This is a genomic window from Synechococcus sp. WH 7805 (genome assembly GCF_000153285.1).
GTDB lineage: Bacteria > Cyanobacteriota > Cyanobacteriia > PCC-6307 > Cyanobiaceae > Synechococcus_C.
This window is the reverse complement of sequence record NZ_CH724168.1, coordinates 2,472,903-2,527,053: the sequence shown is the minus strand read 5'-3', so window position 1 is coordinate 2,527,053 and position 54,151 is coordinate 2,472,903. Positions and strand designations below refer to the sequence as shown.

Annotated in this window: 61 protein-coding genes, 3 tRNA genes and 1 pseudogene (2 of these 65 only partly in view); 37 read left to right on the top strand and 28 right to left on the bottom strand. The window is 58.5% G+C overall.

The window, feature by feature from the left end; translation table 11 throughout:
- Nucleotides 1–244, top strand: partial view of a DUF3153 domain-containing protein gene (locus WH7805_RS12925; protein ID WP_006043583.1) — the end only. Its footprint begins 848 nt before the window's first position; the window shows 244 of its 1,092 coding nt (coding positions 849–1,092); its start codon lies off the left edge, out of view; it ends in the stop codon at nt 242–244.
- Between the two features lie 3 nt (nt 245–247).
- Here the strand turns inward: WH7805_RS12925 and priA are convergent, their stop codons facing one another.
- Complete coding sequence (gene priA, locus WH7805_RS12920; RefSeq protein WP_006043582.1) at nt 248–2,536, bottom strand: primosomal protein N'; 2,289 nt, start codon at nt 2,534–2,536, stop codon at nt 248–250.
- Nucleotides 2,537–2,592: 56 nt separating this feature from the next.
- Here priA and WH7805_RS15055 point away from each other — a divergent pair, with 56 nt between their 5' ends.
- The gene (locus WH7805_RS15055) at nt 2,593–2,778 is read left to right on the top strand and encodes a hypothetical protein (RefSeq protein WP_232199016.1); all 186 of its coding nucleotides are present in this window, start codon (nt 2,593–2,595) and stop codon (nt 2,776–2,778) included.
- A 58-nt stretch (nt 2,779–2,836) separates the two neighbouring features.
- On the top strand, nt 2,837–4,180 hold the full coding sequence (rpoD, locus tag WH7805_RS12910; protein WP_006043580.1) for an RNA polymerase sigma factor RpoD: 1,344 nt from the start codon (nt 2,837–2,839) through the stop codon (nt 4,178–4,180).
- Between the two features lie 523 nt (nt 4,181–4,703).
- On the opposite strand, the gene WH7805_RS12905 is transcribed toward rpoD, so the two are convergent.
- On the bottom strand, nt 4,704–5,156 hold the full coding sequence (locus WH7805_RS12905; RefSeq protein ID WP_038004749.1) for a DUF6561 domain-containing protein: 453 nt from the start codon (nt 5,154–5,156) through the stop codon (nt 4,704–4,706).
- Between the two features lie 292 nt (nt 5,157–5,448).
- On the opposite strand from WH7805_RS12905, the gene hemC reads away from it, so the two are divergent.
- Nucleotides 5,449–6,402, top strand: a complete 954-nt coding sequence (hemC, locus tag WH7805_RS12895; protein WP_006043577.1) for a hydroxymethylbilane synthase — start codon at nt 5,449–5,451, stop codon at nt 6,400–6,402.
- Between the two features lie 34 nt (nt 6,403–6,436).
- On the opposite strand, the gene WH7805_RS12890 is transcribed toward hemC, so the two are convergent.
- Nucleotides 6,437–6,856, bottom strand: a complete 420-nt coding sequence (locus tag WH7805_RS12890; RefSeq protein ID WP_198005758.1) for a L,D-transpeptidase — start codon at nt 6,854–6,856, stop codon at nt 6,437–6,439.
- A gap of 249 nt (nt 6,857–7,105) precedes the next feature.
- Between WH7805_RS12890 and WH7805_RS12885 the strand changes: the two genes are divergently transcribed.
- A complete protein-coding gene (locus WH7805_RS12885) occupies nt 7,106–8,083 on the top strand; it encodes a hypothetical protein (RefSeq protein WP_006043575.1) in 978 nt (325 codons plus the stop codon).
- 91 nt (nt 8,084–8,174) lie between these two features.
- On the opposite strand, the gene WH7805_RS12880 is transcribed toward WH7805_RS12885, so the two are convergent.
- Together WH7805_RS12880 and WH7805_RS12875 are read right to left on the bottom strand one after the other, a co-directional pair.
- Nucleotides 8,175–8,762, bottom strand: coding sequence for an inorganic diphosphatase (locus WH7805_RS12880; protein ID WP_006043574.1), 588 nt, complete (start codon nt 8,760–8,762; stop codon nt 8,175–8,177).
- 269 nt (nt 8,763–9,031) lie between these two features.
- On the bottom strand, nt 9,032–10,558 hold the full coding sequence (locus WH7805_RS12875) for a carboxypeptidase M32 (RefSeq protein WP_006043573.1): 1,527 nt from the start codon (nt 10,556–10,558) through the stop codon (nt 9,032–9,034).
- Nucleotides 10,559–10,898: 340 nt separating this feature from the next.
- On the opposite strand from WH7805_RS12875, the gene WH7805_RS12865 reads away from it, so the two are divergent.
- From WH7805_RS12865 to WH7805_RS12845, 6 genes are all read left to right on the top strand, one after another.
- On the top strand, nt 10,899–11,174 hold the full coding sequence (locus WH7805_RS12865; protein ID WP_156783718.1) for a hypothetical protein: 276 nt from the start codon (nt 10,899–10,901) through the stop codon (nt 11,172–11,174).
- 354 nt (nt 11,175–11,528) lie between these two features.
- Nucleotides 11,529–11,810 (top strand): 4a-hydroxytetrahydrobiopterin dehydratase, encoded by a 282-nt coding sequence (locus WH7805_RS12860; protein WP_006043569.1) that lies wholly within the window; start codon nt 11,529–11,531, stop codon nt 11,808–11,810.
- A gap of 37 nt (nt 11,811–11,847) precedes the next feature.
- A complete protein-coding gene (locus tag WH7805_RS12855; RefSeq protein WP_006043568.1) occupies nt 11,848–12,915 on the top strand; it encodes a GTP-binding protein in 1,068 nt (355 codons plus the stop codon).
- Between the two features lie 55 nt (nt 12,916–12,970).
- The gene (locus WH7805_RS14820) at nt 12,971–13,114 is read left to right on the top strand and encodes a hypothetical protein (RefSeq protein WP_006043567.1); all 144 of its coding nucleotides are present in this window, start codon (nt 12,971–12,973) and stop codon (nt 13,112–13,114) included.
- 135 nt (nt 13,115–13,249) lie between these two features.
- Nucleotides 13,250–14,293: an extracellular solute-binding protein gene (locus tag WH7805_RS12850; protein WP_006043566.1), complete on the top strand. Its 1,044-nt coding sequence runs from the start codon at nt 13,250–13,252 to the stop codon at nt 14,291–14,293.
- A gap of 7 nt (nt 14,294–14,300) precedes the next feature.
- On the top strand, nt 14,301–15,893 hold the full coding sequence (locus WH7805_RS12845; RefSeq protein ID WP_369776008.1) for an ABC transporter permease: 1,593 nt from the start codon (nt 14,301–14,303) through the stop codon (nt 15,891–15,893).
- On the opposite strand, the gene WH7805_RS14815 is transcribed toward WH7805_RS12845, so the two are convergent.
- The 6 genes from WH7805_RS14815 to WH7805_RS12815 all read right to left on the bottom strand — a co-directional run bounded on the left by WH7805_RS14815 (nt 15,872) and on the right by WH7805_RS12815 (nt 22,477).
- A complete protein-coding gene (locus tag WH7805_RS14815) occupies nt 15,872–16,612 on the bottom strand; it encodes a PhoX family phosphatase (protein WP_006043564.1) in 741 nt (246 codons plus the stop codon). The two genes, WH7805_RS12845 and WH7805_RS14815, sit on opposite strands and share 22 nt — an antisense overlap.
- A complete protein-coding gene (locus tag WH7805_RS15050) occupies nt 16,557–18,911 on the bottom strand; it encodes an alkaline phosphatase PhoX (protein WP_006043563.1) in 2,355 nt (784 codons plus the stop codon). Before WH7805_RS15050 ends, WH7805_RS14815 begins: the two co-directional genes overlap by 56 nt.
- Before the next feature lie 104 nt (nt 18,912–19,015).
- Complete coding sequence (locus WH7805_RS12830; RefSeq protein WP_038005516.1) at nt 19,016–19,981, bottom strand: lysylphosphatidylglycerol synthase domain-containing protein; 966 nt, start codon at nt 19,979–19,981, stop codon at nt 19,016–19,018.
- Nucleotides 19,975–21,195, bottom strand: coding sequence for a nickel pincer cofactor biosynthesis protein LarC (larC, locus tag WH7805_RS12825; RefSeq protein WP_006043560.1), 1,221 nt, complete (start codon nt 21,193–21,195; stop codon nt 19,975–19,977). The genes WH7805_RS12830 and larC overlap by 7 nt, the downstream gene beginning before the upstream one ends.
- Complete coding sequence (locus tag WH7805_RS12820; protein ID WP_006043559.1) at nt 21,192–21,830, bottom strand: hypothetical protein; 639 nt, start codon at nt 21,828–21,830, stop codon at nt 21,192–21,194. Before WH7805_RS12820 ends, larC begins: the two co-directional genes overlap by 4 nt.
- Nucleotides 21,830–22,477 carry a hypothetical protein gene (locus tag WH7805_RS12815; RefSeq protein WP_006043558.1) on the bottom strand — a complete coding sequence of 216 codons (648 nt, stop codon included), beginning with the start codon at nt 22,475–22,477 and terminating at the stop codon, nt 21,830–21,832. The genes WH7805_RS12820 and WH7805_RS12815 overlap by 1 nt, the downstream gene beginning before the upstream one ends.
- Before the next feature lie 79 nt (nt 22,478–22,556).
- Here WH7805_RS12815 and WH7805_RS12810 point away from each other — a divergent pair, with 79 nt between their 5' ends.
- Entirely contained in the window at nt 22,557–23,312 is a 756-nt protein-coding gene (locus WH7805_RS12810) for a lipopolysaccharide assembly protein LapB (RefSeq protein WP_006043557.1), read from the top strand.
- On the opposite strand, the gene WH7805_RS12805 is transcribed toward WH7805_RS12810, so the two are convergent.
- A complete protein-coding gene (locus WH7805_RS12805) occupies nt 23,266–23,583 on the bottom strand; it encodes a hypothetical protein (protein WP_038004746.1) in 318 nt (105 codons plus the stop codon). The two genes, WH7805_RS12810 and WH7805_RS12805, sit on opposite strands and share 47 nt — an antisense overlap.
- 59 nt (nt 23,584–23,642) lie before the next feature.
- Between WH7805_RS12805 and xth the strand changes: the two genes are divergently transcribed.
- Nucleotides 23,643–24,473, top strand: coding sequence for an exodeoxyribonuclease III (gene xth, locus WH7805_RS12800; RefSeq protein WP_006043555.1), 831 nt, complete (start codon nt 23,643–23,645; stop codon nt 24,471–24,473).
- Here xth and WH7805_RS12795 read toward each other — a convergent pair.
- Nucleotides 24,470–25,942 (bottom strand): FAD-linked oxidase C-terminal domain-containing protein, encoded by a 1,473-nt coding sequence (locus tag WH7805_RS12795; RefSeq protein ID WP_006043554.1) that lies wholly within the window; start codon nt 25,940–25,942, stop codon nt 24,470–24,472. The two genes, xth and WH7805_RS12795, sit on opposite strands and share 4 nt — an antisense overlap.
- 135 nt (nt 25,943–26,077) lie before the next feature.
- On the opposite strand from WH7805_RS12795, the gene hemL reads away from it, so the two are divergent.
- Nucleotides 26,078–27,379, top strand: a complete 1,302-nt coding sequence (gene hemL, locus WH7805_RS12790; protein ID WP_038004744.1) for a glutamate-1-semialdehyde 2,1-aminomutase — start codon at nt 26,078–26,080, stop codon at nt 27,377–27,379.
- A gap of 5 nt (nt 27,380–27,384) precedes the next feature.
- Entirely contained in the window at nt 27,385–28,632 is a 1,248-nt protein-coding gene (locus WH7805_RS12785; RefSeq protein WP_006043552.1) for a carbohydrate porin, read from the top strand.
- A 1-nt stretch (nt 28,633) separates the two neighbouring features.
- Here WH7805_RS12785 and WH7805_RS12780 read toward each other — a convergent pair whose 3' ends face one another.
- Complete coding sequence (locus tag WH7805_RS12780; protein ID WP_006043551.1) at nt 28,634–29,128, bottom strand: YajQ family cyclic di-GMP-binding protein; 495 nt, start codon at nt 29,126–29,128, stop codon at nt 28,634–28,636.
- Between the two features lie 314 nt (nt 29,129–29,442).
- On the opposite strand from WH7805_RS12780, the gene WH7805_RS12775 reads away from it, so the two are divergent.
- Complete coding sequence (locus tag WH7805_RS12775) at nt 29,443–29,898, top strand: MAPEG family protein (RefSeq protein ID WP_038005512.1); 456 nt, start codon at nt 29,443–29,445, stop codon at nt 29,896–29,898.
- On the opposite strand, the gene WH7805_RS12770 is transcribed toward WH7805_RS12775, so the two are convergent.
- Nucleotides 29,895–30,809: an SPFH domain-containing protein gene (locus WH7805_RS12770; RefSeq protein ID WP_006043549.1), complete on the bottom strand. Its 915-nt coding sequence runs from the start codon at nt 30,807–30,809 to the stop codon at nt 29,895–29,897. The two genes, WH7805_RS12775 and WH7805_RS12770, sit on opposite strands and share 4 nt — an antisense overlap.
- A 56-nt stretch (nt 30,810–30,865) precedes the next feature.
- Between WH7805_RS12770 and WH7805_RS12765 the strand changes: the two genes are divergently transcribed.
- Entirely contained in the window at nt 30,866–31,309 is a 444-nt protein-coding gene (locus tag WH7805_RS12765; protein WP_006043548.1) for an NfeD family protein, read from the top strand.
- 3 nt (nt 31,310–31,312) lie between these two features.
- Here the strand turns inward: WH7805_RS12765 and WH7805_RS12760 are convergent, their stop codons facing one another.
- Genes WH7805_RS12760 through ebsA form a run of 3 tightly spaced genes read right to left on the bottom strand, consistent with a single transcriptional unit; the run spans nt 31,313 to nt 33,359 of the window.
- Nucleotides 31,313–31,825 carry a hypothetical protein gene (locus WH7805_RS12760; protein WP_006043547.1) on the bottom strand — a complete coding sequence of 171 codons (513 nt, stop codon included), beginning with the start codon at nt 31,823–31,825 and terminating at the stop codon, nt 31,313–31,315.
- Nucleotides 31,826–31,861: 36 nt separating this feature from the next.
- Nucleotides 31,862–32,950 (bottom strand): phosphotransacetylase family protein, encoded by a 1,089-nt coding sequence (locus WH7805_RS12755; protein ID WP_006043546.1) that lies wholly within the window; start codon nt 32,948–32,950, stop codon nt 31,862–31,864.
- Between the two features lie 28 nt (nt 32,951–32,978).
- Nucleotides 32,979–33,359, bottom strand: coding sequence for a type IV pilus biogenesis protein EbsA (gene ebsA / locus WH7805_RS12750; protein ID WP_006043545.1), 381 nt, complete (start codon nt 33,357–33,359; stop codon nt 32,979–32,981).
- Nucleotides 33,360–33,379: 20 nt separating this feature from the next.
- Between ebsA and WH7805_RS12745 the strand changes: the two genes are divergently transcribed.
- Entirely contained in the window at nt 33,380–34,162 is a 783-nt protein-coding gene (locus WH7805_RS12745; protein ID WP_038004742.1) for an SDR family oxidoreductase, read from the top strand.
- On the opposite strand, the gene map is transcribed toward WH7805_RS12745, so the two are convergent.
- Nucleotides 34,143–34,982: a type I methionyl aminopeptidase gene (gene map, locus WH7805_RS12740; RefSeq protein WP_006043543.1), complete on the bottom strand. Its 840-nt coding sequence runs from the start codon at nt 34,980–34,982 to the stop codon at nt 34,143–34,145. The genes WH7805_RS12745 and map overlap by 20 nt on opposite strands.
- Before the next feature lie 70 nt (nt 34,983–35,052).
- Between map and WH7805_RS12735 the strand changes: the two genes are divergently transcribed.
- The 6 genes from WH7805_RS12735 to gltX all read left to right on the top strand — a co-directional run bounded on the left by WH7805_RS12735 (nt 35,053) and on the right by gltX (nt 37,971).
- On the top strand, nt 35,053–35,367 hold the full coding sequence (locus WH7805_RS12735) for a hypothetical protein (RefSeq protein ID WP_038005510.1): 315 nt from the start codon (nt 35,053–35,055) through the stop codon (nt 35,365–35,367).
- Nucleotides 35,368–35,399: 32 nt separating this feature from the next.
- A complete protein-coding gene (gene rplS, locus WH7805_RS12730) occupies nt 35,400–35,894 on the top strand; it encodes a 50S ribosomal protein L19 (RefSeq protein ID WP_006043541.1) in 495 nt (164 codons plus the stop codon).
- Between the two features lie 63 nt (nt 35,895–35,957).
- A tRNA-Trp gene (locus WH7805_RS12725) sits at nt 35,958–36,030 on the top strand.
- A gap of 36 nt (nt 36,031–36,066) precedes the next feature.
- The gene (locus tag WH7805_RS12720; protein ID WP_006043540.1) at nt 36,067–36,255 is read left to right on the top strand and encodes a hyperconserved protein Hcp; all 189 of its coding nucleotides are present in this window, start codon (nt 36,067–36,069) and stop codon (nt 36,253–36,255) included.
- Between the two features lie 190 nt (nt 36,256–36,445).
- Nucleotides 36,446–36,519: transfer RNA gene (locus WH7805_RS12715), tRNA-Asp, on the top strand.
- A 21-nt stretch (nt 36,520–36,540) separates the two neighbouring features.
- Nucleotides 36,541–37,971, top strand: coding sequence for a glutamate--tRNA ligase (gene gltX, locus WH7805_RS12710; RefSeq protein WP_038004740.1), 1,431 nt, complete (start codon nt 36,541–36,543; stop codon nt 37,969–37,971).
- Here the strand turns inward: gltX and WH7805_RS12705 are convergent.
- From WH7805_RS12705 to wecB, 4 genes are read right to left on the bottom strand one after another with little or no spacing between them, the layout of a single operon-like run.
- Nucleotides 37,954–39,204 (bottom strand): sodium:proton antiporter, encoded by a 1,251-nt coding sequence (locus WH7805_RS12705; protein WP_006043538.1) that lies wholly within the window; start codon nt 39,202–39,204, stop codon nt 37,954–37,956. The two genes, gltX and WH7805_RS12705, sit on opposite strands and share 18 nt — an antisense overlap.
- A complete protein-coding gene (locus WH7805_RS12700) occupies nt 39,194–39,439 on the bottom strand; it encodes a hypothetical protein (protein ID WP_006043537.1) in 246 nt (81 codons plus the stop codon). The genes WH7805_RS12705 and WH7805_RS12700 overlap by 11 nt, the downstream gene beginning before the upstream one ends.
- Nucleotides 39,439–39,912, bottom strand: coding sequence for a DUF1643 domain-containing protein (locus WH7805_RS12695; RefSeq protein WP_232199015.1), 474 nt, complete (start codon nt 39,910–39,912; stop codon nt 39,439–39,441). Before WH7805_RS12695 ends, WH7805_RS12700 begins: the two co-directional genes overlap by 1 nt.
- A gap of 52 nt (nt 39,913–39,964) precedes the next feature.
- Entirely contained in the window at nt 39,965–41,077 is a 1,113-nt protein-coding gene (gene wecB / locus WH7805_RS12690) for a non-hydrolyzing UDP-N-acetylglucosamine 2-epimerase (RefSeq protein WP_006043535.1), read from the bottom strand.
- Between the two features lie 113 nt (nt 41,078–41,190).
- Between wecB and WH7805_RS12685 the strand changes: the two genes are divergently transcribed.
- Nucleotides 41,191–42,372: a type IV pilus twitching motility protein PilT gene (locus WH7805_RS12685; RefSeq protein WP_038004738.1), complete on the top strand. Its 1,182-nt coding sequence runs from the start codon at nt 41,191–41,193 to the stop codon at nt 42,370–42,372.
- Between the two features lie 20 nt (nt 42,373–42,392).
- On the opposite strand, the gene WH7805_RS12680 is transcribed toward WH7805_RS12685, so the two are convergent.
- Together WH7805_RS12680 and tsaD are read right to left on the bottom strand one after the other, a co-directional pair.
- Nucleotides 42,393–42,587: a chlorophyll a/b-binding protein gene (locus WH7805_RS12680; RefSeq protein ID WP_006043532.1), complete on the bottom strand. Its 195-nt coding sequence runs from the start codon at nt 42,585–42,587 to the stop codon at nt 42,393–42,395.
- A gap of 39 nt (nt 42,588–42,626) precedes the next feature.
- Nucleotides 42,627–43,697, bottom strand: a complete 1,071-nt coding sequence (tsaD, locus tag WH7805_RS12675) for a tRNA (adenosine(37)-N6)-threonylcarbamoyltransferase complex transferase subunit TsaD (RefSeq protein WP_006043531.1) — start codon at nt 43,695–43,697, stop codon at nt 42,627–42,629.
- Between the two features lie 76 nt (nt 43,698–43,773).
- On the opposite strand from tsaD, the gene WH7805_RS12670 reads away from it, so the two are divergent.
- Both WH7805_RS12670 and psaJ read left to right on the top strand, forming a co-directional pair.
- On the top strand, nt 43,774–44,253 hold the full coding sequence (locus WH7805_RS12670) for a photosystem I reaction center subunit III (PsaF) (protein ID WP_006043530.1): 480 nt from the start codon (nt 43,774–43,776) through the stop codon (nt 44,251–44,253).
- 38 nt (nt 44,254–44,291) lie between these two features.
- Nucleotides 44,292–44,411, top strand: coding sequence for a photosystem I reaction center subunit IX (gene psaJ / locus WH7805_RS12665; RefSeq protein ID WP_006043529.1), 120 nt, complete (start codon nt 44,292–44,294; stop codon nt 44,409–44,411).
- 66 nt (nt 44,412–44,477) lie between these two features.
- On the opposite strand, the gene gmk is transcribed toward psaJ, so the two are convergent.
- Nucleotides 44,478–45,047 carry a guanylate kinase gene (gene gmk / locus WH7805_RS12660; RefSeq protein ID WP_006043528.1) on the bottom strand — a complete coding sequence of 190 codons (570 nt, stop codon included), beginning with the start codon at nt 45,045–45,047 and terminating at the stop codon, nt 44,478–44,480.
- Between the two features lie 63 nt (nt 45,048–45,110).
- Here gmk and WH7805_RS12655 point away from each other — a divergent pair, with 63 nt between their 5' ends.
- Together WH7805_RS12655 and tatC are read left to right on the top strand one after the other, a co-directional pair.
- Entirely contained in the window at nt 45,111–46,826 is a 1,716-nt protein-coding gene (locus WH7805_RS12655) for an NFACT family protein (protein WP_006043527.1), read from the top strand.
- A 98-nt stretch (nt 46,827–46,924) separates the two neighbouring features.
- Nucleotides 46,925–47,674 (top strand): twin-arginine translocase subunit TatC, encoded by a 750-nt coding sequence (gene tatC / locus WH7805_RS12650; protein ID WP_006043526.1) that lies wholly within the window; start codon nt 46,925–46,927, stop codon nt 47,672–47,674.
- On the opposite strand, the gene WH7805_RS12645 is transcribed toward tatC, so the two are convergent.
- On the bottom strand, nt 47,625–47,990 hold the full coding sequence (locus WH7805_RS12645; protein WP_006043525.1) for a DUF3067 family protein: 366 nt from the start codon (nt 47,988–47,990) through the stop codon (nt 47,625–47,627). The two genes, tatC and WH7805_RS12645, sit on opposite strands and share 50 nt — an antisense overlap.
- A gap of 85 nt (nt 47,991–48,075) precedes the next feature.
- Between WH7805_RS12645 and petC the strand changes: the two genes are divergently transcribed.
- The 7 genes and pseudogenes from petC (at nt 48,076) to WH7805_RS15040 (ending at nt 52,237) form a co-directional block, all read left to right on the top strand.
- Entirely contained in the window at nt 48,076–48,612 is a 537-nt protein-coding gene (gene petC, locus WH7805_RS12640) for a cytochrome b6-f complex iron-sulfur subunit (RefSeq protein ID WP_006043524.1), read from the top strand.
- A 41-nt stretch (nt 48,613–48,653) separates the two neighbouring features.
- Nucleotides 48,654–49,586 (top strand): cytochrome f, encoded by a 933-nt coding sequence (gene petA, locus WH7805_RS12635; protein ID WP_038005502.1) that lies wholly within the window; start codon nt 48,654–48,656, stop codon nt 49,584–49,586.
- 5 nt (nt 49,587–49,591) lie between these two features.
- Nucleotides 49,592–50,458 (top strand): prolipoprotein diacylglyceryl transferase, encoded by an 867-nt coding sequence (gene lgt / locus WH7805_RS12630; RefSeq protein ID WP_369776007.1) that lies wholly within the window; start codon nt 49,592–49,594, stop codon nt 50,456–50,458.
- Nucleotides 50,455–51,222, top strand: coding sequence for a precorrin-4 C(11)-methyltransferase (cobM, locus tag WH7805_RS12625; protein ID WP_006043521.1), 768 nt, complete (start codon nt 50,455–50,457; stop codon nt 51,220–51,222). The genes lgt and cobM overlap by 4 nt, the downstream gene beginning before the upstream one ends.
- 32 nt (nt 51,223–51,254) lie before the next feature.
- Nucleotides 51,255–51,326 (top strand) — tRNA-Val (locus WH7805_RS12620).
- Between the two features lie 107 nt (nt 51,327–51,433).
- Nucleotides 51,434–51,664: pseudogene (locus tag WH7805_RS15130) on the top strand (helix-turn-helix domain-containing protein); the annotation flags it as partial.
- 126 nt (nt 51,665–51,790) lie between these two features.
- Nucleotides 51,791–52,237, top strand: coding sequence for a RodZ domain-containing protein (locus WH7805_RS15040; protein WP_232199053.1), 447 nt, complete (start codon nt 51,791–51,793; stop codon nt 52,235–52,237).
- Here WH7805_RS15040 and WH7805_RS12610 read toward each other — a convergent pair.
- A complete protein-coding gene (locus WH7805_RS12610) occupies nt 52,221–53,816 on the bottom strand; it encodes a Ppx/GppA phosphatase family protein (RefSeq protein ID WP_050752044.1) in 1,596 nt (531 codons plus the stop codon). The genes WH7805_RS15040 and WH7805_RS12610 overlap by 17 nt on opposite strands.
- 163 nt (nt 53,817–53,979) lie before the next feature.
- On the opposite strand from WH7805_RS12610, the gene WH7805_RS12605 reads away from it, so the two are divergent.
- Nucleotides 53,980–54,151, top strand: partial view of a 4-hydroxybenzoate polyprenyltransferase gene (locus tag WH7805_RS12605; protein ID WP_006043518.1) — the beginning only. Its footprint extends 725 nt past the window's final position; the window shows 172 of its 897 coding nt (coding positions 1–172); the start codon lies at nt 53,980–53,982; the stop codon falls past the right edge of the window.

The window sequence follows — 54,151 nt, the reverse complement described above, 5'->3', positions numbered from 1 at the left end:
AACCATTGGCCCCAGCACTGACCTGCGCCACGTGAACAGCGTGCCGGTCCCTGCACGGCTCGAGGAACAACGTCTTGTTTGGTCTCTGGCCCCTGGCGAGGTGAACCATCTGCAGTTGCATCGATGGCAATGGAGCCGTCTCGGCCTGGGCAGCCTTGTGATCCTGGGGCTCCTGTTGGTCAGCACTCTCTTGCAGTCGATCCGGCAATCGCTCGGCTACGGGTACCCGCAGCTCCCTTCCTGAACGTCAGAGCTGGAGGGGATCTGGATCGACAGAAAGAGTCACATCCTTGGGTAATCGATCCCAAAGGACTGAGCCCTGAGGCAGAGGAATGGGCGTCTCCGGCGGGCCGTGAAGCAACAGCTGCCAGCGGCTGCGCCCTGCCACCCGGGCGACCGGAGCTGGCGCTGGTCCAAGCAGCTGCCAACCGGCAGCGGCGCACAAAGGGCGAAGTTGTTCTGCCAGGAGAGTTCCTGCCGTCGCCGTGGCAGCTGCGGACTCCCCCGCCAATCGGAGCAGACAGGCTCTCGCGTAGGGGACGAGCCCCGCCTGCTGTCTGAGAGTTGATTCTTCCTCGAGAAACCGTTCGTAGCGCCCGTCGATCAGATGCTGGATCACCGGGTGATCCGGGCAGTAGGTCTGAATAAGCACCTCACCGGGTTTCTCTCCACGGCCGGCCCTGCCAGCCAGTTGGAGCATGAGCTGCAGAGCTTGCTCACCAGCCCGCAGATCCGGTCGGTGCAGAAGGCCATCAGCCGCAAGCACTGCAGCCAGAGTGACCTGGGGCAGATCCATCCCCTTGGCCAACATCTGGGTGCCGACCAGGACATCAGCTTCACCCTCAGCGAATCGAGCCAGCAGGCGCCGGTGCCCGTCCCGCCCTCCCGTTGAGTCGCGATCGAAGCGGAGCAGGCGAAGTCCATCCAGCTCTTCGGACAACCGTTCCATCACGCGTTGCGTGCCAGCGCCGAACGGCTTGAAGGCTGACGAACCACAGGCTGTGCAGTGATCTGTCAAGGCTGCGCGATGGTCACACCAATGACAACGAAGCCACTGCTGCTGCGAGCGGCTGCCATGAACGGTCATGGCCACATCGCAATGAGGACACATCACCACCTCACCACAGCTGCGACAGCTGAGAAAGGTGCTGTAGCCCCGGCGCGGAACCAAAACAACAGCTTGTTCGCCCTTGGAAGGCAGGGCTGCCAACCGGTCCATCAGAGCGCGACTGATGAGCTGTTTATGGCCTTCCGCCAGCTCGAGACGCATGTCGATGATGCGAACCGGGGGCAGGGGTTGGCGGGAGATTCGGGAGGAAAGCCTTGCCAGCGCTAGGGGGCCCTTTGGCTTTAGCCGGCTCCAGGACTCCAGAGATGGGGTGGCACTGCCAAGCAAAAGTCGCCCTCCCTGACGACGAATCCGATCAAGGGCAAGATCCCGTGCGTGGTAACAGGGCATCGGGGATTCCTGCTTGTAGGAACTGTCGTGCTCTTCATCGAGCACCACAAGGCCGAGGGGACGCAAGGGGAGAAAAATCGCTGAGCGGGTTCCAACCAGCACCAGCGGCTCCTCAGCTTGAAGGCAGCGGCGCCAGCAGCGCACCCTCTCCCCATCACTGCAACCACTGTGATATTCGAGAACTCGACGACCGAAGCGGTTGCGGCAGCGGTCCGCCAACTGGGGAATCAGGCCGATTTCAGGGGTGAGGAGAAGGCAATGACGACCGCGGGCGATCTCCGCAGCCGCCAACTGCAGATACACCTCTGTTTTGCCTGAGCCAGTGATTCCCCAGAGGAGGAGGCCGCCTCCATCAGGCAAGGATTGAAAACGATTGATCGCAGCCTGTTGCTCATCGGTGAGATCACGCGGTGGTTCCAGCCCGTCTTCGTTGCAATGATCACCCTGGAGCTCTAAGGAGGGCTCGGAAGCCGGAGCAATCCGCTGCTCTCGACGCAGATAGCCCTTGACCTGTAGAGACTGCACCATCCCGGCGTGAAACCCCTGGTTCAGGAGATCCCGTTGCCATGCCCCCCCACCAGCTGCTTTCAGATTCTCCAGCAAGGCGTGTTGACGGGCGGCCTTGGGATGGGGATCACCGGGCGTTCTCGTTAGTTCGACCCACCAGAGCTTTCGGCCTGGAGAGGCTGGCTGACCGCGCTGCCCGAGCCAGCCTGGTGGCAACGCGGCTTTGAGCATTCGGAATGGACTGGTGTGGCAGGCGGCTGCCATGGCATCGAGCCAGGTTCGCCAGTCGGGGTCCACCGCAGCCCGCTGGAGCAGAGCATCCACGGGCTGAAGAGATTGCGAGTGCTGCTGGGTTTCAACGCGCAAAGGACGGGAGTCGATGACAAGACCCTGAAGTCGACGACCTCGCAGCCGCACAACCACAAGATCCCCAAAAGCGAGCCCTAGTTGCTGATAGTCCCCGTACGTGAACGTGCGGCCATCCCGTCCTGCTTCAAGCCAGACATCCACCACCCGTACAGGCCCCTGAGCCCCGTTCGGTTGACTGGATTCCACTGGGGTTGCAGACATCACATGTTTTTTCTTAAGATGAAGCTGTTGGACAGCTAAAGGCTGTTGTCGGAACAATGCAGAGTTCCGTCCAGTGGGAAGACACGATGCTCGAGTCAGGTTTAACCCTTTGGCTCACCGGTCTGAGAACGCCCCTGACAGCCCTGCATAACCCACACCCCTATCGACTGAATTTTGATCACTCTCCTGTGTTGTTTGCCCCAGTGCAACGGGTAGCAGGAGTCGTAGTGAACACTTTCTGACCTTTTCTCAGAAACCACAGTCGCACGTTCGAAATCGAAGTTCTTCGCCTGATTTTCCATGAGCCCTGCAGTGCGCAAATCCGCTCAGGCTGACGCTAAGCAAGCACCAGCGATCGTGATGATGGCTGATGCCAATGGTCAACCCAAAGATTTAACCGTCAAAGCCAAGCCCAAGAGCAAGGCTGCTCCAACGTCCGCGAAGAGCTCCAAAGCCAAGCCTGCGGCGAAAGCAACCAAATCCACGAAAACCACCGCACGCAGTCGCAGCAAGACAGCTGCCTCCAAAGCTCCAGACCTTGATGCGGCAGCAGATCAATTGCTGGCCAATGCGTCGGGGAAAGCAGCAGACACTCCCCAATCAGCGGCTGATGCTGGCACCAGCACCAAAGAAGAGAAAGCCAAGGCTGATGCTAAAGCCAAGGTTCTCGCCAGCATCAAGGTGGGACCGAAAGGGGTCTACACCGAAGATTCCATTCGTGTTTACCTCCAGGAGATCGGTCGAATCCGGCTGTTGCGTCCTGATGAAGAGATCGAACTGGCCCGAAAGATTGCCGATTTACTCCATCTCGAGGAACTCGCAGCCCAGTTTGAGAGTGACAACGGCAAGTTGCCCGACACCAAGGAATGGGCTGCCCTGGTGGAGATGCCAGTTATTCGCTTCCGCAGGCGACTGATGTTGGGCCGAAGAGCCAAGGAAAAGATGGTGCAATCCAACCTGAGGTTGGTGGTATCGATTGCCAAGAAATACATGAATCGCGGCCTGAGCTTCCAGGACCTGATTCAGGAGGGCAGCCTGGGTCTGATCCGAGCCGCCGAAAAATTTGATCATGAGAAGGGTTATAAGTTCTCCACCTACGCCACGTGGTGGATTCGCCAGGCGATCACCCGCGCCATTGCCGACCAGAGCCGCACGATCCGACTACCGGTTCACCTCTACGAGACGATTTCACGGATCAAAAAAACGACCAAGGTCCTGAGTCAGGAATTCGGCCGCAAGCCCACGGAAGAAGAAATCGCCGAATCGATGGAGATGACCATCGAAAAACTGCGGTTTATTGCGAAATCAGCCCAACTGCCGATTTCACTGGAAACACCGATCGGCAAGGAAGAAGATTCACGCCTTGGCGACTTCATTGAAGCCGACATCGAGAATCCAGAACAGGATGTGGCCAAGAACCTTCTCCGGGAAGACCTTGAGGGCGTCTTGGCCACCCTCAGCCCACGGGAACGGGATGTCCTGCGACTTCGCTACGGCCTCGATGACGGCCGCATGAAAACCCTTGAGGAGATCGGACAGATCTTCGATGTCACCCGCGAACGCATCCGCCAGATTGAAGCCAAAGCTCTGCGCAAACTGCGTCATCCCAACCGCAACGGCGTACTCAAGGAATACATCAAATAATCCAACGCTCTAAAGAGCAAAAAACGGGTGCCCCTGAAAGCTTTTGCTCGACAAAGGTTCTCAGGGGTTTCATTTTGGCAGGAAATGTGTATTTGAAGAGATATCGAGTTGGCATTGTATTTGAGCCTGTGCCACTTGTTGTGATCTTTTCCTCTCTTTTGGTCGTTTGGCATCATAAAGCCTCTTGCCTATTTGATGTTTTGTCTAGCTCTTTGAGCGCAATTCATATGCCCTGCTGACGCGGGGCTTTTTAACGTGTACCCGATGTCGTGATCGAGAGTTTGATAGAACCGCTCTTCTTGAAGACAGCGGGAATCTCCAAGTCAGCGAGTTGTGCAAGCGCTATCGATTCTGGTGGAAGCAGAATGCTGCACACGCAGAGGTTGTCTTCTCTGGCAGGGAACCATTACCCATGAAGACGGGCTGTGGCTCCAACTCCCGACGCATCACTGGCTCACCGTTGTCGTCGAATTTGTGAGTCAAGTGCTGCAATTTGGCCTCAATGACTCCTCTTCACAAGGACTCAACCGGTCTCAATACTGTCTGTGAATTCCTGGAACGCTTTTTTCAACCGCTCCACAGGGGTTTCTGACGGTGGGCATTCCTGGTTTGTGGAGCGCGTGTACACCTGAAGAATCCTGGCTTCGGGCTCCAGCACTGCCGCCACTGCGGCCTTCAGCATCACGATGTTGCGCTGCGGTGTCAGCCCCGCAAGAAACGGATGTAAGGACCATTCATCACCATCGAGGTCCCCGACCAGGCGCATAGGGCGAATCAATTGATAAGCACGATCGCCATCTGGATCGGTGGTCTGCCTGAGACGTGCCACAACCAAGAGCCCACTGGTGAGTAACACCACGCGGATCGTTCCTTCACTGAGCACAGGCAGAAAAGGGAGTGATTCAGCCATTTGATGAGCGGCTTCACCGGATGCGGAACGGCTCACCTTCACACCGTTAACGACAGGTCCTGGCATGAAACCCAATCGATGGGATTCAATCGTAGGCCGATTGATGAGAGTCCTGGGCTGGTCTGCTCAATGAGGCCCAAGAGTGATCTGTTCCCAGCCAGATCACCTAGGTCACAGCGACGAGAGGGCCGAGCCAGATGGCTCACGAGACTCGGCAACCGAAGACCGATGGTCGGCACTGCGCGAAGAATGAATGGCAGCGATGGAATCCACCGCATTCATTCCGTGTCACTCTCTTCAAGCTGAGGGTTTTTGGATCCCTAGGGTTCGTAGGGTTGACCATCGTTTTGAAATGTCCATGGCTCTCGAGCACCTGCGCATCGCGTCCCGCCGCAGCCAGCTGGCCATGGTTCAGACCAACTGGGTCAAGGCGGAGCTTGAGTCGGCGCACCCAGGCATGGCCATCTCAGTTGAAGCCATGGCCACCCAGGGCGACAAGATCCTTGATGTGGCCCTCGCCAAGATCGGTGACAAAGGCCTGTTCACCAAAGAACTTGAAGCGCAGATGCTTGTGGGCAGGGCAGAGATCGCCGTCCATTCCTTGAAGGATCTGCCAACCAACCTCCCTGAAGGGCTGATGCTGGGATGCATCACCGAGAGAGAAGATCCTGCAGACGCCCTTGTGGTCAACAGCAAAAACGCTGACCACACCCTGGAAACCCTTCCAGAAGGCTCGGTGGTTGGCACAAGCTCTCTACGCAGATTGGCCCAGCTGCGCCATCACTTCCCCCATCTCCAATTCAAAGATGTCCGCGGAAATGTGATCACCCGCCTCGAGAAACTCGATGCAGGTCAATACGACTGCTTGATTCTCGCGGCCGCAGGCCTGAGCCGGCTGGGATTCGGGGACCGCATCCACCAGATCATCCCTGGCCATATCTCCCTGCATGCCGTTGGGCAGGGTGCTCTTGGAATCGAGTGCGTCTGTGATCGGCCTGAGGTGCTGAAGATCATTCAGGTACTCGAGCATGCACCCACAGCCGGACGCTGCCTGGCTGAAAGGGCTTTTCTGCGTGAACTGGAAGGAGGATGCCAGGTTCCGATCGGTGTGAACAGCCGCATCGATGGGCAGGAACTGATCCTCACTGGCATGGTGGCCAGCCTGGATGGCCTGCGCCTGATCCGTGACGAGCGCCGAGGGAGCCTCACCGATCCTGAAGCCATCGGACGAGCCCTAGCCGCAGACTTGAAATCCCGCGGTGCAGGGGAAATCCTTCAGGAGATCTTCGAGGCGGTTCGCCCCGAAGCCTGACCGCAGTCTTCCCCTCTGTTGAGGGAGCTGGGCATCAGCGCGTGATCTTCACCGGGGTGCCCACATCAACAAGTTCATAGAGCTTTTGCACATGGGCGTTGAGCATGCGCACGCACCCATTGGAGACTGCTGCGCGGATCTTCACCCAATGGGGCCAGGGAGTTCCATGAATCCCGAATTGGTTGGGCCCCTGCCGAAGAAAACCAATCCAGCGATGGCCCAGGGGGCTGGAGGGTCCAGTCACAGGATGAACACGACCTGACTTGGTACTTTCGTACTGAGGATTCACGCGCTTGTTCTCAACCTGAAACACGCCGGTCGGCGTGGGAGTCCTTGGGTCTCCGATGGCCACAGGCCAGGGCCCAATGCGATGACCATTGCGGATCACGCTGATGCGCCGCTGTCTCAGATCGAGATGAATATGCGTATCCTCAACGGCCGGAGCAGATGCCATCGAGGCCGAACCGGGAGCAGCGCCGCAAAGGAACACTGCGGTGACAGCGGTAGCGCAGCAGACTCCCCGCCCAAAACAAAGACGTTTCACCTCGAGACACCCAAGACTTACTGGTCTCAAGCTATTTATTGGCCAGAGCAAAAACCGTCCACCATCGGAGGACTTTCTGAAGAAACTGCACAGCGGGTCAGCACAACAACGGCGTCATCCAGGGCATGAGTGCTAAATCGGAGCACCGCAACGCGACCCATGCCCCAGCAGCTTCAGTGGACGGAAACGGAAGCACGCCTCTTTCTGCAGGCGATCAAAACAGTGGGAACGGCGGGAGGCGTGCTTTCACTAGAGCCGATCACGCTGGAAATGATGGAGGCCATTCAGCGCCATGTTCTGCATTCCTCAGTGGATCTCGAATCCCTAGAGATTCGCCATCCTCCTGATTACCCCGCGCTCATTGCGGATCGAAGCAAGCGGGAACAGCTGATTCAGATCCTCGTGCTCATTCCCTATGTGGACATGAAAGTGGATGCACGCATGGTGGGCGTAGTGGACGATTTCGCATCATTCCTCGAGATCGCGCCCCAAACTCTGCGAGACCTGCACCAGGTGAGGGACAACCATCTCAGGCGCTTGCTTCTCGACTACGGGCGCAGAAGCATGGCTGAATTTTTAGGTCTCGACAGCCCCTCTCGCTTCGTTCGTGGTGTGATCACGGCCGTCCATCAGGCCATCGGAGATGCGTCCGTTGCCAGCCGATATGCCACTCTCGACACCTTCGCTGAGGGAACCCTCGGCCATACGTTTTTTCACTGGTACCGCGACCGCGGCTGGGCTCTGCCAGGAGAGCACAAAAGCACCTCAGAGCTTCTGGTGAATCACGACTGCTGCCACATCCTTGGAGGATTCAACACAGACAGCCCTGGAGAGATGAATGTGGCGGCCTTTCAGGCAGGTCTGTTCACCGATGGCTTCGGATTTGAATCCCTGCTGGAGGTGATTCTCGACTTTCACCTCGGCAAGGCTTTCAGCACAAGCAACAGCATCATCCCACCAGAAACTGGTCAATTCATTCCTGATGCAGCCATGGCTGGATATGAAAAAGGCTTGGCCTGCTCCGTGAACCTCATTCAAGACCTTGATTTCTGGGCGGTCGCTGATCAACCCGTTGTGGATCTGAGGGTGAAGTACAACATCCCAGCAACGGACGCCCCCTTACTGCTCAAACCCTAAGCAATATCAAACAATAAAAATGCCGCTCACCATCAAGCGAGCGGCATCAAGGATGCAGTAGATCTGAGACGCCTCAGACCATCGCATCGATTCAGTCAACGAGCTTGGGATCGATCTCCGTCATATACCTAGCCTCACAGGTCTTGATGATTTCAACGGCTTTCTCAGTGCCGAAGAAACCATTCACTGTGCAGGTTCCTGGCTTCTTGAGATCCTTGTAGTGCTCCCAGTAATAGGTCGTTTCCTTCTTCCAGTGGTCACCAAGATCCTCAAAGCTCTTGATGTGATCCATGCGCTTGTCGTCAGCCAGCACAGCAATCACTTTGTCATCAACTTCACCGCCATCATCGAACGTCATGATGCCGATGATGCGGGCCTCAACAATTGATCCAGGGATCAGGGGTTCGGTGACGTTGACGATTTCAATATCCAGCGGATCGCCGTCCTCATCCCAGGTACGAGGAATGCAGCCATAGGCGAAGGGATAGGCCAGCGAGGAATAACCGACACGATCAAGCTTCAGATGGCCTGTTTCCGTGATCAACTCATATTTGTTGATCGTGTTGGAATTGAGCTCAACGATCGTGTTCAGACGCAGCTCAGACTCATCAGCGAACGCCGGAAGCACGTGCAGCAGGTTGGGCATGCTGCGACTGGGAGCTTGGTCGAGATTGGCCATGGGAAGAGGCATTCGGCGCAACAATCTTACGAGCCCCCCTGCAGATCCCCTGGGGTAGTCCTGGCAACATCTACATGACAACGACCTATTTCATGCCTTGATTGACAAGAATGAATCATTCTCATTGACGCCAATGCGTTTCACCAACAACTGAGCATGGCCTCAATAGGTCGCTGCAGACATGGCAATCAAACGATCGATGTCGACAACTAGATACTTCAGAGAAGAAAGCGGTTGTCAAAAGACAAAAATAAAACTGATTCGCTCAATCAGCGAGTAAAATTATCAATTTTTTCTTCAAGATATTTCAAGAAAGGCTCTGCAGATAAAGGCCTGCCACTTACCTTCTCCACCAACTGCGCAGCGTTCAGAGCCCGACCAATTGGATGCACATGCTGCCGCAACCAATTCAACATCACATCGATACTTCCGTCCCGGATATGGACCTCCGGCTCTCCGATCGAGGCTTCCATCGCTTCACTCAACTGAGCACTGATCAGATGGCCAAGGAGATAAGAAGGGAAATATCCGAACAAGCCCTCACTCCAGTGCACATCCTGCAAGCACCCCTGCGCATCATTGATTGGTGTCACACCCAGAAGCTCTTGATAACGCTTGTTCCATTGGTCCGGCAGATCTTCAACCGGCAGACCCTGTTCAAGCAAAGCTAGCTCGAGATCCATGCGGATCAGAATATGCAATCCGTAGCTGAGCTCATCAGCTTCCACGCGATTACAACCGGGTGCCATGGGATTCATCTCCCGCCAAAAATCATGCGCTGAATCCAACGGTGCCCCTTCAGCTGCAAAACGTTGCCACCAATGTTCTGCAAACGGCAAACTTCGTGCCACCCTATTTTCCCAGAACAGGGACTGGCTTTCATGCACAGCCATGGATGTGGCTTGCCCAAGAGGCCAGGCAAACCATTGATGGCTGATATCAGGAAGCCCCTGTTCATATAAAGAGTGTCCCCATTCATGGGCCGTCGCCAGAAAACAGGAGAGCGGCTGACCAGGCACCACGCGCGTTGTGATGCGGTAATCAGAGGGTCCAAGTGTGATGGAAAAAGGATGTGGCGACTCAGCAACACAGGTGATTGCTTCGTTGCGTCCCCAGTCCTGAAGCAGCTGACTCCTGAGGTTCTGTTGAACGGCCACCGGCAAATCCCAGCTGAGGGATCCAGGACGTGGTCCACCCTTGATCCGACCGAGCAATTCAGGCAGACGTTTCCTCAGGGGTGCAAAAAGCTCCTGCAGGCTCTTCAGGGTGAGATCCGGTTCAAAAGGTTGTGCCAGGGTTTCCCAGCAGCCTCGAGGTTCTTGTAGTTGACGGGCCTGCTCTTGGCGCAGAGCAATCATGTTCCGCAGCGCCGGAGCGAACATCTCGAAATCGTCAGCTCGCCTGGCTTTTTGCCAAAGGTCATACCCCTCAGATTTTGCAGTCGCCAATGCGCTGACAAGATCAGGGTCTAATGCCTGCTGGCGAGACAACTCCTGTTCAAGAAGATCAAGATTGCGACTTTGTGCTGCAGATTGCTCGTCAAGGCCACTTTGCTGACGCCACTCGTCTCTCGCCTCCTTAATCAGATCTGAGTAGCACTGCGAACTTTGGCGGGAGTGCAGCTGACGGGCCAGCAGGGCGAGCTGCTCACCTCGCCAACGCGCTCCTCCCTCCGGCATGCGGGTGTTTTGATCCCAATAGAGCGTGCTTTGAATCGAACCCAACAGCTGAGTTTCCTTGAGATAGCGGCCTAGTCGCACCCAAGCCGTTGCACTGCTCACGTCGTTGTCGTCCAAGATCCGGTATCAGCATGACAAACCGATTGAGTCAACGAAAAGCACAACCCAACCAGAACCGGAAGAGTGGTCGATACTGGCCGCATTCAGACCAACATCTCAGTGATGCGTCAGCAGACCATTCAATGGATTCTGATCCCCGCCTCCCTTGCCTTGGTTGGACTCCTGATCGGGTTCATCGCTTTGATACGTTGCGAATCCCAACTTCAATTCCTTCCTGGTCGGTCGGACGATCCTGCTTGCATTGAGGGAGTTCCTTGAAGAACTCTCAGGAGACTCTCATCAATAGACAAAAATAATCTTAGAAAATAAAAACAATCGTCGAGCAAGCGAGCGAATCTTGACTATTATCATTCGCAAAAGTTATTCCAAAACAGACATTACATTCAATACTCAGCTTGAAGCTGATTTGGCCGCAGGAGTACGGGGAGGCCGTAAAGCCAAGCTGATTGCACGAAGCTGGGTCGCCATCAATCAAAAACAATTAACTCTTCAGGAATACGATTACCTGAGATTTCGAGCCAAGTGGATGAGTCGAACGATCTATGACATCAATCAGCGTTACGGAACATTAATCAATACCATCGATTTGCCAATCGAAGACAACGACTCTTAGTCCCTGCGGCAATAACCACCGCCTACGGATGACCATCCACGTGAGCAAGGCTTATCCATCGTTGGCCTAAGGGTGTAAGTCATCAGCCCCAAGGCACTGCAGCTTCCCTGTCCAGTATTGACGTAACCCGTAGGGCATTGAGCGGTCAGTTTCTTCACAACCCTCTGAGCCTGGGCGCGATCAATGCCAACAAGATTCAAGACGACAACAACTCCGGTCAGGATTCGCAATGAGCCCATGCTTCTACGGCGTTCAGCCAAAGGATAGGAAGCACGCTGAGTGCTGCGTTAGTCACATCTTGATTGCATTCGATGCTGGCGCGATCACAGTGGAATTCAATCGCTCTCGCAGTCCATGGCAGAACGTCTCAGAAGAGAGGAGCTCGATGCACTCAGCTCCTCTCTTCTCCACTGGCAAGTGGAAGGTGATCGACTGAAGAGGGAGTGGCGATTCAAAGATTTCAGCGAAGCGTTCGCCTTCATGACGCGGGTGGCGCTCCTGGCTGAGACGATGCAGCACCACCCCAACTGGAGCAACGTCTACAACCGGGTGTCGATCGAACTCACGACGCACGATCTTGGCGGGCTCAGTGATCTGGATGTTCAGCTGGCCCGATGCATCGACGGCCTCAGCTAACAGCTGCCACGATGGAGTGACGTGCAGAAACCTCTGAATGACAGGCACAGCTCAGTCGGCCAGCACCGTGCCAGTAACCATCCTCACAGGCTTTCTCGGAGCTGGGAAAACCACGCTGCTCAATCACATCCTCAGCAATCAGGACGGCCTCAAGACAGCCGTGCTGGTGAATGAATTCGGTGAAATCGGGATCGATAACGATCTTGTGGTGAGCACCAGCGACGACATCGTGGAGCTCAGCAACGGCTGCATCTGCTGCTCGATCAATGGCGAGCTGCTTGAAACCGTTGATCGCATCCTCGAACAATCCAGAGATTTGGATTATTTGGTGGTGGAAACCACCGGGCTGGCCGACCCCCTGCCCGTTGCCATGACATTCCTAGGCAGTGAACTGCGAGATCAGACGCGCCTTGATTCGATCATCACCCTGATTGATGCGGAGAATTTCAGCGAGGAGATTCTCGCCAGCGAAGTGGGGCGCTCCCAGGTGATCTATGGAGACATCCTTCTCCTCAACAAAACCGACCTAGTCGACGCAGCGCGCCTCGAAGCCATTGAAAGCAGGCTGAGGGAAGTGAAGACCGATGCGCGGATTCTGCGCTCAGAGAAGGGGGAGGTTCCCCTGCCGCTCCTCCTGAGCGTTGGCCTGTTCGAATCGGATCGCGTTGTGAGCGCGGCTGAGGATCACGACCATGGGCACAGCCACACTCACGACCATGACCATGGGCACGACCATGGGCACGGGCACAGCCATGATCATGGCCACAATCACGAGCATGAATCCGCTGATCACCTCGCGATCGAAGGCTTCACCTCCCTGTCCTTCCGCAGTGATGGGCCCTTTGGCTTGCGCAAGTTCCAGAATTTTCTTGACAATCAGCTTCCTGAAAGTGTGTTCAGGGCCAAGGGAATTCTTTGGTTCAACGAAAGTGAGCGCCGGCACGTCTTCCACCTAGCTGGCAAGCGCTTTTCCATCGACGACAGCGACTGGCCTGGCGAGCGCAAAAACCAGCTGGTTTTAATCGGTCGTGATCTCGACCACGACACCCTGCGTCAGCAACTCCAGGCCTGCGTGGCCAAGCATGCCGGTCAAGGATTCGCGTGATTTCACCACTTATTGCCAATGTGATTAGGCTGACAACCAACGTGGAGAAGGAACGATGGAACTTCTTGCAGCGGGCAGCCTGCTCATTGCTCTAGGGCTTGCCTTCTGGCTTCTCCTTGATTCCGACGATGACAACGGCGGAGGCGGCTTGATGGAACCCACCCTTGTTCCGATTCCTGTGCGGCGCACAGACCGCTGATCAGCAGTCAAGAGCTCTCATTGCCCCCGCAGCGATCGGGGGTTTTTTTATGGATGAGCACGGCCCGAACCAAGGCGGCAAAAAGCAAACCTCCCTTATTGAGTACGATTCTCAAATTCAATTAATTGCTCATCCATGCGCAAGCTTCAATTGGTCTGGAACCGCGGCCGAAGATTCGGCCTTTCACTCCTTCTGGCGTCAACAGCTCTCCTGGCCGCCTGCAGCCAAAAGGATCAGCAGCCTGAAATCGGGGTGTATTCCGGCCGCCACTACAACACTGACCAAAAGCTCTACGACCGCTTCACCGCCAAAACAGGCATCAAAGTCAAGCTGCTGGAGGCCAAGGATGATGCCCTGATTCAGCGGCTGCGAACCGAAGGCGACACCTCACCGGCCGACGTGCTCATTCTTGCCGACGCCGCACGTCTGGACCAGGCAGCCGATCTTGATCTCTTTCAACCTGTGCGTTCAAAGCAACTAGATGCTGCGGTCCCCGCAGAGCTGCGCGATCCCAAGCAGCGATGGTTCGGACTCACCCGCAGGCTGCGCACCCCCATGATCAACACCGCATCGGTGCAACCCGAAGAGGTTGATCAATACCAGAAGCTGGCTGCTCCGGCCTTGAAAGGTCGCCTCTGCCTGCGCAATCGCCGCAGCGTGTACAACCAGTCGCTGGTGGCCTTCATGCTCGACCGGGAAGGAGAAGAAGCAACCGCCCAGTGGATCCGCGGCATGGTCGACAATCTCGCCCAACCGGTCTTCAGCAGTGACACCCCAATGATTCGGGCCGTGGCCCAGAACAAGTGCGGCGTGGCGCTCGCCAACAGCTACTACCTCGGACGTCTGCAGGCTGGCGACAAAGGGGAAACTGACCGCAAGCTCAGTGAAGCGGTGACCGTGGTTTGGCCCGAACCGGTTCACGTCAACATCACCGGCGGCGGTGTGACCCGTTCAAGTCGCAATCCCGAAGCCGCTGCTCGCTTCCTGGCTTTCCTGGTCTCTAGCGAAAACCAGGGGGGCTATGCCGCGGCCAACCACGAGTACCCCATCAAGGGCATGGGAGTGGATCCAGTCCTCAAAGCCTGGGGCTCCTTCCGCCAAGCTGATGTGTCTGCCGCTCGCCTCGGTGAACTGAATGGCAAGGCTGTGGAACTGATGAGTGCCAACGGTTGGCAATGATCAACGCGTGAAGAGCATCAGTCCCTCCATTCCCTGTCCCCTGCCCCAGTGCACAAGCCCACGGGGCAGTCGATGGGTTCCAGGCCGGCGCTTGCTGGTGGCCGGTGCCCTGCTGGTTGCAATCCTGGCGCTGCTGCCGGTGCTCGGACTTGTGGGGGAAGGCCTGCAGGGGCTGAGAAACGGCAACGCCAGCCTCGGCTCAGACGGTGTCAGCCAGCTGCGCGGAACCCTCGTGCTTCTTCTGGGGACTGGCTTCGCAGGAGGTCTGCTCGGAACCGTGAATGGTTGGCTTCTGGCGAACTGCCGGTTCCCTGGTCGCCGCTGGCTGCGGATCGCCCAATTGCTGCCCCTGGCCAGTCCCTCTTATTTGCTGGCCGCCACGCTGGTGGATCTGGGAAGCCTTCATGGCCTGCGCATCCATGGCTTGAGCTGGGGGGTGGCCGTGATGGCCCTCAGCACCTACCCCTATGTGTTCCTGCTGAGCACCGAAAGCTTCACCATTTGCGGACGTCGACAACTCGAGGCCTGTCGATGCCTCGGTGTCGGCCCCTGGAACAGCTTCCGCCGCATTGCACTGCCGATGGCCCTGCCGGCCATCGGGGCCGGCGTTGCCCTGATGGGGATGGAAGTGGTGAACGACTACGGGGCCGTTCAGCTGTTAGGGATTCCCAGTCTTTCAGCTGGCATCCTTCAGGCCTGGCAAATGGACGGCAATCCCGCGGGGGCCGTGGGGCTGGCACTGATCACCCTTTGCATCGTGATGCTTCTGGTGTTCGGAGAACGGCGCTTGCGCCGGCGCAGCCGCCGTTGGGCAGAGGGCGTGGCCGGCGGTGAATCCCCCGCCTGGCACCTGGAGGGACTCCGAGCCGTGCTGGCTCAGGTGCTAGGGGGCATCCATCCGCTGCTGAGCCTTGGGATTCCATTGATCTGGGCGTGCCACAACCTTGGGCAACTAGCCGCCGGCTGGCAACCGGAACTGCTGCTGCTCACGGCGCGCAGCCTCACCCTTGGCCTCACAGCCGCAGTGCTCACGGGCCTAGCGGCCTTACTGCTCGCCATCGCCAAGCGCTGGAGTCGCTCCCGATGGCTGGGGAGCGTGACCTTCCTCGCCGGAATGGGCTATGCCATTCCAGGTGCCGTTCTTGCCCTGGCGCTGCTGTTGCTGGGCGGCCCCTGGCAACTCTCCCCGATCCTCCTGCTGCTTTGGGGATACAGCGATCGCTTCCTGGCCGTAGGCAAAGGGGGGCTGGACGCCGCCCTGGAGAGGCTCTCTCCAACCCTGGACGAAGCGGCAACGGGCCTCGGACTGCGCTGGCCCGCCGTGCTCCGCCGCGTGCATCTACCCCTGCTGCGTGGACCGCTGCTGGTGGGAAGCCTCCTGGTCTTTGTCGACACCGTGAAGGAACTCCCCCTCACCCTGGCGGTGCGTCCGTTCGACTTCGACACACTCTCCATCCGAGTGTTTCAGTACGCCAGTGACGAACGCCTCGCCGCCGCCCTCTGGCCAGCCCTCATGATCCTCACCCTGGGATTGCTGGCTGCAACAGCGTTGATTCCCAAGCTCAGTCGAGAAACAGATCAGCCCTCCAGCAGCGGCTGACCGTTGCGTCGCTGCACCGCCACCACGCCAGGGCGAGGGGGGCGGCCGGGTGCCTGGGCCGGCCAGTTCGAGCCCATCGCGACCGTGCGCAACTGTTCGATCACCCCTCCATCACGGTCACGCAACGTGTGCACTTGCATTTCCTGGTCCCTGGGCCCCCGGGCACCGTGGACTTCACCAGGGTGCTGAATGGCCAGAAACAGGGCCCTCTCCTGGTCATCCAGGCTGAGTCCGCAAAGCTCACACTCCATCGGCCCGGTCGCAAAGCAGGCGGCCCATTCGGCCTCGCTATCGCCGGTTCGGGGCACAAACCAGCAGCTGTTGTTGCCGAACTGATCGCTGGCCGAGGATTTGGCCGAACGGTCGGTCACGATCCAGAGATTGCCTTGGCCATCGAGCGCCAGGTTGTCGGGATTGGTAAAACCCAGACCGCCAGTCCAGGGTTCTCCGCCGGTGGCCGCCATGCGCCAACGGAATGCGCCACCACTGGCCTCGCCGCTGCGGGCCGGATCATCCGATAGACGCATCACCCAGCCATGGCCCCAGATCGCTTCCCCATTGGGCCCGCGGAAGATGGCGGGGTCCGGACCACCGGTGGTGCTGGGATAGCCCGAAGTGAAGGCGACCAGTAGGTCTCCCGTTAACGGATCGATCTCCGTGTCTTCAGGGCGGGCGGTGGGAGTTCCACCTGCCGCTCGGGCCGCCAGGTGGGCATCCACCAGGATGGCTCCTTGTAGGAGTTCTCCTTCCCCCGAATAAAGACTGCCCAGCGTCGGGAAGCGCTTCGCGTAGGCCTGCACCGCGGCGTCCTCGCGAAAGAACTCCGCACCGGCACGCCGGCGATCGGAATGGGGAAGCTCCACTGGGCAACGCAGGCCCGCCTGCGTGAAGCGGCTGGGCAGGAACGGCCGCACTGGTGAATCTGCTACGCAGGGGGAGCCATTCACCGGTTCCATCCACATGGAAGCGGGCCACCTGCAGCTCACCGTTCTCGAGCAACCGCGAGTTACCTGGATCGCGAGGGATTGTCACAGGCTCGGCGCTGACATAACGGTAGAGATGGCCGCCCCGGCGATCACAGCCGGAGTAAACCCGCAGCGGAGCACCCGCTTCAGCGCGAAGCGCCACTGCCTCGTGGCGGAAACGCCCCAGCGCCGTGTGCTTGCGCACTGGCGTTTCGGGGGCTGCCGGGTCGATCTCCACCATCCAGCCGTACTTGTTGCCAGCCAGGCCATACACATTGCCCAGTCCCCCCAGCCGGGTCTGCCGGCAGACGAAGGGACGTTCGGAGGGAGACACCGCGCTGCCATCGGCGAACACCGGCTCCGGCACCTGGGATTGAAAGTTCTCCTCCGCACTGAGCACCGTGCCCCAGGGCGTGGTAACGCCTGCGCAGTTGGCAAAGGTACCGATCACCTGATCACCGAGGCCATCGTCGTAGCCCATCCGCTCGGAGCGGCGAAACACCGCGGCCGCAGGCCCGGTGCTTTGCAAGCGCTGGGAGGGATCAGTCCAGCCAGCCAAACCATCCACCCGACGCTCCACAGGATCGCTGCGGCGTGCCCACTGGCCATCGCCATTCCGGCTGATGGCGATCACCCCCAGCCCGAGATCCGCCATGGCTTCATCGCTGACGGAGCGAATCAAAGCCAGCAAACGCTCATTGCCCTGCAACGCAGTGCAATCGATCACCCCGTCGCGGGAGGCGAGAGCTGCGACCAGTTGCTGCCAGGGCAGTGGGCGGCCGACCACCTCGCGGAAGCCCTCGGTCCAGGGCAAGGCACTGATGTACTCAAAATTCACCGTGAGCAGAGCATCGTCCGATCCGCGGGACACAAAGCCGAGATAGTCGTTGTTGAAGCCGAAGCGCCCCTGGGGCATCGGATCTCCCCAGGCCGCGATCAGATCGGCGCGATACCCCTCGGGAACCACCAAGCGGTCCTCCACCGCAATGCGCCTATACACCTGCTGCTGCTGCGCAGCCGTCAGGCCATCACTGTCCACCGGCAGTGGAGTCGGCACCGGCTTGAAAGGCCATTCAGACGAAACAGGCACCCCTGAATCAGCAGCCGCAGCGGTCTGGCCCCGGGGCCGGGATCCCACCAGCACAAGCACGACCCGGCCGTCATCGAGTTGGGGCCCCCAGGCCATCCCTTCCCAGTTATCGGCAGGCAAGCCGGCCTCCAGCAGATCCCAGCCTTGGGAGGGGACCAAGGGCGGCGCTTCCTCCAGAGGGGACGTGGGCAGGGGCAGCACTTGCAGCTGCGCAGTCCAACGCTGGGGCGGCACATAACTGCGCAGAAGAGCCAGCAAAGCCGGTGGAGCATCCAAGGCCAGAAGCTCCGTAAGGCCCAGTGAGCGGGATGCCGCGGCCCCCGCAGGGCCGAGCGTGATCCGCCCCAAGTTGCGCGGCGGCTCACCGGTTGCCTGAACCGCCAGTGGCACCAGATCTTGGTCCGCCAGAGGGCTGTCCTGCACCAGGGGAGCTTCGGCGGCCAGAACCAGATCACCGGCCGGTGTGCGCGTGAGCGATTCAGGACCTTTGTTGGCCCTCAATCCCTGCCCAGGCCACTCCTGCCAGGGTGCGGGAAGCGAGCGCTCCTCCAGAAGACGACCGTTGCGCAAGGAATGACGCTGCAGCCTCGCGCGCCGCTCCTGGGTGCGGCGGCCTTCACTGACGATCCAGGCCTCGTCTCCGGCGAGCACCAGGCCTTCACCATCAAACCCTTCAGGCAGCAGTTCACCCGCACCGTCCCTGAGCAGTAAGCGGGGGCCGGCTCGCAGAGCACCTCTGCCAGTCACCTTTGCCCGCAAACCGCTGAACGGCACCAGATGCCCTCGGGGGGCATCACTCAGAAGCCAGAGCCGATCATCATCCTGGTCATAGGCCGCCGCTGAGAAGCCCCCCATCGGCTGTCCATCAGAGCCCGTACGCGGCAGGGGAATCGTGCGCACCAGCTCCCAACCAGCAGCGAGTGGACAGGGCAACACCTGAGCGGCCGTGGGCGGTGTCTCCATCTCAGAGGCTCTCCATATCCAGGCCCTTGGCTTCGATGCGAGACAGCCAAGTGATCACTGCACCCAGCCAAGACGTGTTTGCCACCAGACACACCATGGATCGGTTAGGCCTTTGAGGCCAGCCAACGCGCCGACAGAGCCCTATCCGCCCCCACGCCCCCGGCAGCCAAGACATCCGCCAAGGTGACCACCAGGCGGTAACTCAACGCCACAGCCAAAAGCGGCGCCTCAGGAACCGACTGCCCCAGCCTCAGCAGAAGCACCGCCTCAAAGACACCCAAGCCTCCTGGGGCTGCCGGCACCACCAATCCGGCCGTCCAGGCCAGGGCGAAGGCCGCCAGCCAAGCGGTGATCGACAGCACCTGATTGAGGCCAAACACCTGCAGGCAGGCCCAAAATCCTGAGAAACGGCAGGCCACAAACAGCAGCTCAGCCAGCAAGGGGCTCCATGGGTAGCCATCACGGCCGCTTCCGTACTGCTCGGGTTCAGTCAAAACACCTGACGAATCGTCCTGCACCCGGTTGAGCTGGCGCAGCCGCTGACGCTCGAGGCGACGCAGAAGCGGCTCCCGCCAGCGAGGCAGGAGAAGCAGGGCCGGCAGAGGAGCGAGCAGCGCGAGTCCGCCCTGAAAGCCCCCGAAGGGCACCCAGAGCAGTGCGGCGACAGCCATCAGCATGGGCTCCAGCAACACGGAAACCAGAGCCGGGCCCGTGCCGATGGAGGGGGCTAATGCCCTCACGCGCTTCACGAAATGCCAGATCCCACCGGGGAGGTACTTGAGAAGATTGCTGCTGAGATAGAGCGGCAACAAAGGGGTCTGGCCAGTGCCATGGCCCAGCCAGAGAACAAGGACTCTCCAACTGACAGCATTCACGACCAAGCTGAGCCAACTCAGCCCGATGGCCAGCATCAGCCACCACCAGCCCAGGGCCGAAATCGTGAGGCTGCGCAAGCCCGCAGCATGCCCTTTGAGCGCCCAGGCGACGAAGGAAAGGGTCAGCAGCGTCACCCACAGCTTCAGGCCACCGGGCAGGTAGACAGGCCATTGCAAGCGGCGCAGCTTCAGCATCGCCAGTCCTCCCACGGCTCGAACCCCTCACCATCCAGCCGCAGCTGGCTGAGCAGACGGGAAGGTGTCAGTCCACACTTGTCGGCCAGCTGCTGCAGAGCATCACGTTCCGGCTTGACCTCAAGTTGTCCATCCGGACGCCGGGCCTGCTTGGCAGCCAGGTGCCCCCAGGACGTGGAGAGCATTCCCCTGCGCCGGGGAAGCACCCAGCGCCCCTGGTGCCGTTCCCTTAGCCCCAAAGTTGGACTCTCTCGCCACCAGATCCGCCTCAGCGCGTCAGCATGGTCTGCTCGCACCAGGGCGGTCACGGCCGTACCAGCCCGGCCTTTCTTCATCTGAATGGGTGCACAGGCAACATCCTGGGCCCCACCGCTACGAAGCTGCTCAACCAACCAGGCAATGGCTTCAGCTGAGGCATCGTCAATCCAGGCCTCCTGCACCACCAGCTCCTGCCACTGGGGTTGATCAGAAGCAGAACACTGAGCGGGCTGCACCTGGATTAGACGCAACAGGTTGGGACGATCAAGTTGGCGATGCCCCAGTCCGATCCCTGTAGCGACCGGTTGAAGAACCGATGGCCAGCCAAATCCATCAGCCTGCAGGGCCATGAGTGCCAATCCTGTGGGTGTGGTGAGTTCGGCCTCAGGCCACCCCATGCCGCCGAGCAGGGTCAGCCCATGCCGCCTGGCCAACTCCAGAACCGCAGGAACGGGAACGGGCAACACGCCATGGGCCGTGGTCACCGTGCCCCGACCTGCTGGTGGGGGCTGGCAAAGCAAGGAACTGACCTGCAGATGCTCCAGGGCAGCGCAAACCCCCACCACATCGACAAGACTGTCGATGGCTCCTACTTCGTGGAAATGAACCGCCTCGGGGTCGGTGCCATGCACCGCTGCCTCAGCCTCAGCAAGGGCTTCAAACACCGAAAGGATCCGCTGGCGCAACGGCGCAGACAGGGGGGAGGCGCTGATGCGATCACGCAGCTCACGCCAGTGCCGATGGGGCGGCTCGTCTTCCGTACTCTCAACGACAAGCCTTAAGCCACGCAGACCGCCGCTGGACGCCTCCTCAACGCTGAGGGCGTAGGCATGAGCGAACCCAAGCTGGCGCAAGGGCTCATGGATCACCTCCTCGGGAACACCGAGATCCAAACAAGCCGCCAGAAGCATGTCTCCGGCGAGACCGGTGGGACAGTCAACAAACAGGGAGGTCATGCCGCCTCCGGTTCCAGGCCCTCCAGCAGCCGTTCGGCCACAGCCTCAAGATCATCGCGGTGATGGCGAAGAAATTGTTCCACCTCTCGCCGTGCCCGGCGTTGCTCCCGTTGTGCTGTCTCCACATCCTGACCAGACAGACCCCAGATCCGCCCGAGCAAAGCCCGGTCGTCCTCGCCGCCCCGCGCTGCTCCCTCGAGCAATACTTCAGCCACAATGCCGGCCTGCAGCACTCGACTCCAGCGGCGAAGCTCCTCAAGGGGCAGACGTGCTTGATCAGGAAGCGTGAACTCGGTCGCCCCGTTGCAGCGCAAACCGGCTTCAAGACAGGCCCGCGTTCCAACCAGCACGCGCTTCACACCCAGCTGCTCGTCGCGGGCCACGAGCCAGTGACCGGCTTCATGGCGTGCCACCCGGCGCAACCGGGCTTTCCCCCCCGGCAGAGCTTCGGCCACTAGGTGCCCGCCCATCCCTTCGAGCTGGGAGGCATCCACCGTGAGTCCCAACAATCCACCACCGATGAGAAGGGCGATCCAAGCCGGAGACACCCCGACAAGGGGCCCAAACACAGCCAAAGCTGTGCAGCCAGCGACGGCAAGACCCGCAGTGGTGGATGAAACAGGCGACGACGCCATCAGCTACTGACCGGTCGCGTGCTGGAGGCACCACGACGGGCTGCACCACCTCGCCCCTTGCCGCCGCGTGTTGGCATCGGAGCAATCACTTCTGAAGATTCGATCTGAAGCAACTGGCCCTGTCGGCGCACATCAAGGCTGACGAAATGCCGCAGATGCTCCAGAGCAAGCTGACCTTTCAGCTGAAGCTTGAAAGGAAGAGGCCGAAAGCCATCGGCGCGGGGTTGCTGACGCACCTTCACCACCACATCCGCCGTCTCGGCCTTGGTGTAGACAAGCTCCCCTCGGATGGAAAAGTAGTCATCACCTTCAGGCAACGAGTCTTCGGCGGGAGCACTTCCTTCAAGGTCATCCGAGCGAGACAGCGTGCTGGGTTCCCAAATCCCGGCAATTTGAAGATGCAGATGCTCCTGTTCTCGGCAGCGGGGATACACAACCCACAGATGGGGCTGACTCATATCCAAATGACGGCGCATCAACGTGAGCATCCGTCCCAGCACCACACACTCCAAGGCCTGGCCATCGGAATCAATCAGCTGTCCGCGCGTGGACTTCTCATCAGAGTCCGCACGGAACTCTCCGCGCACGACACCGATGGCCCTGTACTGAAGCGGCTCAGTCACCGCGGGAATAGGATGGTCGCGCATCGGTATTAAGGGCATTCACTAGCCCGCGGGGACTCTAGCCAGCGCGAGGGATTCCCCTCAGACTGTTGCTTGATCTCGAATGTCCTTGGCACGGTTCCGCCGCCAACCCATCCGGCCCTCCCATCTGCTGATGATTGGGATCGGCCTAAGCCTGTTACTTGGATGGGTCGTAGTCGACGAAGAGTTTCAGCCGAGACGGAGTCTCCGTCATGATGAGCCCAAGGCCACCTCATCTCCCTCCAGCCTGACTCTGATCCAGGAGCAGGTGGCGTTCAATCCGCGTGACTGGCGATGGTCGGTACTGCTGGCAAGAGCCCAGCTCAGCCAGGGGGATCGTCAAGCTGCGGCAATCACTTTGAAACGCCTCCAGACGCTTCATCCCAACCGTCTGGAGGTGATCTCACTCAACAGCCTTCTGTCCCTTGAGACGGGTTCCGTTCAACCGGCTCTCGATCAGGTGAGCCAACTCTTCCAACAGTCCGCTCCGAAACAGCGTCTGGAATTGGGCTTGCTCCTTGCAGATCTTCAGCGGCAAGACGGGGACGTCAAAGCAGCCACTTCAACCTATGAACGGTTGATCAAAGACGACCCAAGCCGAGTTGGGCCACTTCTAGCCTTGGCCTTATTGAATCGAGATCAAGGAAAGGGCGATCAGGCTTTAGCCCTGTTAAACCAAGCTGAACGATTGGGAGACGGTGAACGTCTTAATACGAACAATCTCTCGTCCATCACACTGAACTGGGCACTTGAGGCGGCGCGCAACAACGAGAGCACCCCAAGTCCGATGATCAGGGAAGAGTCCCAGCAGCGGGATCTGGCTGCTCGAGAGCCCTGAGTGCAGCATCGATCGCATCAGAAGGAGCGGTGGCGTCGTTGAGGGATGTGGCCTGACGCAGACGCTGCATAAGCTCCATCGGATTGGTGGCATCCAGCACCGATCCTTTATCGCTATCCCCCTGAATCGTGTTGAAAATGTCTCGGTCGCTGTTCATTTCAAAACCAGAGCTGGACTCCGAGAGGGAGGTCTGAGCGACTCCTGGCTGGGGAGCTGCCAGCAGCGCGGACCATGCCACCGCCAGTGCTCCGAACTTCAACAGAGAGGGCATGGATCGACTCCGCTAAGGACGTCGATGCTAAGGGTCATTGGCCGTCGTTAACAGATTCTGTGCAGATCGCCAGCTGGAACGTCAACTCAGTGCGGACTCGTCTGGGACATGTTCTCAGCTGGTTGGATCGGCACACCATCGATGTGCTCGCGCTTCAGGAAACCAAGGTCGACAATCCTCTTTTTCCCTTGGAACCATTCCGGGAGAGGGGATACGACGTCAGCATCCACGGTCAGAAGTCTTACAACGGCGTCGCTCTGATCAGTCGGCAGCCATTAGAGGATGTGCGCCTTGGCTTGACTGGAGAATTACCTGGTGACGCAGACGCTGAAGCGCTCGGTGCTCAAAAGCGCGTGATCAGTGCTCTGGTGGATGGCGTCAGGGTAGTGAATCTCTACGTACCGAATGGTTCCAGCCTGCGTTCAGAGAAGTACAGCTACAAACTGAACTGGTTGGGCTGCCTGGAACGCTATCTACGGTCAGCGGAAGCCAGGGATGAACCACTCTGCGTGGTGGGTGACTTCAACATCGGACCGGAAGCGAGAGATCTCCACGACCCGGATCGACTGACTGGAGGAATCATGGCCTCAGAAGCAGAGCGGGAGGCTCTCCATCAAGTGCTGGGTTCCAATCTGGGCGACGCCTTTCGCCTGTTTGAGCCAGGAAGTGGACACTGGAGTTGGTGGGATTACCGCAGTGGAGCTTGGAACCGCGACAGCGGTTGGCGGATCGATCACATCTATCTGAGCAGAGATCTGCAGGAACTGGCCAGAAGCTGCAGCATCGACAAACAGGAACGGGGCAGAGAGCAACCGAGCGACCATGCCCCTGTGATGGTTGATCTGGCCTGGGATCTTGAAGAGGATGAAGAGGCGGAGGAAAGCTGTTAAAAAACAACGGCCTCGTTCGGTAACCGACGGCCGGAGCTCTGCAACGCAACGAAACGCCGCTGCGATTCGCCACAGCTCTTCGGAGTCGGAAAGATCTTGCCTGGATTGGCCAGACCATCAGGATCAAAGGCCAAGCGCAGTCGTTTCATTGTTGCGAGATCATCCTCACTGAACATGCGATCAAGGAAACAACGCTTGTCGCTGCCCACGCCATGTTCCCCGCTGATGCTTCCCCCTGCCTCAAGACAAAGCTCCATGATGGCTGCACCCAGGGTCTTGACCTTCTCGTTCACACCAGGGTCAGAGGCCCGATAAAGGATGAGCGGGTGGAGGTTGCCATCACCGGCGTGAAACACATTGGCCACCACAAGGCCATGATCAGTGCTGAGGCGATCAATGGCAGCCAGAACGGATGGGAGGGCCGTTCGCGGAACGACGCCATCCTGCAGGTAGTAGCTGGGGCACTGACGCCCCAGAGCCGAGATCGCACTTTTTCGGCCCCTCCAGAGCCTCGCCCGTTCGGTCTCATCCCAAGCCTCCCGAACCCGTCCCGCTCCCGCTTCGCGGCAAAGGCATCTGGCCAGCTCCACTGCCTCCTTCACTTCAAGAGCCTGGCCATCCAGCTCAATCAAGAGAACAGCTCCAGCGTTCGGGGGGTATTCCTCCTCGGCGAAGGCAGCATTGACAGCTTCGATGCAGGTGTGGTCCATGATCTCCAGACCGGCAGGCAGTACTCCAGCTGATGTGATGCGTCTTACGGCCTCACCAGCTGCCTCCATAGAGGGGAAGTCAGCAAGGAGCACAGCAACCTCCTGAGGGGCTGGCAATAAACGCAACGTGATTTCCGTCGCGATGCCAAGCGTGCCTTCGCTGCCGATGAACGCTCCGCGCAGATCGATGGCGCAGGTCTCTGAGAGGTCCCGTCCCAGTTGCATCACCTGGCCATCAGGCAACACAACCTGCATCGACAACACGTGATTGCTCGTGACTCCATATTTGAGGCAGTGAACGCCACCAGAGTTCTCAGCAACATTCCCACCGATGCTGCAGACCACCTGGCTGGAAGGATCAGGCGCGTAATAGAAGCCATCGCCTGCGACGGCACGGGTCACCCAGCTGTTGATGACACCGGGTTCCACGGTGATGGTCTGATTGCTGAGATCCACGTCGAGGATCCTGCGCATTCGGCTGGTCACGATCAAGAGCGCGTCCTCCTCCACCAGAGCCCCCCCAGAGAGCCCAGTCCCGCTTCCCCTGGCGACAAAGGGGATGGAATACCGATGACAGGCGGCCACGATCGCCGCAACCTCTTCAGTGCTTCTGGGAAGAACGGCGAGAGGCGGCGCATGGCGATCCATGGTGAGCCCGTCGCAGTCGTAAACGAGAAGTTCCTCTCGGCGCGAAACCACAGCCTTAGGACTGAGAAAACGCTTCAGATCTCGCTCAAGTGCTGCCCAGTCGTGAACCACTCCCGGTTTGCAAGACGCCCTTAACCTAGTCAGCAACACAGTCAAACTCTGTCTTCCGACACAGTTCCGGCGATTCGGGCCATTCTTGGGGCAGGATGTGGCACGGTTTGCATCGGCCCATTGGCTTCCGCCCCCGTGACTGCACCCACTCTCAACACCACCCGCTCACAGGAGTTGTTCAGTGCCGCGCAGGCTCTGATGCCCGGTGGCGTGAGCTCTCCGGTGAGGGCATTCCGGTCCGTGGGGGGGCAACCCATCGTTTTCGATCGGGTTAAGGGTCCCTATGCATGGGATGTGGATGGGAATAAATACATCGATTACATCGGCAGCTGGGGGCCTGCCATCTGCGGCCATGCCCATCCCGAAGTGATCAGTGCCCTGCAGGAAGCCATCGAGAAGGGCACGAGCTTCGGAGCTCCCTGTGCACTCGAAAACACCCTGGCGGAGATGGTGATCGACGCTGTACCCAGCGTGGAGATGGTCCGCTTCGTGAACAGCGGCACAGAGGCCTGCATGGCAGTGCTGCGTCTGATGCGGGCCTTCACTGGTCGCGACAAGGTAATCAAGTTTGAGGGCTGTTACCACGGGCACGCGGACATGTTCCTCGTGAAGGCTGGCTCTGGAGTCGCCACCCTCGGACTCCCCGACTCCCCTGGCGTTCCCAGGAGCACCACAGCCAACACCCTCACCGCTCCTTACAACGACCTGGAAGCGGTCAAGCAGCTGTTCGCTGAAAATCCAGATGCCATTTCTGGAGTGATCCTTGAACCCATTGTGGGCAATGCCGGTTTCATCCAACCCGAACCAGGCTTTCTCGAGGGTCTGCGAGAGCTCACCAAGGAGCATGGAGCCTTGCTGGTCTTCGACGAGGTGATGACCGGATTCCGTATCAGTTACGGGGGAGCCCAGGCACATTTCGGTGTCACTCCGGACCTCACCACCATGGGCAAGGTGATCGGTGGCGGTCTGCCCGTAGGTGCCTACGGCGGACGCCGCGAGATCATGGAGATGGTGGCTCCCGCAGGTCCGATGTACCAAGCGGGCACCTTGAGCGGCAATCCTCTGGCCATGACCGCTGGCATCAAGACACTTGAACTGCTCCGTCAGCCAGGCACCTACGAAAAGCTGACCACGGCAACAGAACAACTCATCACTGGAATCAAGGAAGCTGCATCAGCCGCCGGCATGCCGATCACCGGGGGCAGCGTCAGCGCAATGTTCGGATTCTTCCTTTGTGAGGGTCCGGTGCGCAATTTCGAAGAAGCGAAAGCCACAGATGCTGAACGCTTCGGCAAGCTGCATCGGGCGATGCTCCAACGGGGTGTCTACCTGGCACCTTCCGCTTTTGAAGCCGGATTCACATCCCTGGCGCATTCCGATGGTGATATCGAAGCAACACTTCAAGCGTTCCGCGAGTCATTCGCTGACATCGCCTAACACCAGTGCCTTCCGCGATCAGGTGCATCGGCGCTGCCACGTTGTTTGTGGTGCTGGGCGCACCTCTTAAAGCGGGTCCTTTTCAGACATTGCTCGGTCTCCCGAACTGGGTTGACTTCAGCATTCAGTTCACCGCTGAGCCGATAGGTGGCATTCAAGGAGGCCTCGACCCCTCGGCCAGCAGCTGGTTTCAAAACACGGTGGTGGGACTGAGCGTAGGCAGCGGCTTTCACAAGCCAGAAACAACCTGGAAGGAACTGGATCACTGGCAGGTGAATCTCGAACTCACCAATCAAGCAGGGAACCCCAACCTCAACACGGAGCTCGGCTCAGAATTCACTCTTCAAACCTTGGTGAACCCGGTTGGCACCTGGATTACGGCCGCCAGTGTGGAACGCAATCGCGGCCAAAGTTGGTGGAGCGCATCAGCCGGCTTGCTGTCGATGGATCCAGATTTTCTGGTCACGCCGGCGATGAATGCATACATCAATTCAACCCTCAACAACACACTCAACCTTCTGGTGGTTGGCCTGCCCATCAATCCATTGGTTACCCCTGGGGTGAAAGTGGCGGCTCACTCGGAGAGCATGGGCTCATTCACCTATGGATATTTCTATCTCGATCCAGAAACATCGATCGCCTCCAGCCTGGGAGTCAACCCTGAGCAGCCACAGGTGAGGGGGAGCGTCCAGGCCATGCAGTGGAGCACCAATCCACTGAGATCACGCCAGGATCTTCTTGAACCGATTCCTCTAGGCAACAGCCGCATCACCGTTGAGCGAACCTTGCCTGCCCCGGAAGCACAACTCGGGGGCTACATCGCCTCCACTCAGCTCCCAACAAATCGAACGGGAGATGTGGGTTCAGGCCGGAATCGTGGGATTTACGGCTCGCTCACCTGGCCATTGCAACTTCCCCTAGGAATGGACAACCGACTTTGGGCCGCAGGACGCATCAGTCTCGATCCAGGGAATAATCCCTTCCCCTCCTACCTTGGAGGCGGATGGTTGTCCCAGGGAATTCTGAGCCATCGTCCGCGTGATGTTCTGGCACTTGGTGTGAGCCGAACCAGCTTCAGCCCAAACCTTTCTCCCGGAACTACGTATGAAGGTGTGATTGAGCTCAATTATTCAATTTATTTATCCGAAACAGTTCAGCTACAACCAGTCTTGCAGTGGGTGATCAACCCAGGCGGTGAAGGCAAAGTTCAAGGGATCTGGGCCGGTGGAGTTCAGCTCAATCTGAATCTATAAATCAGCGATAGTTCTCAAACTGAAGAGGAACATCAAGCTCATCCTCCTTGGACCGCAACAACTGAATCACCTGTTGCAAGTCATCTTTACTTTTGCCTGTAACACGAAGACTTTCACCCTGGATAGCCACCGTGACTTTTTTAAGCTCATCACGCACGATCTTGCTCATTTTCTTTGCCAGCTCTTGACTGAGTCCTTTCTTGAGTTGAATGACCTGCTTAACGCGGTTACCTCCAACCGCCTCAGGAGCTTGAAAATCAAAGATTTTCAAAGACAGATTGCGTTTGGTCGCCTTGGCACGGAGAACATCCTCAACAGCCTGCAAGGTCATATCACTAGCGGTTGTAATCACGACTGCTGCATCCTCAAGCTCAATATCTGTCTTGGAGTCCTTAAGGTCGTAACGCTGCCCAACATCACGGCGAACCTGATCAAGGGTATTAACCAGCTCCTGTCGATCGAAATCAGAAACCACATCAAAGGAATACGTTGCCATCGATCAGATTCTTTCTTTGCGTATTCTAGCGCTGGGGCAGCAACATTCCTCTGAATTTTTTATTCGGTATGGTTCGAAGTATTGATTGATCATGGCTTGGGTCCCATTCAGGCCTTGAGATCCTCGACAGAGATAGACACGGATCTGTGAGCCGTCGGGCTCCAATTCGTTCGAACAGGGGGGGTGCGCAGAAGCAGTGTTTTTGAAATCAAGCAAGAACGGCTAAGTGCTCATCCACGAAGAATCAGCCAGAGCGAACGGAGCGCATTGCAATCCGGTCGATTCCTATCGTCTAAGTGATTGCGCTCTTGGCCGTGAATCTGATCGACCTCCTGACTCAAGCTTCTGTGGCCCCCTACGCCTGGTCACTGGTGCTGTCTGGTGGCGTGGTGATCGTCAGCATCGTGCCCCTTGGCGCGGCCCGATCCCAGGCCGACTACACCCTGAGCGACATGAAGGCGCCACGAGCCATGTTCGAGCGTCTTCCCGCGTGGGGGCAGAGAGCCAGCTGGGCCCATCAGAACAGTTTTGAATCCTTCACCTTGCATGCACCCGCAGCACTTCTGGCGCTGTTGGCAGTCATGCAAACGGGTCCCCTGGGTGGACTGGCTATTCCAGCCGCACTGCTCCACCCCCTGCTCAGGCTCGTGTACTTACCGGCCTATGTCGCCAACGTTCCAGCGGTGAGGAGTCTTTGTTGGGCTGGAGCCTTGTTGTGCACGGGCATCTTGTACCTGGAGGGGCTGCGAGCGCTGATTGCAACGGCTTAGCGATCTCCCTGCTGGAACTGTTTCAGGGCTGCCAACAGCGATGCCGGGGACTGGGGATCCACCATCAATACACTTCCCGCTGGCGAATCCGCCATGCGCTGCCCCATCGCCATCCAATTTTCGGCAAGCATCAAACGGATCGCTTCCTCCGTTTGCGGACTCTCAGCGAGTGCTTTGGCCACAACAAGAGCTGCTTGTGATTTCGCTTCAGCAAGAACGCTCTGCTGATTGGCCTGGGCCTCCGCCTCCAGCAAAAGCGCTTCTTTCTGCGCTCGGGCATCAAGGACAAGCGCCTCAGCGCGGCCCCGTGCTTCGTTGAGCTGAGCTTCCTTCTCTCCCTCGGAACGCAGAATCGCTGCCCGTTTTTCCCGTTCAGCCGTCATCTGAGCCTCCATTGCCTGCTTTACACCAGGGGAGGGATTGATATCCCGCATTTCCACACGGGTGACCTTCACACCCCAGGGATCCGTAGCCTCATCGAGTTCCCTGAGGAGTAATTCATTCACTTCACTGCGTGTGGTGAATGTCTGATCGAGGTCAAGCTTGCCCATTTCAGCGCGGATCTGGGTCAGCACCAGATTCACCATCGCCGCCTGGAGATTGTCAACGGCGTAATAGGCCTGAGAATGTTCAAGAAGTTGCCAATACACCACCGCATCGACCTCGATTGACACGTTGTCTCGAGTGATGCAGAGCTGGGGAGGAATATCCAGCACACGCTCCTTGAGTGATTCATGGCTGACAACCTTTTCCACCACGGGAATCACAATGGAGAGGCCCGGTTGAAGCTCGCGATCGAATTTTCCAAGGCGTTCAACAAGTCTGGATCGACCTCCGCTGGTGACCTTGACGCTGCCGGTTCCTAAAATCGCCAGAAGAACAAGGGCAGGCAGACCGAAAAGCGCTTCCATAAAAATGCGTTTCTATCGAAAATAACCGCCAAAGTGAAGAAAGTCTGTCGCGTTCCATGCTTCCCTTTGGAGTCCCCCTGGCTTGGCTCCTGCTGGCAGGACTTTTGCTGGCGATCGAGTTATCACAACCGAGCTTCGATGGTCTGATGGTTGCCGTACTGGGAGGACTGATCCTTTCGGTGCTCACGGCTCTGGCCCCTGTGCCGATCTGGCTCCAGTTCAGCCTCTTTCTTTTGATCACCGTAACGGGGACCGTCTGGCTCAGCCGCTGGTCCTCCGGACGCACGCCGTCTCCAAGCCGCCACAGGCTGAACGGAGACATGGCTGAAGTCCTTGGTTCTATCAGTCCAGGTGGGGAAGGCCGAGTGCGTTGGCATGGCCAGAGTTGGGCAGCCAGTTCCCTTGATCTGGAGCGGCCTCTGGCTCCAGGAGATCAGGTTCTAGTGATGGGGCGTGAAGGAACCCATCTTCAGGTTCTTCCGATCACAGCCCTGCGCTGATCATCAGTCGAAATAAAGAAGACTCACCACTTTCCCCATATCTTCAGCATTGCGGCAACTCGCAAGAAGCGTTTCGCTGTCATGAAACGCCAGGCATATCAACTGATCACAGCGCGTGATGATGTCCTGATTGCAGAGACTGCTGGCCATCGGCAAAGGCAGATCGTCGTGCTCTGGCTTTTCAATCAGATGCAGTACTTGATCCAACTGATTCTGAATCTCTGGCACCTGGCGGCTCAAACTCTGAGGAAGAAGAACCGTGAGCTTTGAAGCGTCAACAGCAAGAACTCCTCTGATGACAGCAGCATTCACGCCCTGAGCTCCAGAGGTCAAGAGGGAGTGACCCTCCTGAGCAAGGGAGCGTGCGATGAGTTCAATGAGATGGATTGCCACCACTGGAACATGGCGGCTGCCAAGAATCGCAATGCGTCGTTGCCCCTTGTCCTGAAGCAAGGCCAATTCCTGTGCAAGGGTGTCGACCTTGTCCAGTGCAGGAAGATCAAGGGATCGGCTCAATGGCAACGCGCATGCGTGTTTAAAAACTAGCAGTGATTACGCGAGCCCTACCGCCTTGGTGAGATCGCTCAACCGGCAATGTTCCTCCACCAGGCGAAAGGCATACGTGGCTTTGACCGCCTCATGCAGCCGAACGTGACCGAAAGCCTGCTCAATCACTTCAACAGTGGCCAGAGTGTCGTGTTCCACCTTGAGCAAAGGAACCTCGAGTTCATCAGCCCGATTAATCAGCTGCGGCAGAGGTTCGCCGGCTCCCGTGAGGATGAGGCACTGGGTGGAAGCTTCCAGGGCAGCCAGCTGAATGTCGGTGCGGTCAGCACCTGTAACAACAGCCATATTGCGGCGACGCCTGAAGAACTCCATGGCTGAGTTCACATTCATGGCACCGATGCTGAGGGTTTCGACCAGCAACTCAAGCTTTTCGGGGCAGCAGATCACCCGCGCATCCAATCGACGGACCAGCTCTCCCACCGTGACGCTGCGTAACAGAGGTGAACGGGGCATGACCCCGAACACAGTGAGTCCCAGCCCCTGAAGAGCTGGCACCACCTCGCGCTCAAGTCCCTCCACTTCGTCGGGGGTGACAGCGTTCAGAACCACCCCACGCAGGCGATCCCCCAATTGCGTTTTAGCGGCAAGGAGAGCATCCACACTGCAGCTGTCTTGCCACAGATGCACCAGCACCACAGGAGCATCGAGTTCATTGGCCAGCTGTACGAGGCTCAAGCCATACAGAAGTCCTTCGTGCAGGTTGCCTGCAGCCTCAAGGAGGGTCACCCCACCGTCAAAACCAAGGAGTTGCTTGCGGAGATGATCCAAGCCATCACCAGCGGTCAACATGCCCTGCGCCAAACGGTTCTCTGCTGTGAACGGCGACAGAAGATGCAGCGAAGGAATTAGCTCCTGATCTTCAAGACCAAGGGTCTCGCCCACGAAACGCACATCGTCGTCAATCAGAGGATCAGGCAAGTCACCCTGTTCAGGCACCCAATCGAAACTGGTGGCCAGGGGTTTCCCAAACCGAACGCGCTCTCCTGCAGAGAGCAGGTGGCGTGCCAGGCCCAACACAAGGGCTGATTTGCCACTGAAGGGTTCACAGGATCCGATCAGCAGCGTGGAGCCCATACGGGAAATTAGTGGTTCTTGTTGCAATTTAAAGGGGTCTCTCGTCCGCGAGCCTCTTGAGAAGGAGCCATTGCCAAAAGCTGTCAGGAAGATCAGTTCCTCGACCCTGCAGCGGTCCTTCCATCAACCAGTTCAACAGATGATGGGCTGGACACTCGAATCGATAGTCAACCTCGGGATGGTTCTCAAACTGAAGAACGCAGCGAGTGAGCTCCAGCGGAGCCTGCACTGGATCCCAGCGAAGAGAAAACCGATGCGCGGGGGCACCAACCAGCGTCCGTTCACCGACATGCTCCCCTGACGGCAGCAGGACCAGCGCCTCCCGGAGCGATGACTCCATCTCCAGCCCCCCGCAGTAGGGAGCAAAGAGCGCCAACTGAGCCTCCCAGGACAGGCCAGACAAGGTCATACCGTCGGTGTGCCTCAAGCATGCCCCAGTTCATCGCGATGGCACAGACCAACAACACCTCTCCTCAGATCGGTGTGGGTCCCAAGGGGTGGCAAGGGAAACGGGTGGGAATCACCGGCGCGAACGGTGAACTGGGGCGCGCCCTCACAGAGCAATTGAGGGCACGCGGTGCATGGGTGGTTGGCATCAGTCACCGCGCCAGAGTCGAGACACATTCGCCACTGCAGGCTGCACAAGATTGGGTGTGCTGGTGCAGTGGTGAGGAAGCGGCTCTCGATCCGACCCTGCGAGATCTGGATGTGCTGGTGCTCAACCATGGCATCAACCCTGGTGGGGATCAGGCTCCTGAAATCTTGACCAAGGCGCTGGAGATCAATGCCCTCAGCCATTGGCGCCTGATCCAGCGTTTCGAGCAGATTTGTGTCGAAGACTCCCTACGGCCAAGGGAACTGTGGGTCAACACCTCAGAAGCTGAAATCCAACCAGCTCTCAGTCCCGGCTATGAATTGAGCAAAAGGCTGATCGGACAGTTGGTCAGCCTGCGCTGGAGTGTCCCCGAACGCCGTCAATCGGGCCTCCCTCTCCTCCGGAAGTTGGTGCTTGGGCCTTTTCGCTCGACCCTCAATCCAATCGGTGTGTTGTCAGCTGCCTTCGTGGCTAAACAGGTTCTTGTTCAAGTGCAACTAGGGCTTCCACTCATCGTGGTCTCACCGAATCCGTTCACCTATGTGGTGATGCCCTTAACAGAGCTTGGCCGCTGGCTTTACAACAGAACCTTGAGGATCAATCACCCCGATCCGTAAGAATTTCACAACCGTCTGAAGTCACCACGATGGTGTGTTCCCATTGGGCCGACATTCGTCCATCACGGGTCACCACGGTCCAGCGATCCTTGAGGGTGCGGCAATCCTTACTACCGGCATTGAGGATCGGTTCAACGGCAAGCGTCATTCCTGGCCTGAGCTTCACATTGGGCAGGGCGTCGGTTCGGAAATTGAAAACGGACGGCTCCTCATGAAGATTGCGACCAACGCCGTGCCCCGTGTAGTCCTCCACAACACTGAAGCCACCTTCACGAACACGGTCTTCGACCGCTCCGGCAATATCGAGAAGGGTGTTGCCGGCACGGATCTGCGCGAGTCCAGCCAGAAGTGATTCTTGGGCGACACGGCTCAGGGTGGCTGCTTCCTCGCTGACGTCACCCACACAGATGGTGACGCAGCTGTCGCCGTGGTAACCCTCAAAAAAAGCCCCTGTATCCACTTTCAGGAGATCTCCGGCCTTGATCACCCGCTTACTGCTGGGAATGCCGTGAACGACTTCATTGTTGATGCTGGCGCAAATGCTGGCGGGAAAGCCGTGATACCCCTTAAAGCTTGGGGTAGCGCCCATCTCGCGAATTCTCCGTTCGGCATGGGCATCGAGATCGCCAGTGGTCTGGCCTGGTTCCACCAGGTCCATGATTTCCCTGAGCACCGTGGCCACGATTCGGCTGGCTTTCGCCATGATCTTGAGTTCGCGTGCCGATTTGATCTCCACCCCTCGGCGCTGCTGAATGCGTGGGCCTGTCGCTGTGACGGAGCCGCTCTGGGCTGAGGCCAGAAGATCTGCGAACAAGTTCATCGGTCGTTCCTTCGGGCCATTCCCGACGTCTTGATGTCACGCTATCAATCGTGCTCAGGGAATGACGGTGATGCGTTGGATGGCGCAGATCAGGCGCTGGCATCGATGGATTGCTCCGTTCGTTTTGCTGCCGCTGCTCACCTCTGTCATCACTGGACTGACCTATCGATTAGCGCGGGATTGGGGTGGATTGAGTCGAGATCAGGCGCATTGGCTGATGAGCCTGCACGAAGGTGAGTGGCTTGGACCAGAACTCGAACCTGTCGTGGTTCTTCTCAACGCCTTGGGGGTGATTTGGATGTTGTTCACCGGAGGGGGCATGCTCCTGCAAAGCTGGGTTTCTGCACTGAAGAGATGGTCTAAAGGGGGAGAGACGGCAGGGTAAGCTGGTTGTTTGGCGTGATTACCCGGAGCTGGATGGCAGCGGATCCCAACGACACTTCTGCAAAGGAGAGCGCAACAGCGACGACGGATGGCGCTGTCGAGAACAACGGTGCTGATACTGCAGTTGCAGAGTCGACAAAAGAGTCATCACCCACGGTGAGCACGGTTCGCCTTAAGCCGGCGGAGCTGATCCGGGAATTCGAAACAGCTCAGCTGAAAACCGATCTCCCTGAGATCTACGTTGGCGACACCGTTCGTGTCGGTGTGCGGATCAGCGAGGGCAATAAGGAACGTGTTCAGCCTTACGAGGGCGTGGTGATTGCCAAGCGCCATGGCGGCTTGAATCAAACCATTACTGTGCGCCGGATTTTCCAGGGTATTGGCGTCGAAAGAGTCTTCATGCTGCATAGTCCGCAGGTTGCCTCCATCAAGGTTGAACGTCGCGGTAAAGTAAGGAGGGCGAAGCTTTTCTATCTGCGGGAACGGGTGGGCAAGGCCACCCGCGTGAAGCAGCGCTTCGATCGCTGAGGTTTCGACCTCGTTCAATCCAAATGCCATCGCTACGGCGATGGTCGAGGGGGTCATCGCCTTGCGCCGTTAGTTCAGTTGGTAGAACGCAGGTCTCCAAAACCTGATGTCGGGGGTTCGAGTCCTCCACGGCGCGTCCGATGGCCCCTACTGCAGTTTCCTGAGTTCGAGCATGGAGTTGGATCTTCAACCTGGTGATGTGGTCAAGGTGCTCGAATCAGCCGCACTAGGCTGGGTTCGAGCACGTGTGATTCGTGTCAAATCTGGTGGTCGTGTCGTTGTTCAGAGCGATCAAGGTCGCGAATTTACAGCCCGCGGCAATCAAGTTCGGCTCATCGAGCCCGCAGGTTTCCGTCCCTAATTCAGCATTGTCTGAAGTTCCCTAAAAACCCCACCAATCGGTGGGGTTTTTTATCAGCGACTGCCACTCAGGCTCATCCGAACGTTTGCCTTTCAACTGTTGACGGAGGGCAGGGCTAAGGTTGATACTGATTTGGTCGCGCAGGCGACACAGGTCAGCCGATCGGATTGAGATATCCGTTGGTCAACTTGGGACCGTAGTTCAACCGGTTAGAGCACCGCCCTGTCACGGCGGAAGTTGCGGGTTCGAATCCCGTCGGTCCCGTTTTATGACTCGAGACTTCGCATGGTTCGCGTACGTCTGGCTCCCAGCCCTACGGGAACGCTTCACATCGGCACGGCCCGTACCGCAGTCTTTAACTGGTTATTCGCGCGGAACAAGAACGGCAGGTTTTTGCTTCGCATTGAAGACACCGACAAGGAACGATCCAAGCCGGAATTCACCCAGAACATCCTCGAGGGCCTCCAATGGCTAGGCATTGACTGGGACGGCGACCCGGTGATCCAAAGCGAGCAAGCCGAAAACCATCGCAACGCGATTCAAAGTCTTTTGGATCAAGGGTTGGCCTACCGCTGCTACGCCAGCGAAGAGGAACTGGAGGTCATGCGTGCCCAGCAGAAAGCGAGCAACCAGGCCCCCCGATACGACAATCGGCATCGCAATCTCACGCCGCAGCAGGAAGCAGCCTTCCAGGCCGAAGGGCGAGAAGCCGTGATCCGTTTCCGCATCGATGAACATCGCGACATTCGCTGGAATGATCTCGTGCGTGGTCCGATGCTTTGGCGTGGTGCCGACCTCGGTGGTGACATGGTGGTGGCCAGAAGGGCTCCTGCCGATCGGATCGGAGATCCGCTTTACAACCTGGTGGTCGTGGTTGACGACGCCTCGATGGCCATCAGTCATGTCATCCGAGGGGAAGATCACATTGCCAATACCGCCAAACAGCTGCTTCTCTACGAAGCGCTGTCCTTGCAGATCCCGGCATTCGCCCATGCACCCCTGATCCTCAATCCCGAGGGGCGCAAGCTGTCGAAACGCGATGGGGTCACCTCCATCAACGACTTCCGTGAGATGGGTTATACCCCGGAAGCACTTGCGAACTACATGACCCTGCTGGGCTGGTCGGTTCCTGAGGGCATGAATGAGATCTTCACGCTCGACGCAGCCGCCAAGGTCTTCGATTTCGATCGCGTCAACAAAGCCGGCGCCAAGTTCGACTGGGACAAATTGAACTGGCTGAATGCCCAGGTTCTCCACGGCTGGGAGCCTTCCAGGCTTTTAAACGCGCTCTCACCGCTCTGGGCCGATCAAGGCTGGACGATCCCCGATCCCAATGGATGGGCACTGTCCTTGGTGGAGCTGCTCGGGCCATCTCTGACACTCCTGAACGATGGTGTGGATCAGGCCAGACCCTTTTTCATGGAACCTGCTCTGGAGGAGGACGCCCTCAAACAGCTCGCCCAAGAGGGTGCAAAACCCTGTCTACAGGCCCTTCTAAGCACCCTGGATCAAGCACCCTGGCCTGGCGACTCCATGGACCAAGCCCAGGAGATCCTGAAAAGCGCTGCCACCACCGCAGGAGTGAAGAAAGGGGTCTTGATGAAAAGCCTCAGGGCAGCCCTACTGGGCCGACTGCAGGGACCAGACCTCCTCACCACCTGGTCTCTCCTAGCGAAGATCGGTCAGGATCTCCCTCGTTTACGGCGCTGCCTCTGACGGTTCCACAGGCATTGCAGCGTCTTTGGACGCGTCGGGAGTCAGATCGATCAGACCGAGAACCCTGGCGAGGGGCTGGGCGGTGAGACCCTGAAGACCAACAGTCATCAGGATGGTGAGAAACACCAGGCCTTGCAGTCGTCCTGCTCCGAGCACACCGGCCTGCTCGAGCCTGATCGCGAACAAAGAAGCAACAGCTGCCGTCACGATTCCCCGCGGAGCAAGCCATCCCAGGAACAGACGTTGCCGCCAGTTCAGGGGGAGACCCACTGTGGCGACACTGACGGCTGCAGGACGAACCACAAGCATCAGCACGAGCACACAGCTGATACCGCCCCATCCGAGAGGACTGAGCTCTGCCCAAGACACATCGGCCGCCAGCAATGGAAAGAGCATGGTGATGGCAAGACGGGCCAATTCCCTGATCAACTCATCCAGTTGGACTGCCTGGGTGGACGGGCGACGCCCCACCACCACACCTGCGGCCACCGAAGCAGGAAGTCCTGACTCCGGAAGCAGCCATTCCGTGATCGAAAACATCAGAAACAGCACGCCCAGAGTGAGTTGAAGCCTCAGCCCCACGGAATGCTCAGAAGGCAATCGCCGCAGCACTTCCGAAAGCAACCAGCCCACGGCCAAACCAATCAGCACGCCACCCCCAAGCCTGGACATCAGCCCGATCGCCAGCTCACGCCAGCCGTGAAGATCCCCCAGCAGCAATTCGAGAAGCAACAGAGCCAGCACCGCCCCCACCGGTTCGAGCACAAGACCCTCAGCTTCCAGCACATCCCCCAGCGGCGAGGCCAGACGGATCTGCTGAACGATCGGAGTGACCACGGTCGGCCCCGTGCCCAACACAATCGCGCTGTAGACGGCAGCCACCGACCAGCCCAGTCCCGCCAGCCAGTGTGCAGCCAGCACCCCGGCCCCGAGAGACAGCAGCAGGCGGATCAGAGAAATCCGCAGCACCGTCGCCTTGATGGTGTCACCGGGAAGACGAAGATTGAGGCCACCGTCAAACAGCACCAGGCTGACCAGAAGACCCACCGTGGTTTCCAACCCCTGGCCGAGGTCCAGCGGCTCCACCAAGCCCAAACCGGAGCGACCAATCAGCAGTCCGGAGAGAAGCAGCAGAACAACGCCTGGAAGACCGGATAGAGCGGACAGCAGCCTTGCTCCAGCACCGGCGAACACCGTGATGCCCCAGAGCAATCCCAGCCGCTCAGGCGTCATCGATGGAAGCGTATTGCGGTTCCACACGCAGTCCGATCACCGCATCCGGGCGGATCACCAGATATTCCCCCTCGAGCTCACCCAGAGGGACATTCACGAATGCCTGACCCTGGCCGCCGTTCACAAGGCCTTGGTACCACTCCTGAAAGGTCTCGAGCGTTGGGAAGTGCACCACCTCAGTCTGACCTCCCGACAGGTGGAGAGAAATGCGATAGCGGCGTGGTTGACGGGACATCAGCGAACCGTACAGGCCCAGGGAGTCGGAACTCGATCCCCTGGAACATAGAGGGGATGGCGCGGCTGTCCGCTGCGCGTGGTTCCCAGGATCAAAGGGCCAGCCCCAGCCCTACGACGCCGAAGGCAGAGCGCAAGCCAGGTCACCACCGTCTGATCCCGCTGCAACAGAGTCCCTCGGTTCCCCCAGCCCAGCCAGAGATCCCAGGACGGATGGTCAGCCCAATCCTCCATCCAGTGCTGAAGAACAGCATCGGTCTTGTCACCGATCGGATCGCTGCAGTGCCGCAACGCCCCTGGTGATGGAGAGATCCGCGCGAACAAATTGATCACCACAAGCTGGTGATACCCCCACCGCGTACCAAACGCCGAGAGACGACGCAGCGTTGGATCATCGCGATGCTGACTGGCTCGAGAAGGGTTCAAACCCACAAAGATCAGCGTTCGCGGAACTTCAGCCTGCAGTGGCTCCACGAGAGCACGTTGCAGGAACCAGCGGTACTGGCCGCACCTGCTGAAGGATGCGTCAGGTGACCAGCAGATCAAGGGCGGCCTGGAGGATGCGCCCGCTGGCGAGACCATCCCCAAAGGGATTGACCGCACGGGCCATCTGGTCGTAAGCCACTGGGTCATCAAGGAGACGGGCTGTTTCCTGAGCGATGGATGCGCTGTCCGTCCCTACCAGCTTCGCTGTTCCAGCATCCACAGCTTCCGGACGCTCGGTCGTGCGCCTGAGAACAAGAACAGGCTTACCGAGAGCAGGAGCCTCCTCTTGTAAGCCACCGGAATCGGTGAGCAGAAGAGTGCAACCTTTCATGGCCGCCACCAACCGGTCGTAGTCGAGAGGTTCGGTGAGCACCACACGTGGATGGTCACCGAGCAGGTCCTGAAGGGGCTCACGCACAGTGGGATTCCGGTGCAGCGGCAGCAGGAGTGTGGTGTCGGGATGGGACTCCAGCACCTCAAGCATTCCTTCAGCGATGCTGCGCAGGCGATCCCCCCAGTTCTCGCGGCGGTGCACCGTGGCAAGGATGACGCGCTGCTTCGCCCAGTCGATGGGCAGGTCAGTGAGCTCAGGGGCGCGCTCAGCCATACGCAGCAGCGCATCGATCACCGTATTGCCGGTGACCATGGCTCGACCCACAACCCCGGAGGCCTCGAGATTGGCCTGGGAACGCTGCGTCGGAGCGAAATGCAGCTGAGCCACCTGGGAGATCAGCCTGCGATTGGCTTCTTCAGGGAACGGATCCAGGAGGTTGTCGGTGCGCAGACCTGCCTCCACATGACCTACAGGGATCTGCTCATAAAACGCAGCAAGAGCCGCCGCAAAGGCCGTGGTGGTGTCTCCCTGCACCAACACCAGTTGCGGAGGGAACGCTTGAAAATCGTCGCGAAGCCCCTGCAATGCCGCACAGGTGACGTGCGTCAGCGTCTGACGGGGGGCCATCAGGTCGAGATCCTGATCGGCGGTGAGCTGGAACAGATCCATCACCTGGGTCACCATCTCCCGGTGCTGACCGGTGAGTACAACGCGGGTTTCCAGTGCCGAGCAAGCTCGAAATTCCTGAATCACCGGAGCCAGTTTGATGGCTTCCGGCCGGGTGCCCAGCACGATGGTGACACGAGGCTTGGCCGCCATAGACGCAGGATCGATGGCGGGATCCTAAGCGTGATTCAGCGAGCTCCCAGCCGACCCTCACTTGCCACGGCAGCAGCAATGGCGAAGCTGAAGCAAGAACGTGGCAGAAGCCGATGAAGCAACCGATCTTTCCCCCGGGTTTTGCGTCCCAACCTGTTGCGGTCCCCGCCCATAGCCCCGCTTCCTCCACGCCAGCTGCGCTGACACCTTCACCAACCCCGTCACCCAAAGGACTACCAAGCCTTGAGGACATCGTGCGGATGGCCCATGACAAGGGGCACTCCGACGTGCACCTCGGCGTGGGGGAGGTCCCGCGTTTCCGCGCCCGCGGAGAGATGCTGCAAACAGAGTGGCCGGTCACAGATCCGAGCACCTTTCATCGCTGGCTTAGGGAAATCCTCACGCCCCAGCAAGTTGATCTCTTTCAACAGACGAAGGAATTCGACGGCTCCCATGCGTTCCCATTTGTCAGGGTTCGGATCAACCTGCTGGATTCACTGCTGGGACCCGCCATGGTTCTGCGGTTGATTCCTCAAACCATCCTCACGCTGGAGGATCTGAAACTTCCCGAGGTGCTGCGGGATCTCTCGTCACGTCCGAAGGGACTGGTGTTAGTGACCGGTCCCACTGGATCAGGGAAAAGCACCACCCTTGCGGCGATGATTGATTGGATTAACCGCCATCAGACACGCCATATCCTCACGATTGAGGACCCTGTGGAGTTTGTTCATCAGAGTCAACGCTCCCTGATCAGGCACCGGGAAGTGGGACTACACACGTTGCAGTTCCACAACGCTCTGAGAGCGGCACTAAGAGAGGATCCAGACGTGATCCTGGTGGGTGAGATCCGAGACCGAGAAACCCTGAGCACGGCTCTGGAGGCATCCCAGACGGGCCACCTCGTGTTCGGAACCCTCCACACCAATTCGGCGGTGAAAACCGTTGAGCGCGTCCTTGGACTCTTCGCCCCTGAGGATCAAGACAGCATTCGTCGCTCGCTCTCTGAATCCCTACTGGGCGTGATTGCCCAGGGATTAATCAGAACCAACGATGGCAAACGAGCTGCGTATCACGACATCCTGATCAACACGGAGGCCTGCAAGGACTACATCCAGCGGGGCGCGCTCGATGAAGTGGAGGAGATCATGGAACGCAGCGGCTTCGATGGAATGGTGACCAGCAACCAATCACTCCTGGAACTCGTCAAAGCCGAACGGGTTGACCCTCAGGACGCAATTGCCGTCAGCCTCAAACCCAATGAACTGTCGCAAGCCATCCGGGGAAGGAGCACTTGACCTGCGAAGGCTGGATACCTTCAGCTGGCGGACATTCCCGTGCTGAAGAATCTCACCAGAATGAGCATCATCAAGCCGAGTGAGAGGCCAAGCATGGCCAGACGCCCATTCCAGATCTCAGCCTGAGGGGTAAACCCGCGACGCCATTCATTGAGCTCACCGGGATCAACAGGCTGTGATGGCTGCTGTTGCTGGGACTCAGATTCGACCATCATCACCAGAAAGCTCTTCGGCCAACATTATTCCCGAATTTCTTAAAACTGTGGATCTTGTGTGAAAAGATCTCCTCCGCGCTCCAAAGGCCATCGGGCCGAGACCCCAAGCCTGATGGAACTGGCCCCCCATCCTGATTGGAGCCGACCGAGTGCAGCGGCACCAACCATTGCAGCGTTGTCGGTACAAAACTCGAGAGGCGCGAGATGAACGCAAACCCCGTGCTCGCGGCCACGCCGTTCCATTTGCTCACGCAATCTGACATTCGCAGCCACCCCGCCCACCATCACGAGTGTGGACAGGCCCCGATCAAGACAGCACCGCAGGCTGCGCTCTACCAGCACATCCACCACAACCTGCTCAAAGCTTGCAGCGAGATCCTCAAGGGGAAGCACATCACTTTGGGCTCTCAGGCTCTCCACCTGCCGCAGCATGGCGGTCTTGAGACCGCTGAACGAGAAGTCATAGGGATAAAACCCACCCTCCGGACGGGACACGCGTCCCTTGGGGAGCGAAAACCGCTTGGGATCGCCCTCCCTGGCGGCCATCTGGATGGCAGGTCCACCTGGGTAGGCGAGCCCTAGCAAACGAGCCACTTTGTCGAAAGCTTCTCCAGCCGCATCGTCATGGCTGCGCCCAAGACGCTGCAGTCCGCCGTCGATCCCCACCAGAATCAACTCGGTATGTCCTCCACTGACCAAGAGCACCAGGTAGGGAGGCTCGGGAGGCGATGAAGCCAGACGCACTGAGGCAAGGTGCGCTTCCAGGTGGTGCACGCCCATGAAGGGCTTGCCATGAAGGGCAGCGAGGGTACGCCCTGTCACCGAACCCACCATCAAGGCCCCCACCAGCCCCGGTGTCACGGTTGCAGCAACGGCATCCATGTCAGCCACCGCTTGACCTGCGTCGTCCAGCACCGCGCCGATGAGGTGCGGCAAAGCCTCCACGTGCCGTCTCGAGGCAATTTCTGGGACGACACCTCCCCACTGGGCATGCTCCTCGACCTGGGAGGCAATGCGGTGGGACAGAACCATCAGTCGATCGGCACGCTGCTCCACAACAGCAGCAGCCGACTCGTCACAACTTGTTTCGAGCGCAAGCACCTTGGGCATTCAGGCAGAAAGCCTCCACTACTGTCCCCATGTGACATCCTGCCGCTCCGGGGCAGGCATAACAGGAACCGTTCCGATGCGTCGTTTTTTCGCTCTTGCGCTCTCGGCCCTGCTGGTGTTCGGCTTTGCACCAGTCGCCAAGGCTGATGTTGCTGGCCTGACCCCCTGCTCCGAAAGCGCCCGTTTCCAGCAGCGTGCCAGTGCTGCCACCACGCCTCAGGCCAAAGCCCGTTTTGAGATGTACAGCCAAGCCGTGTGTGGTGAGGACGGCCTGCCCCACCTCATCGTTGATGGCCGTTGGGACCATGCTGGTGATTTTGTTTTCCCTGGCCTGATGTTCCTGTACATCGCCGGCTGCATCGGCTGGGCTGGCCGTGAATATCTGAAAGCCACCCGCGGAACCAAGGAGCAGTACACAAAAGAGATTCAGATCGATCTCCCCTTGGCACTGAAGTCCTGCATCGCTGCTGCCACATGGCCCATTGCAGCCTTTGGTGAATTCACGAGCGGAAAAATGCTCGAAAGCGATGACAAGATCACGGTGTCTCCCCGCTGATCTCATTCGATTCCCACAATTTCTAAATTTTTTGATCGATGCAGAAATTCCTCACCACTGCTCCCGTCGTAGCAGCCATTTGGTTCACTCTCACCGCCGGTATTCTGATCGAGTGGAATCGATTTTTTCCTGACCTCCTGTTTCACCCACTCGCCTGATCTTTTTCATTAATGAATGACTAGAGGGCATCAGCCCTCTTTTTTATTGAGCAAGCTCAACCCGCTTCAGACCGCAAGACCCATTAAGTTTTCAAGCTCAGAGAGTGCTGTATCGAGATCGTCATTCACAACAATGGCGTCAAATTCAGACTGAGCATCCAGTTCGGTGCGCGCTCTATCCAACCGACGTTGAATCGCATCGGCTGACTCAGTGGCTCGCCCCTTGATGCGACGTTCCAGTTCCTCGAAGCTCGGTGGCGCCAGAAAGATCTGCAGGGCTTCGGGAAGACTCTTCCTGACCTGGCGGGCGCCCTCCAGTTCAATCTCCAGAAGAACGGGAGTCCCTGCGCCCAAGCGTTCCTCCACGGGCTGACGTGGAGTGCCGTAGCAATGACCGGCAAATTCAGCCCACTCCAATAACCCGTTGCTGCTGACGAGAGCATCGAAGTCTCGACGTGTTTTGAAGAAGTAGTGAACACCTTCCTGCTCACCCGCCCGGGGAGCCCGTGTGGTGGCCGACACCGACAGCCACAGGCTGGGATGGCGCTCCTGCAAGCGGGCGACCAACGTGCCTTTACCGACTCCGCTTGGTCCGGTGAGCAACGCGAGCCGGGCAGTGGCTTGTGACGATGCCATGGCTTGTCTGCAGTCAGGCTGCAGGGTAGGAAGGCACCTACCTCACCGGAACAGCACGCGCGGATGGCCACCAGCACGCTCCAGGTGATGGACCTGACCGCTCTGAAAGCGGTGCTGAAAGATCTGCGCGACCGGGTGTTGCCGAGCCGATTCGAGAAGGCGCAGCAACCTGATGCCCACGCGCTCCAGCTCGGCTTTCGAACCCTGCAAGGCATGGTGTGGCTCGAGCTCAGCTGGCAGGCAGAAGCCCCAAGGCTGGTGCAGATCAACGCCCCACGGCGTCATGGCGGAGGGAGCACCCTGGCCCAGCAGATTCAGCACGGCCTACGGCAATTGGCTCTAGTGGAGCTCGAACAGCACGACTTCGAACGTGTTGTGTTCTTTCATCTGGCGCCTCGCCCGGGCAGCCCCCCCGTACGAACGTTGGTTCTTGAACTGATGGGACGCCACAGCAACCTGTTGCTCCTCGACGAACAAAAACGCATCACCGCAATCGGCCGTCAGGTACGGCAACACCAGTCCAGGATCCGCCCACTCAGCACTGGTGATCTCTATACCCCACCACCACCGCTTCAGGGTTTACCACCAAGCCGTGATGAGCCTTTTGCTCAGTGGCAGCGACGCCTCTCCCTGCTTCCGATTCCTCTCGGAAAAGCACTTCGCGAGACCTATCAGGGAATCAGCCCAGCGTTAGCGACCCAGCTCACCACCTTCCCCGGGTCGCTCGACAGCCATGGGCAGCCCTTGAAAGAACAACTTGTCAGCGACATTCACGAATCCCAATGGCAACGCCTCCATGAGCGCTGGTGCTGCTGGCTGCGCCATCTCAACGAAGAAACGTTTTCTCTGCAGCTGGTGGAGAGCGGCTTCCGAGTGTGGAACGAACCACCCGTTGCGAGCGGAGATCAGGGCGTGCTCAGCCTCAGGCTGGGTTGCTACTACCAAGACCATGTGACCAAGCGCCGACTGTCGCGGGAGATCGGCAACCTGCAACAGCGACTCCAACAGTGCCGCGAACGGGAACAGGCCCAACGCGACGAACAGAAACAACGGCTGCAGGACACGGCTGGTGCCGCGACCCTTCAATCGCAAGCGGACCAGCTGTTGTGTCAACCAGCTCCAGACCGCGACACGATCACCCGCGCGCAAAAGCTTTATCACCAGGCCCGGCGCCTGCGACGCGCGGTTCCCCTGATCGAAGAGCGCCTCCGACATCACGACCAGCGACTGATGCTGATCGAAGGAAGTGAAAGCTTCTTGGAGGATCTCACCCGTGCTGACTGGGACAACCCCGATGAGCGCACTCTTCAGCTGAAAGATCTCCATCAAGAGCTGGAAGAGTTGATGGCACCGAGGCAGCGACGTCGACGTAGCGGTTCACCAACGGGGCAGCCTCAGCCTCTTGAGGTCAACACCAGTGATGGTCTGCAGATCCAGGTGGGCCGCAATCACCGCCAGAACGAATGGATCAGCTTCCGTCAAGCCCGAGCCGGCGATCTCTGGTTCCACGCACAGGAATGTCCAGGTAGCCATGTGGTGTTGAAAGCCTCGATGGCGCCGGCTTCCGAGGAAGCGATTCAACAAGCTGCAGATCTGGCTGCGTGGTTCAGTCGTGCCCGCGGCAATCGCACCGTCCCCGTGGTGATGGCGGCGGTCGATGCCCTTCAGCGCATTCCCGGAGCACTCCCTGGAACCGTGCGTCATCGCAATGGAGAACTGCTCTGGGCTGAGCCTGACCGGGCTAGACGACAACTTGAGGGCAGAGAACTCCTAGCCTGAACGTTGAACAGATTCATGATCTGAAGCCCTCCGACCCCAACGAATCCACCGTTCTTCCACCGCCACCACCGATCAAGGTGACGGCAAGGGGCGACGCGATGAATGACGTTGAGATGCCACTGGTGGACCATCTTGAGGAGCTCCGGCAGAGGGTGCTGCGCAGTCTTCTCGCTGTTGCAGTCAGCGCTCTTGCCTGCCTGCTGGCCGTAAGACCGTTGGTCCGACTGCTAGAGGAACCCGCAGGATCGATCCGCTTTCTCCAACTCGCTCCTGGGGAGTTCCTGTTCGTGTCGTTCAAGGTGGCTGGCTATGCCGGGCTCACCCTGGCGCTTCCTTACGTGTTGTATCAGGGACTGGCCTTCGTTCTCCCTGGACTCACGCGCAACGAACGTCGCCTGATTGCCCCCGCGGTTGCCGGGTCGGCGGTGTTGTTCATGGCCGGACTGGCATTTGCCTGGTGGGCTCTTGTGCCTGCAGCTCTCAGTTTTCTAGTGAGCTATGGAGCCGACGTGGTGGAACCGATCTGGTCAATCGAGCGCTACCTCGATTTCGTGCTGCTTTTGATGCTGTCGACAGGACTGGCCTTTCAGTTGCCGGTCCTCCAACTGCTGCTTGGCGCCTTTGGCTTGGTGAATTGGCGGCGGATGTTGTCGGCCTGGCGTTGGGTCGTGCTCACCTCTGCCCTGGCCGGTGCTGTGCTGACACCCTCCACAGACCCGATCACCATGCTGCTCCTAGGAGGAGCGATCACAGCGCTGTTCCTCATCGGTGTCTTGCTGGTGGCGGTTGTGCAGCGCTTCAAAGCAGAAACTCCTCCAGTCGACCCTCCCCCGGCAACTGCAGGCTGAGGGCTTTGCCAAGCCGGGGGCGATCTTTTGTTGTCTGCAACCAGTCCCGTACGGCTCCGGCTTCCCCAAGCCTGTTCACTACTTCAAGAACCTCGGACAGGTGCTCTCGATAAGCGTCCTCAGTCAGGGGAAAGGATTGCTGTTCGAGATAAGCCCACATCACCTGCACGTACAAGCGACGACGACGGGTCACGATCTGCATGTCGTAACTGGCCTGCCAGCGGGACCGAAAGAGGGCAACGACCTCTTCAGCACTGAGCGGTGCGGCAGGTATCGGCGAAGCAGCCTGGGGAATCACGGAGTCGTCCTTGAACATCGATGAAAATCCCAGTCGCCGCAAAGACTGACAGGACCCAATGCGTCCATAATGATCGCCAACCCGTGCCAATTGACAGTCCGTCATGACCCAAATGCCAGCAGGTGATGTGCCCGGAATGGGGCGCAGGCAGTTCATGAATCTGCTGACCTTCGGGTCGGTCACTGGTGTTGCGCTTGGCGCTCTCTACCCGGTGGTGAACTATTTCATCCCTCCCCGCGCGGCAGGCGGCGGTGGCGGTACCAGCGCTAAGGATGAACTCGGAAACGCAGTCACTGCTAGCGGTTGGTTGAGCTCGCACCCAGCCGGAGACCGAAGCCTCGTCCAGGGCCTGAAGGGCGATCCCACCTACCTGATTGTGGAAGGCGACGACGCCATCGGCAGTTACGGCATCAACGCCATCTGTACACACCTTGGCTGTGTTGTGCCCTGGAACGGTGGAGCGAACAAATTCATGTGTCCCTGCCACGGCAGCCAGTACGACGCCACAGGCAAAGTCGTGAGAGGTCCCGCACCCCTGTCGCTCGCCCTGGCCAATGTGAGCGTCGAAAACGACAACGTGTTCGTGAGCCAATGGACGGACACCGATTTCCGCACGGGCGACAAGCCCTGGTGGGCCTGATCACTCTCGCTTTCTCCGCCCCTTTCCGTTTCCAGCCACCAATGCGTCGCCTCCTTTCGCCTTTATTCGCCGCCCTGATCGTGGGCATCACCGTGCTGACCGCCCCCAACGCCAGTTGGGCCTACCCCTTCTGGGCTCAGCAGAATTACGACTCTCCAAGGGAAGCCACTGGAAAGATCGTTTGCGCCAACTGCCATCTTGCCCAGAAACTCACCCAAGCCGAGGTACCCCAGGCGGTCTTGCCCGACAGCGTGTTCAAAGCTGTCGTGAAGATTCCTTATGACACAGCCGTTCCCGAGATCGGTGCCGACGGCAGTGAAGTGCCCCTCCAAGTCGGCGCTGTGGTGATGCTTCCCGATGGTTTCACCCTGGCACCGCAAGACCGCTGGACGGATGACATCAAAGAAGAAACCGAAGGCGTCTACTTCAGTGAATACAGCGACGATCAGCCCAATGTGATCCTTGTCGGTCCGATCCCCGGTGATCAGCACCAGGAGATCGTCTTCCCAGTTCTGTCACCAGATCCTGCCACTGACAGCAACATCCATTTCGGCAAATACTCCATTCACGTGGGGGGCAACCGTGGCCGTGGCCAGGTGTACCCCACGGGTGAAAAGAGCAACAACACCGTATTCACAGCGCCGTCCACCGGAACCGTGAGTTCCATCGAGGCGGGTGAGAACGGAGCGAGCGTGGTGACCATCGCTTCAGCAGATGGCAGTGAGCTGTCTGAAACCGTTCCTGTTGGACCGGCATTGATCGTGTCCGTCGGCGATGCCGTTGAAGCGGGTGCTCCAATCACCAATGATCCCAATGTGGGTGGCTTTGGTCAGCTCGATACCGAAGTCGTTCTCCAGAACCCTGTGAGGATCTATGGCCTGCTGGCCTTCTTCGCAGCCGTGGCCCTAGCCCAGATCATGCTGGTGCTGAAGAAAAAGCAGTTTGAAAAAGTGCAGGCTGCGGAGGGCTTTTGAATTCGGTGTTGGTTCCTGCCGTCTTCACCTCCCCTGGGCCCGAGCTCTTTCAGCTCGGGCCTTTCGTTCTTCGCTGGTATGGCCTTCTCATTGCCCTAGCCGTGCTGATTGGCCTGAATCTCTCCAGCTGGCTGGCCCGTCAACGTGGTCTTGATGGATCATTAATCAGTGACCTCTTACCCATTCTCGTGCTCGCATCTGTTGTCGGAGCGCGGATGTACTACGTGGCCTTTGAGTGGCGGTCGTATCAGAGTTCTTGGTGGGAAGCTTTTGCCATCTGGCGGGGAGGGATTGCCATCCATGGAGCCTTGATCGCGGGAACGCTCTCGGTGATCGTGTTCTGCCGATGGCGACGCGTTCCCTTTTGGGATGTTCTGGATGTGTTGGTGCCCTCTGTGATTCTCGGGCAGGCCATCGGTCGATGGGGCAACTTTTTTAACTCAGAAGCTTTCGGAGTTCCTACCGATCTTCCCTGGAAACTCTTGGTTCCTTTTGCCAACCGGCCGAAAGTTTTCGCGGATTCGGAGTTCTTTCACCCCACATTCCTCTACGAATCTCTCTGGAATCTGGCTCTTTTTTTTGGGCTCATTGTTTTGTTCAGACTTGGGCAGCGAGGTCGAATTCAGTTGCCATCTGGCGCCTTGAGCTGCTTTTATCTCCTCGGATACAGCCTCGGACGGATCTGGATTGAGGGCCTGCGCATCGATCCCCTCTGCCTTGGGGGGCAACCACCCTTTTGCGAAGGGGGCCTGCGGATCGCCCAGTTAATGAGCCTCGCGCTGATGGCCGTCGCCTCGGCTGGGCTGTTTTGGCTCTATGGACGCCACGCATCTCTACCTGATCCAGGTCTCCGCCGGGTCGACCCTTCATGACAACCATCTCCATCGTTGGAGCCGGGCCCGGCGCTCCCGACCTGCTCACCCGCAGAGCCGAACAGAGAATTCAATCGGCGGATGTACTGATCTGGACCGATTCCCTTGTGTCACCCCAGATTGCCGCCTTGGCATCGGACCATTGCGAACAAATTCGTACCAGCACACTCACGCTCGAGCAGGTCATCCCCCTGATGATCGATCGATCGAGCCAGGGGTCGCGTGTTGTCCGCCTGCATGACGGCGATCCCTGCCTCTACAGCGCACTGAACGAACAAATCTGCGCACTTGCCGATGCTGGTATCACAGTCGAGGTTGTGCCTGGGATCAGCGCCTATCAAGCCACCGCTGCGGCCATCAATGCGGAGCTGACCATTCCCGGCGTGGTACAGACGATCGTGCTTGGTCGCACCGGCGGCCGCACAGGGGTTCCTGAGCGAGAACAGCTGGATCATCTCGCCAGATTGCAAGCTTCGCTTTGCCTATATCTCAGTGCGCGTCATGTTGATGAGGTTCAGTCCACGCTTCTCCAGCATTACCCAGCTGACACACCTGTCGCGATCGGCTACAGGGTGAGCTGGCCCGATCAGTCAATCGATGTGGTGCCGCTTAAGGCGATGGCCGATGCAACAAGGGCAAGAAAGCTGATCCGCACCACGCTGTATGTGATCAGCCCTGCACTTCGGGAACGAAACGGTTCCGAGCGGTCGCGTCTCTATTCTCCCGAGCACGACCACCTGTTCAGACCGCGCGGCGGAGACTGAGTCGCAGTTGGTGGTTTAAGATTACGTTGTGCGGGCGATTAGCACAGTGGTAGCGCACTTCCTTCACACGGAAGGGGTCACTGGTTCGAATCCAGTATCGCCCATGATTCATCAAAATCTTAATTTTTTCTTAGAGTCGATAGTAAGTAATTTTACGTAAAAAACCACAGGCAAGCATTATTATCCGACGACGTCATAGATCAGGAGACCAATGCACTCCGACGAGTCAACTGATCAAACAGAATCAGGTTTGAAGAACGTCGGCAAATGCCTGTTGACAGCAAGGCAAAATGCTGGACTCAGTGCGATGGAACTGGCTGATTCCCTGCACATGGGTCATGAGCAGCTGGACGCACTGGAGAAGGGGGACAGAGACCGATTACCAGAACCGGTTTTCATCAAAGCCATGACTCGGCGTGTCGCAGCAAAACTACAGATTGATTCAGACCCTCTCATTCGTGAACTGTCAATCGCACTCACAGAAAGAGATGCAGCTTCACAAAAGATGGGGTCTCTGAAACCTCAACGGTCAACCTCTCAACCATCTCCATCGACATCACCTTCCAGGTTGACCAACATCTCAGCCTTCTGGAAGACCACGGCCACCATTGCCGTACTGGCCGGGATCGGTGTCGTCAGTGCTTTTGCATTCACCAAACAGCAACAAACTCCCCCCCCGACCCTTGCGACCGAGGCAACCTCACGTCCAGTTCCGCTAATTGAATCCGAGCAAGTTGTGCCCACTGAGCGGCCAATGTCTGAGGACCTCGGATCCAAGCCCTCCGCTATCACCATCACAAGTCGAGAACCCAGCTGGCTGGAGGTCCGAAACGCCGAGCGCGAGACGGTCTACAAGGGAATGCTCGATAAGGAGAAGAGATTAACTGTCAATCCCGGGGACGAGATTTATGCAGGACGCCCAGATCTCGTTCTATTCAGCGATGGAGACAAGCCCCCTCAACCACTCGGCGACATCAGCGATGTTCGCTGGCACAAGATCACTCTTGAACCCTGACCTTCAGGTTGAGTCCGGTGACCTCCCTGACAATGTCCTCACAACTTTCCAAGCTCCATTGTTCAAGGCTGAGATTCTGATTGAGACGTTCAGGAACCAGCTTCAGGATGATTGAGCTAGCTGTAATTTCCACCTCAAGAGTCTCCACGACAGGGTCAGGACGTCGATCAAGGGCTGCGGCCAATCGAAGCAACAGAGCCATCTCTGAAACAGTGCGGCGGTTGTGCCGTGTCTGCAGCGCCTGCCAGGCCTCATGCCGTTTCTTCGGCAAGCTGCGGCGGTGGTAGCGAGCGATCGCAGCAATCATTAAATGCTCGGATTCTGAGTAGCCGAGCAGTTCTCCATGCCGAATCAGATACCAAGAATGCTTGTGATACGCGCTGAGATTGATGTGCTGGCCACAGGCATGAAGCAAGGAGGCAGCCCACAGCAGATCACGACCTGAGCCATCGTCTTGATGCAGTCGCCCCCTGGTGCTGTCGTAAAGACTGAGAGCATGAGTGGCAACCCGTTCAGCACGGACACGGTTCACTGCGAATCGCTGGGCCTGATGCAACACCGTGCGCTGACGGATGCTGCTCTGGAAGCTGAAGCGATCCTCCAGTAGCCCGTGGCGCAGCATCCAGTCCACAATCAAGCCTTCTCTCAGTGCCCTTTCACTGAGAACCAGCTCTCCAACACCCAGCATCTGCATGGTGGTTTGAAGAATCAAAGCACCAGGAACAATGATCTCCGCCCGTCTGTCGTTGATCGGCGCCAGGTCTCGGCGTTGCGCAGGAGTCATCACCACTAACCGCTCCACAACGCGATCCAAGCGCTGCTTGGAGACCTTGTATCCATGCAGCTTCAGCGGCGGCCGATCGTCCTCAGTGGCTGCCAGAGCACCAATGGCCATGGCTGTACCGCTGGTAGCAACCAGAACGGGCTTCTCACCCGGTTTGATCCGCCTGTGAACCTTATCGACGGCAGGCTCGAGTGATCCCTGAATAAATGCCTGAAGGAACGATCGCCGGTTCGGCGGAATCGGATCATCTTTCACGAAATCTCTCTGCAAACGCACCGCACCCACCCGGGTGCTGGTCAGAGCACGCGCATCACGACCATCCGCCAGGATCAACTCAGTGGATCCACCGCCGATGTCCAGCACGAGATGGGGACGATCGCCAAAGGGCATCCCGGACAGAACCCCGAGATAGATCAGGCGAGCCTCCTCGGGACCGCTCACCAGATCCACATCAAGCCCGAGCTGATCCTGCACCGTCTGCAGGAAATCCCGACCATTGGGAGCTTCACGAACAGCACTGGTGGCAGCGATCACGATCTGTTCCACCTGGTGGCTGATCGCCAGTTCCTTGAAGCGACGAAGACTTTCAAGTCCTCGATCCATCGCTTCAGGCGTCAGCTGGCCTGTGTCCGGATCCTTCTCACCCAACCGGGTGGTTGATTTCTCCGCCAGTTCAATGCTGAACGTCCTCAGTGAGGCATCCACTGATGCCACCAGCATGTGGGTGGAATTCGTGCCGACATCGATGGCTGCAATCTTCCGCAGGCGTTGAGCCGATGGAGAGCTTTCGGACATCTCATGATTGAGCTGCCGGCTGTTCTGGTCCATCGCAGTCTCAAGAAAAGGCTCGGCACCTGGCATGGAGCACCGTGATGGAAACACGCCCACTTTGCCATCGGCACCAGGGGCCCCATGCGCTGATTAAGGTTTGAGAAATTCAATCCATTCAACCCAGTCCGTGACCGGCACGCTCTCCTCCCGCCTCACGTCCCCCTGGGTGGCCCTATTGCGCTGGAACAAACCCAGTGGCCGTTTAATCCTTTTAATACCCGCCGGATGGAGCCTCTGGCTGAATCCATCGGGAACTCCATCCCTGCAGCTCATCCTGCAAATCCTGATCGGAGGGCTCT

Excerpts from the sequence above, each read along its gene's own strand:
- ebsA (WP_006043545.1), bottom strand. The coding sequence starts at position 33,359 with ATGACCTTGTCTGGCCTGTCCTGGGAGGCTCAGTTGGCGCTCTTTGCT.
- WH7805_RS12680 (WP_006043532.1), bottom strand. The coding sequence starts at position 42,587 with ATGATGGTCGAATCTGAGTCCCAGCAACAGCAGCCATCACAGCCTGTT.
- larC (WP_006043560.1), bottom strand. The coding sequence starts at position 21,195 with ATGACCTCCCTGTTTGTTGACTGTCCCACCGGTCTCGCCGGAGACATG.
- WH7805_RS12685 (WP_038004738.1), top strand. The coding sequence starts at position 41,191 with ATGAAGCAACCGATCTTTCCCCCGGGTTTTGCGTCCCAACCTGTTGCG.
- WH7805_RS12645 (WP_006043525.1), bottom strand. The coding sequence starts at position 47,990 with ATGTTCAAGGACGACTCCGTGATTCCCCAGGCTGCTTCGCCGATACCT.
- WH7805_RS14820 (WP_006043567.1), top strand. The coding sequence starts at position 12,971 with ATGGAACTTCTTGCAGCGGGCAGCCTGCTCATTGCTCTAGGGCTTGCC.
- WH7805_RS12820 (WP_006043559.1), bottom strand. The coding sequence starts at position 21,830 with ATGGCGTCGTCGCCTGTTTCATCCACCACTGCGGGTCTTGCCGTCGCT.
- gmk (WP_006043528.1), bottom strand. The coding sequence starts at position 45,047 with ATGGCATCGTCACAAGCCACTGCCCGGCTCGCGTTGCTCACCGGACCA.
- WH7805_RS12700 (WP_006043537.1), bottom strand. The coding sequence starts at position 39,439 with ATGTCCCGTCAACCACGCCGCTATCGCATTTCTCTCCACCTGTCGGGA.
- WH7805_RS12780 (WP_006043551.1), bottom strand. The coding sequence starts at position 29,128 with ATGGCAACGTATTCCTTTGATGTGGTTTCTGATTTCGATCGACAGGAG.
- WH7805_RS12655 (WP_006043527.1), top strand. The coding sequence starts at position 45,111 with ATGGCCACCAGCACGCTCCAGGTGATGGACCTGACCGCTCTGAAAGCG.
- WH7805_RS12810 (WP_006043557.1), top strand. The coding sequence starts at position 22,557 with ATGTCCTTGGCACGGTTCCGCCGCCAACCCATCCGGCCCTCCCATCTG.
- WH7805_RS12890 (WP_198005758.1), bottom strand. The coding sequence starts at position 6,856 with ATGGCATCTGCTCCGGCCGTTGAGGATACGCATATTCATCTCGATCTG.
- WH7805_RS15055 (WP_232199016.1), top strand. The coding sequence starts at position 2,593 with ATGCAGAGTTCCGTCCAGTGGGAAGACACGATGCTCGAGTCAGGTTTA.
- WH7805_RS12855 (WP_006043568.1), top strand. The coding sequence starts at position 11,848 with ATGACAGGCACAGCTCAGTCGGCCAGCACCGTGCCAGTAACCATCCTC.
- WH7805_RS12860 (WP_006043569.1), top strand. The coding sequence starts at position 11,529 with ATGGCAGAACGTCTCAGAAGAGAGGAGCTCGATGCACTCAGCTCCTCT.
- WH7805_RS12815 (WP_006043558.1), bottom strand. The coding sequence starts at position 22,477 with ATGCGCGACCATCCTATTCCCGCGGTGACTGAGCCGCTTCAGTACAGG.
- WH7805_RS12610 (WP_050752044.1), bottom strand. The coding sequence starts at position 53,816 with ATGTCCGAAAGCTCTCCATCGGCTCAACGCCTGCGGAAGATTGCAGCC.
- WH7805_RS12770 (WP_006043549.1), bottom strand. The coding sequence starts at position 30,809 with ATGGAAGCGCTTTTCGGTCTGCCTGCCCTTGTTCTTCTGGCGATTTTA.
- rpoD (WP_006043580.1), top strand. The coding sequence starts at position 2,837 with ATGAGCCCTGCAGTGCGCAAATCCGCTCAGGCTGACGCTAAGCAAGCA.
- petA (WP_038005502.1), top strand. The coding sequence starts at position 48,654 with ATGCGTCGCCTCCTTTCGCCTTTATTCGCCGCCCTGATCGTGGGCATC.
- rplS (WP_006043541.1), top strand. The coding sequence starts at position 35,400 with ATGGCAGCGGATCCCAACGACACTTCTGCAAAGGAGAGCGCAACAGCG.
- WH7805_RS12735 (WP_038005510.1), top strand. The coding sequence starts at position 35,053 with ATGCGTTGGATGGCGCAGATCAGGCGCTGGCATCGATGGATTGCTCCG.
- WH7805_RS12755 (WP_006043546.1), bottom strand. The coding sequence starts at position 32,950 with ATGGGCTCCACGCTGCTGATCGGATCCTGTGAACCCTTCAGTGGCAAA.
- wecB (WP_006043535.1), bottom strand. The coding sequence starts at position 41,077 with ATGGCGGCCAAGCCTCGTGTCACCATCGTGCTGGGCACCCGGCCGGAA.
- cobM (WP_006043521.1), top strand. The coding sequence starts at position 50,455 with ATGACAACCATCTCCATCGTTGGAGCCGGGCCCGGCGCTCCCGACCTG.
- WH7805_RS12765 (WP_006043548.1), top strand. The coding sequence starts at position 30,866 with ATGCTTCCCTTTGGAGTCCCCCTGGCTTGGCTCCTGCTGGCAGGACTT.
- WH7805_RS12850 (WP_006043566.1), top strand. The coding sequence starts at position 13,250 with ATGCGCAAGCTTCAATTGGTCTGGAACCGCGGCCGAAGATTCGGCCTT.
- tsaD (WP_006043531.1), bottom strand. The coding sequence starts at position 43,697 with ATGCCCAAGGTGCTTGCGCTCGAAACAAGTTGTGACGAGTCGGCTGCT.
- hemC (WP_006043577.1), top strand. The coding sequence starts at position 5,449 with ATGGCTCTCGAGCACCTGCGCATCGCGTCCCGCCGCAGCCAGCTGGCC.
- WH7805_RS12885 (WP_006043575.1), top strand. The coding sequence starts at position 7,106 with ATGCCCCAGCAGCTTCAGTGGACGGAAACGGAAGCACGCCTCTTTCTG.
- WH7805_RS12745 (WP_038004742.1), top strand. The coding sequence starts at position 33,380 with ATGCCCCAGTTCATCGCGATGGCACAGACCAACAACACCTCTCCTCAG.
- WH7805_RS12830 (WP_038005516.1), bottom strand. The coding sequence starts at position 19,981 with ATGCTGAAGCTGCGCCGCTTGCAATGGCCTGTCTACCTGCCCGGTGGC.
- psaJ (WP_006043529.1), top strand. The coding sequence starts at position 44,292 with ATGCAGAAATTCCTCACCACTGCTCCCGTCGTAGCAGCCATTTGGTTC.
- priA (WP_006043582.1), bottom strand. The coding sequence starts at position 2,536 with ATGTCTGCAACCCCAGTGGAATCCAGTCAACCGAACGGGGCTCAGGGG.
- WH7805_RS12705 (WP_006043538.1), bottom strand. The coding sequence starts at position 39,204 with ATGACGCCTGAGCGGCTGGGATTGCTCTGGGGCATCACGGTGTTCGCC.
- WH7805_RS12720 (WP_006043540.1), top strand. The coding sequence starts at position 36,067 with ATGGAGTTGGATCTTCAACCTGGTGATGTGGTCAAGGTGCTCGAATCA.
- petC (WP_006043524.1), top strand. The coding sequence starts at position 48,076 with ATGACCCAAATGCCAGCAGGTGATGTGCCCGGAATGGGGCGCAGGCAG.
- WH7805_RS12905 (WP_038004749.1), bottom strand. The coding sequence starts at position 5,156 with ATGCCAGGACCTGTCGTTAACGGTGTGAAGGTGAGCCGTTCCGCATCC.
- WH7805_RS12805 (WP_038004746.1), bottom strand. The coding sequence starts at position 23,583 with ATGCCCTCTCTGTTGAAGTTCGGAGCACTGGCGGTGGCATGGTCCGCG.
- WH7805_RS15050 (WP_006043563.1), bottom strand. The coding sequence starts at position 18,911 with ATGGAGACACCGCCCACGGCCGCTCAGGTGTTGCCCTGTCCACTCGCT.
- map (WP_006043543.1), bottom strand. The coding sequence starts at position 34,982 with ATGAACTTGTTCGCAGATCTTCTGGCCTCAGCCCAGAGCGGCTCCGTC.
- gltX (WP_038004740.1), top strand. The coding sequence starts at position 36,541 with ATGGTTCGCGTACGTCTGGCTCCCAGCCCTACGGGAACGCTTCACATC.
- WH7805_RS12880 (WP_006043574.1), bottom strand. The coding sequence starts at position 8,762 with ATGGCCAATCTCGACCAAGCTCCCAGTCGCAGCATGCCCAACCTGCTG.
- WH7805_RS12670 (WP_006043530.1), top strand. The coding sequence starts at position 43,774 with ATGCGTCGTTTTTTCGCTCTTGCGCTCTCGGCCCTGCTGGTGTTCGGC.
- tatC (WP_006043526.1), top strand. The coding sequence starts at position 46,925 with ATGAATGACGTTGAGATGCCACTGGTGGACCATCTTGAGGAGCTCCGG.